Raw genomic sequence first — 44951 nt, forward strand, 5'->3', positions numbered from 1 at the left:
GTACAAGCGGCGCAACGAAGTAGAGAGACTGTTCCGTCGCTTGAAAGGCTACCGCCGGATTTTCTCGCGCTTCGACAAGCTGGATGTCATGTTCCTTGGATTCCTCAGCTTCGTCCTAGTCGTTGATGGGCTTCGGATGTGTTAACAGGCCCTAACTGCGCTACTGCGAATTCGTCTTATTAGGCAGCCCTAAGAAGTTCCGGCAGGAAACTGCGCAGCATTAGCCAGCGCGCGGTACTCGCGTGGCGTCATGCCGACCGCCAGCTTGAACTGCCTTGCGAAGGCGCTTTGATCGCTGAAACCGCAGGCATGCCCAATTTCGGTGAGGCTCTTGTTTCCGTGCAGCAGATGCATCGCCATCTGCAGGCGTAGTTTGGCCAGCACCTGTTGCGGGGTGAGCTGGAATACCTTGCGAAACGAGCGTTGCAGTTTGGACATCGAAAACCCGGTGATTTCCACCAGTGCCTGCATACGGACGTTCTGTGCGTAGTTGGCGTTGAGATACGCCAGCGCAAGCCGTAGCTTTTCGTACTGCGATTCATGCCCATCCTGAGGCCCCAGATCGCGCGAGATGCCGATGATGCCCTGTACCTTGCCGTCCACCAGCAGCGGACGTTTGCAGGTCAGGCACCAACCCGGTTCGCGGTTGGCGAACAGATGCAGCTCCAGCAAGTTGTCGATCACTGCGCCGGCCAGCACTTGCTCGTCCTGATTGGCGTAATTGGCGCCCAAGCCGCTGGGATAGACCTCGGCAACGCGCTTGCCGATCAACTCCTTGCGCGACTTCAGCCCCAGCCGCCGCAGCATGGTCTGGTTGACGTGGGTGTAGCGGCCCTCGCGATCCTTGACGAAGAACAGCACGTCCGGCACAGCATCGAACAGCGCTTCCAGATCGGCAGGATCGATGCTCTTCATGCAGGAGGATTCATGCAGGCCAATGGACTCGGGATCAGGAAAGACGCGACTGTGCTGCGCGCACCATCAGTGCACAGCGCAACGCACGCAGCGCCATGATACGCCGCGCGCCTGGGCTCTACGGAACCACGCTCAGCGCGGCGTGTCGGCCACGTTTGCCGCCGCCGGTGCGGCCTTGGTGTCCACGGCCGATGCCGTGGGATTGCCGATGCGATTCAACGGCACTTGCCGCGCTTGCCAGCTGCTCGCCACCGCCGCGCCGGCCTGCGACCCGACCTGCACGCGCAGCCGCGCACTCCCGCCGGGCGCAACGAATTCGACAACGCAATCGCCTGCGGCCATGCAGCTGTCGGCGGCCAGCGGGTCCACCGGCTGCCAGCCCTGCTCCATCACCGTCTGCGCGAACGCGCGGTAACCCATGCCGGACTTCAACGTGGCCGGCAACGGCACGCTCGGGTCGCTGGCAGTATCGCCACCGACGGCGACAGCACCATTCGCAGGCGCCGGCGCACGCACAGCCGCAGGCCGCGATGCGGCATGCAAGGCAGGACTACAAAGTAAAACGAGTGCCAACAACGAGGGGCGGAATAACGTGCGCATGCAAGCGGTCCTTGCGATCCTGGCAGGGAACTGAAGAAGTTAAAGAATCGCTATTTTGACATGGCTTGGATGCGCTGCGGCAGCCGTGGCCTGCCGACAGTTAACCGGCCTTCGGCCTCGAATGGGCTGCCGACCCGGGCCAAGCAGCCCCATTGACCCGACGGGGTTTCATCGACATGGCCGATCCGCAGTTTGGGCAAGGCCGGCTGCACCTGCGAATGGCGCAGACATTGCCGCTGCAGGATCGATCACGCCGACCGACCACAGGAGCCAGGCAGTGATTGCCCGGCACCCCGCACCAGGTGGGGTGCCGGGTGAAGCATCACTGGCCGATATGCTGCTTCAGCCAGCTGTTGACGGTGTCGTGCCACAGCACGCTGTTGTCCGGTTTGAGCACCAAGTGGTTCTCGTCCGGGAAATACAGGAACCTGGAGTCGATGCCCTTGCGCTGCAGCGCGGTGAACGCGGCCAGGCCCTGCTCGACCGGGATGCGGAAATCCTGCTGGCCGTGGATCACCAGCATCGGCACCTTCCACTTGTCCACGTGCAGCACCGGGTTGAACTTTTCGTAGCCGGCGGGGTTCTGCCATAGCGTGCCGCCGTTTTCCCATTCGCTGAACCACAATTCTTCGGTGGCGTAGCCCACCGTGCGGTTGTCGAACACACCACCGTGGTCGACCAGGCACTTCCATGGCTGATTCCAGTTGCCGGCCATCCAATAGACCATGTAGCCGCCGTAACTGGCACCCAGCGCGCAGGCCTTGTCACCGTTGAGGAAGCCGTACTGCTTCTGCGCAGCGGCCCAGCCCTTCTGCAGGTCTTCCAGTGGGCGGTCGCCCCAATGCTGGCTGATCGCGTCGGTGAATTCCTGGCCGTAACCGGTGGAGCCGTGGAAGTCGATCATCACCACCGCGTAGCCCTGCCCGGCGTAGGTCTGCGGATTCCAGCGGTTGCTCCAGCCATTGCCGAAGCTGCCCTGCGGCCCACCGTGGATCAGGAACGCCACCGGATAGGTCTTGCCTTCCTGATAGTTGTAGGGCTTGACCACGTAGCCATGCACGGTGTCGTTGTTCCAGCCCTTGAACTGGAACTGCTCGTAGTCGCCGAACTGCACATCGGGCAGCAGCTCGCCCGCGCTTTGGGTAATCGCACGCAGGCCCTGGCCTTGCACGTCGCTGACAAATACCTGATCGCCGCTCTTCAACGAATTGCGTGTAAACGCCAACGTGTTGCCGGCCAGCGTCGGCGCATGCACGCTGCCCTCGCCCACCAGCTTGGTCGCATCGCCGCTGGCAATATCGATCTTGAACAATGGGTGCTCGCCGAGGTCGTCGGCGCTGGTGTAGAGGCTGGCGCCGTCATCGCTCAACACGATCTCGCCGGCCGAGCGGTCCCATTTGGGCGCGATTTCGCGGCTCTTGCCGCTGGCGACATCCATCGCGATCAGGCCGAAGCGGTCGGCCTCGAAACCGGGGCGTTTCATTGCGCGGTAGTACAGCGTCTTGCCATCGCTGCTGAACACCGGGCCGGCATCCCAGGCCGGGTTGGACGCGGTCAGATTGACCGGTGCGGACTTGCCGGCCGCATCCAGCCGGTACAGGTCGAAGTTGGTCTGCCACGGCTCGTCGTTGCCGGTGGGCTTGCTGCCGGCCTTTGCATTCTTGCCTGCCTCAGGACCATGCGGCTGCGGCACGCGCACGCTGGCCACCACGCTGCTGCCATCGGGCGACCAGGTGTAATCGTCATTGCCGCCGAACGGCTTGGACGGCGCATCGCCGGCCAGCGTGGCGCTGATCGCCGAGGCACCGATCACGGCCTTGGCGCCTGCGGCAGGCAGGTCTGCGACGAACAGCGTGTTGCGGCGGCCGTCGTTCCAGGTGTCCCAATGCCGCACGAACAACTGGTCGTACACCACGCCGCTGGCCTTGGCGTTCTTGACGCTGGCGAGCTTGGTCTTGGTGCAACCCAGGTCCGAGCCGCAGTCCTGGAACACGCCGGCACTGAAGGCAATGCGCTTGCCATCGGGCGAGAGCTTGTAGCTGTCCACGTCCACCGCAAACGCGGTGAGTTGCTGCGGGGTGCCGCCGGTCAGCGGTTGCGCGTACAGCTGCTGGGTGCCGGATCTGCTGCTGAGGAAATACACCGTCTTGCCATCCGGCGACAGCGCCGGGCTGTTGACGTTCCAGCCTTCCGGAGTCAGCCGCTTGGGCGGCGCTGCATCGCGGGTCCGCAGGTTGCGCATCCACAGGCCGGTGGCCGGTTTGCCGTTGCTGCTCTTGGCCTGCCGCTTGGCAAATACCAGCACGCTGCCATCGGGGCTGAGCGTGGGTGCGGACACACGGTCCAACGCCACCATGTCGCGCACATCGAAACCGCGCGCGGCGGCAAGACTTGGCAAGGCGGCCAACAGACACAGGGGCAGCACGGCGTAACGAAGCTTCATCGGCAGTTCCCGCAACGGCAAAACGTCGATGGTAGGCGTTGCCGTGGCGAGCGCGCAAAGGCTTGCGGTTGGGTCTGCCTTTGTGGCCGTGTGTGCATACCGGGGCAGCTGGAAAAATGCGCAGCTGGCGATACGTGCAACGTGGACCGTGCTGCATTGAAGCAAACCTTGCAGCCGCATCGACATGGGCGCAGGTTGCAAACTGCGCAGCAGATGCAGGCGGTCGGTCGTCGATCGCCCTGTGCGTGCAGCGCGCAGCTGATGTGGTGCCGGTCAACCGGCACCACATAAAGTCTTATCGCACCGCTGCTACCCACGCGATTTTTATGTCGCAGTGATGCCCCGCTTCAACACATCAGAAGCGGTGCGACATCCCCACATACACCTGCGCGTCCGGGGTGCGGTCGTTGAGGCCGAAGTTGGCGCCCACATCCAGTTGCAACAGCGGATTGATCAGATACGCAGCAGCGATGTCGGCCGAATACTGTTCGATGGTTTCGGCGGGGTCGCGATTGATCGAGGACCACACTTCCACCGCCATCGACAACTTCGAGGTGAGCGGATGCGCCAGGTTGATCGCGTTGACGATGGCGACATGGTTGCCGCTGCCATCGCTGTCGGCCAGCCAATCCACCTCTGGCCCGAGGGTCAGCGAGAAGCTATTGGGCAACACGAAATTGATCGGCAATGCGACGCCGCCTTCCCACTCGTCGTTGCCCAAGCCGGTACGCGCAGTCGGTGCCTTGACGAACGGCAGCAGCGCCACGCTGGCGGTATCGCTCTCGTAGAAACGCGCCTTCATGCGCAAAAAGATATCGCCGCCGCCGCTCAGGCTGCTGCGTGCACCGGTCGCGCGATCGGTGGTCTTGACCTGCAGCTGCGGCGCCCAGTTGAGCTGCAGATCGATGCGGTCGCTGATGCCGTACTTGAGCGTGGGATTGGTGAAGTAGGAGGTTTCGATGCGCGTGCCGGGCTGGCTGTCGCGGGTGTAGCTGCCGATATCGGTTTCCAGCTGCCAGGCGCCGGTTGGCACGGTACAGGTGGAATTGGCCTTGGTCGGGCGGTCGGTACACAGCGCCGCCTCGCTGGCATCTTGTGCCTGTGCCTGTAGCGCCAGGCTGCACAGCACGCCGGTCAGTGCGATGGCCAACAACGGTGCGCGTGGTGCGCGGGTGGAGCGCTTGGAGATAGCAGTCAGCATTGCAGTGGTTCCATGGCAAGACGCTGGACAGATCGTGTGGAACGGTCAGCGTTAGGGAGGGGGAAATGCACGTGGAGGTAGAACGACTGCATGGCCGCCGACGGGCGACGTCCTGCCAATCGATCTTATAGGCGTCTTTGGGCCCCGTAGAGGCCAACCATGACAAAAGCGACCGCAACCGCAAGCCGATGTTGCACAGCGTGATGTGAGTAGCACTTTCACTGACATCCATCGCAGCGTTACGCGGTGCGAGAACCTGCGTCGCGGGGTGTCATCGGGATCGATCGAGGCATGCAGTAGCCGTGGTGCACCATCCGTGCGGGAGACGGCACGATACGGAGCAGCGGCATAAAGTCGCTATGCATGGCGCCTGCGTAGCGCGTAAAGCCAACGCAAAGACGACGGATGACCGAAGCGGCGCATCTCGCTGCGCGTGCGGCGCAGCGGCACCGGATCGCAACGCCACAACGAAAAACGGACACGCATCAGCGATGCGTGTCCGTCGGGATGAGGCGTGCAAGCGCATGCCTCAATGCTGCATCACGCTCAGGCGGTCTGTTCGCCGCGCTTGCCGACGCGATACAGCAGCCAGCCGACCAGGGCGAGGATCGCCAGGCCAAACCACTGGTTGAGCTGCAAGCTGGCAGGCAACGCCAGCACATCGGCGCGGCTGGACAGCACGATCGGCACCGCGATGGCGATCCCCATCAACGCCTCGCCGGTGATCAGGCCGGCGGCGAACAGCACGCCAGGGCGATGCACACGATCGCGGCCGTCTTCGTCGTCGGCGCGGATCTTGTGGAAGCGTTCCACCAGGTGCGCGATCAGGCCACCGATGAAGATCGGCACCATCAGTTCCAACGGCAGATAGATACCGATTGCCGCGGCCAGCACCGGCACGCGGAAGCGCTTGCCAGTTTTCTTCAGCCATTCGTCCAGCGCGATGATCGCCGCGCCCACGCCGGCACCGATGGCGATCATCGCCCACGGCAGCTCGCCGCCGAACAAGCCCTTGGCGACCGAGGCCATCAGCGTGGCCTGCGGTGCAGCGAGCGAGTTGGGATGCTGCGGGGTGGCCGGGCCGATGCCGTACGCCTGCGCCAACAGGTTCAGCACCGGCGCCATGATCAGCGCGCAGGAGAACGCACCGATGCCCAGCATCAGCTGCTGCTTCCATGGCGTGGCGCCGACTAGATAACCGGCTTTGAGATCCTGCAGATTGTCGCCGCCCACCGCCGCCGCGCAGCACACCACCGCACCGATCATGATCGCCGCCACCGCGCCCAGCGGCGCGCCGCCGATGCCGGCCGGCACCAGGCCGTCCTTGCCGAGCAGCAGCACCAGCACCGCCGAGGCGAACAGAATGGTGGAGATGGTGATGCCCGAAACAGGGTTGTTGGATGAGCCGATCAACCCGGCCAGATACCCGGACACCGACACGAACAGAAAGCCGGCCACGATCATGATGATGGTCATCGGGATCGACACGTGCCATTGCTGCACGATCGCCTGATACAGGCCCAGCAGCGGCAAGGTGCACAGCACCAACGCCACCAGCATCCACTTCATCGGCAGGTCGCGCTCGGTCTCGGCGACCACACCGCCACCGCTCTTGCGCGCGGCGGCGAAGCCGCTCTTGACCCCGGACAGCAGCGACTTGCGCAGCGAGAACAGCGTCCACACGCCACCGATCAACATCGCGCCGACGCCGAGATAACGGATCTTCGCGCCCCAGATGGCGAATGCCGCGTCCGCCGCCGGTGCGTTGATCAGGCTCTGCGCCAATGCCGGATCCGAGCCCATGAAGAACTGCTGATACAGCGGGATTGCGATATGCCAGGACAGGATCGCGCCAGACAACACCACGATGCCGACATTCAAGCCGACGATGTAGCCCACGCCCAGCAGCGCCGGCGACAGGTTGGTGCCCAGATACCCCACCAGCCGGCTGCTGCCGAGGTAGGTGGCCTGCGCCCAGGTGTCCGGGATCACCCGCAGGCCGCTGGCCGCAGCCAGCTTGACCAGCGCGCCGATGGCACCGGAGATGGCCAGGATCTTCAGGCCCGGGCCGGGGTTTGCACCGGCCTTGAGCACTTCGGCCGCGGCCTTGCCTTCGGGGAACGGCAGCGGGTCTTCGACGATCATCGAGCGCCGCAGCGGCACCGAGAACAGCACCCCGAGCAACCCGCCCATGCCGGCGATGCCAAGCACCCACCAGTATTTGAAGTCCGGCCAATAGCCCATGATCACCAGCGCGGGAATGGTGAAGATCACTCCCGCCGCGATCGACGACCCCGCCGAGGCACCGGTCTGGACGATGTTGTTTTCCAGGATGGTGCCGCCGCCGAGCAGGCGCAGCACTCCCATCGAGACGACCGCTGCCGGAATGGCGGTGGCGATGGTCAGGCCGGCAAACAGGCCCAGATAGGCATTGGCGGCCGAAAGCACCACCGCCAGCACGATGGACAACACGACGGCACGAAAGGTGAGCTGGCGCGGTTGCGCGTCATGGCTCATGGGCAGTTCCCCTGTGGCAAAAAATTCGGACCACGCTAGCGCCTGTGCGCAGTTCCGTCCAGCTGCGTCGCGGCGTGACAGTGTGCCTGTTATGGCGGGTGGAGTACGCGGGACGTTGCGCCGGGAGAGTCAGGAGCGCGCTGCACGATCGAATCGACCGCAACACGCGCCTGGCTTGCAAGACGCGTACTGCAGTGACTGGTGATTGCTTGCAAAAAGGACCACGTCTTGATCAGGCGAACGCGGCTGGCGATCGGCGGCGCATGGATCACTCGGATACCGGCGCGCTTGTGTTGCGTGCGCGCGCCGGTCTGATCGCAGTGCGTCTTACCGCATCACTGCAACTGCTCGCTCAACGCAGCGCTTCGGCAAACGCCAGGTAGGCCTCAATCACCTCCGGGAGCTCGGCGAACAACGCGTCCAGATCCACCGTGTCCATCAATGGCCCGCGCGCCGATTCCAGTGCCGCCGGGATGTCGCCGTCGTGCGCGCGCAGTGCGTCGGACACATGCACGGCCTGGGCAAGCAGCAGCGGCATCAACGCGCCTTCCGGTGCGGCGGCCGGGCGGACCTGATAGGCGATGGCTTGCTGGATCACCACAGGCAACTGCCAGCGACGCACCAGCTCGGCGCCCACTTCCGGGTAACCAAACCCCAACTGCAGGGTTTCTTCGGCCGCATGACCGGCAGAGGAGGTGTCGTGATTGATGCGGCTGGCGTATTCCGGCGCGCCGGACTGGATCAGCAACTCGCCGATGTTGTGCATCATGCCGCAGGTAAACGCGGTTTCCGGATCGAGCCCGTGCTGGCGCGCCAGCAAGCGGCAGATGCCGGCCACGCCGAAACTGTGCCGCCAGAAGGCGTTCAGATCGAAACTGGGGCCGGCATGAAACGCGCCGGTCATCGACGAGGCCAGCACCAACGTGCGCAGCGTGTTGAAGCCCAACCGCAGCGCCGCGTCTTCGACGCTGGTGGAATCGCGCAGGCCATGGAAGCGCGCCGAATTGGCCAGCCGCAACACCTTGGCGGCGATCACCGGATCGCGCTCGATGGTGTGCGCCAACACATCGATGTTGGTGTTCGGATCATCGAACTGACGAATCAGGTCCTGCGCCACCTTGGGCACCGTGGGCAAGGTATGCAACTGGTCAAACAAAACCTCCAACTTCATGATCGCCTCGTGGGAAAGGAATGGGTCAGCGCAACTGCGCCCGCCATGGTGTCGTACAGGCCGCTTGAAAGTCACTAGCCCGATGCATGCCCTGGCGTGACCACGCCATCGCCATCACTGGGCGCCAAGCCACAGCGCCATTGGATTTTGCGCGCCTGCGCAGGGCGCTGCGCGTCGCGCATGGAACACTGCAACGCCACAGCGAACACAGCGCCACGTGGCGATGCTGGCAGCTGGGCAATGTGGTCGAGGACGGCCACAACTGCGGATGATGGATGCCGATAGACCAGGTCTGGAATCGTGACCGTAATGCGATGCCGGTGTTGGTCGATTTTGCCGGCAAATACTCAATGAAAATCGCGCGAGGGCAGTTGCATTTCGCCGAGCAGCTCGCTGAGGTCGTACAGATCGCCGGCGATGAGATGCTCCACGCCGTCCACGCGTTCCCAGCGGCCGCGCACCGCCATCAGGCGCGATTCCAGCAGTGCGCGGCGGCGGCGTAGCGCCAGGTGCGACCAGACGATGACGTTGATCATGCCGTGTTCGTCTTCCAGGGTGACGAAGATAGTGCCCTTGGCAGTGGCCGGGCGCTGGCGCTGGGTGACCAGGCCGGCGACATGCACACCGCTGCCGTGGCTGCGGCCTTGTAGTTCACGCAGGCCCAGGATGCGTCGCTGCCGCATCTGCGGGCGCAGCAGCGCCATCGGGTGCTGGCGCAGGCTCAGGCCGACCGAGCGGTAATCGGCCAGGATGTCTTCGCCTGCGCGCGGCGCCTCAAATTCCACCGGGCGCTCTTCGGGGCTACCAGGCAGCAGCGGCCGCCGCGCTTCCACGCCGGCCATCGCCCAACGCGCGGCATTGCGATTTCCCACCATGCCTTGCAAGGCGCCGGCCTCGGCCAGGGCGAGGCGCGCTTTTTCGTCGAGTGCGGCGCGCAGGCACAGATCGCCGATATCGGCGAAGCCCCGTTGCGCGCGTGCGGCGACAATGCGCGTTGCCACCCCTTCCGATAATCCAGCGACCTGGCGCATGCCCAGACGGATCGCCGGTTGTTCGCCAGGGTCTTCGTCGCTACACCATGGCCGGCCACCGACCAGCGCGTTGTCCCAGACGCTATGCAGCACATCCACCGGCAACACCTCCACGCGCGCACGCTCAGGACTGCCGCGGCGCGCGTCCTGCACGATCTGGCTGGCCGAATAGAAGCCCATCGGCTGCGCATTGAGCAAGCCGCAGGCGAAGGCTGCAGGTTCGTGGCGTTTGAGCCAGCAGCTGGCGTAGACAAGTTTGGCGAACGAGGCGGCGTGGCTTTGCGGGAAGCCGTAGGAGCCGAAGCCTTTGATCTGCTCGAAGATCTGGTCGATGAAGGTGGAAGCGTAGCCTTTCTTTTCCATCAGCGCGCGAATGCGCACGCGATGCGATTCCATGTCGCCGCCACGACGCCAGGCCGCCATCGAGCGACGCAGCTTGTCGGCATCGTCGGGGTCGTAGCCGGCATGGATCACGAGTTCCATCACCTGTTCCTGGAACAGCGGAATGCCCAGGGTCGGCCCAAGAATCTTTTCCACGCCTTCGGATGGGTAACTGATCAGGCTCTTGTCTTTGCGACGCTGCAGATACGGATGCACCATGTCGCCCTGGATCGGACCTGGCCGCACGATCGCCACTTCGATCACCAGATCGTAGAACACTGCAGGTTTGAGCCGCGGCAGCATCGCCATCTGCGCGCGTGATTCGATCTGAAACACGCCCACCGTGTCGGCGCGCTGGATCATCTTGTAGGTGGCCTTATCCTCGTCCGGCAGGGTGGCCAATGCAAAATCGCGACCGCGCTGCCCGCGTACCAGATCCAGCGTCTTGCGAATGCATGTGAGCATACCCAAAGCCAGACAATCGACCTTGAGCAACCGCATCGTTTCCAGGTCGTCCTTGTCCCATTGGATGATGGTGCGATCGGCCATTGCCGCGTTTTCCACCGGCACCAGCATCGACAACGGTTCGTCGGAGATGACGAAGCCGCCGACATGCTGCGATAGATGGCGCGGGTGATCGCGCAGCTGTTCGGTCACTGCAAGAATCTTGTTGATCAGCGGGTTGGCCAAATCGAATCCCGCCTCTTCGATGCGCTGTTCCATCGGCGTTTCGCCATTGCCCCAGCCATAGCAATTGGCCAGCAGCGCAATCTGGTCCGGCGGCAGACCGAAGGCCTTGGCCACGTCGCGCACGGCGCTTTTGCCGCGATAGCAGATGACCGTGGCCGCCAGCGCGGCACGTTCACGACCGTACTTGTTATAGACGTATTGCAGCACTTCCTCGCGCCGTTCGTGTTCGAAATCGACGTCGATATCAGGTGGCTCGTTGCGTGCCTTGGACAAGAAGCGTGAAATCAGCAGCCGTGTCTTGAGTGGGTCCACGGAGGTGATGCTCAGCGCATAACACACTGCCGAATTGGCAGACGAGCCGCGCCCCTGACATAAGATGTGCTTGGAACGCGCATAACGCACCACGTCCTGCACGGTGAGAAAGAAGGCCTCGTACTTTTTGTATGCGATCAGCTCCAATTCTTTTTCGATGTCATCGCGTATCTTTTCTGGCACACCATCGGGCCACCGCTCACGCATCCCGTCCTCAGTGAGCTGCCGCAGATAACTCGCCGGCGTATGGCCTTCCGGCACCAGCTCTTTGGGATAGGTGTATTCAAGCTTGGAAATATCGAAGATGCAGCGCTGGGCCAGGTCCACCGTGGCCTGCAACAGCGCATCCGGATAGATATTGCCAAGGGCCCTGCGCGTGCGCAGATGGCGCTCGCCGTTGCGGAACAGGTGCGCGCCGCACTCGGCCAACGGCAAGCTGTGGCGGATGGCGGTCAAGGTGTCCTGCACGATGCGCTCGCGGCGCTGCGCCATATGCACATCGCCGCTGGCCAGTGCGGTCATGCCCAGCTGCTGCGCCAGTAACTGCAAGGCAAGCAACCGTGCGGCATCGTCCTGTTCGCGATGCAGTTCCACCGCCAGGAATACACGCTCGGCGAAGACCTGTTGCAACCAGGCACCCTGCTCGGCCTGCGGCTGCGCACCGGGCATCCACACCGCGAACACGCCGGGTGCGACATCGCGAAACTGCGCTTCCACCTCGGCACGCCCCAACCGATATGTGCCCTTGCTTGCTGCACGGCGCGCGGTGGTGATCAGCGCGCACAGTTGCGGATAACCATGCGCGTTTTCCACCAGCAGCACAAAGCGGGTGCCATCGACCAAAGTGAATTCGCTGCCGACGATCAAGCGTACGCCGGTGGCGCGCGAGGCTTCCAGCCCGCGCACGATGCCGGCCAGCGAACACTCGTCGGTGATCGCCAGGGCGCTGTAACCGCAGTGTTGCGCGCGCGCGAACAACTGCTCCGCGCTGGAGGCGCCGCGCAGGAACGAGAAATCCGACAGGCAATGCAGTTCGGCATACGCGGGCAGGCCATCGGCCACCGCCGCATGGGTGATGTCGTCATTGGCCGCACGCAAACGTGCAGCCACGTTCCAGGCGCGTGGCATGCGCCCGCCGGGCGTGTCGCGGTCAACACCGTCGACGGCGTCGTCCCAGCTCATGGGCGCATATCTTCAATATCGCGCTGCCACCACACCGTCTTTCCGATGAGCCGCAGATCGCCTCGTGTCAGGTGCTCTTTCACTGCGTGGCATCGGATGCTTGCGGCACCGCTGCGGTGACCAGCCCGACAAGCAGTGCTCCGTTGCCGCAGGGGCATGCGTCGGATCATGCGAACCACCCATGTAGCATCCAGCCTTCGACACGGCCCGGCGCGGCAAATACCCAGGCCCGGCGTCCGCGTGCGGTCTCCACCACGTAGTAATCGCGACGCGCTTCATCGTCGTCCCACCAGCCGCTTTCCAATCGCTCCGGGCCGGAGACGATGCGTAACTGCGCATCGTGCAAGGGCACCGGCTGTGGCAACAACCAGGTGGGGCGCGGCGGGCGCGGTGGTGCATCGGTTTCACGCACCGCATCGCCGATGGCGCGCCGCCAGGCGCGTTCCGGGCGCGGATCGTCGGCCGGCAGCACGCGATACACCGCCTCATCGCCGAGCCGCGCACGCAGGCGCTCGCGCAGCTGCGGCCACTCCACCGATTGCTGCGCGCGTTGGTCGAACAGATCGCGCATGGCCGGCACGAACGGTGGCAGCTGCCGCGCCAGCAGGCGCATCGCCACTACCGGCCGCGGGATCTCCACCCGCTCCAGCCGGTTGCGTGCAAGCTCGAACAACAGCGTGGGCGCACGCTCCGGCGTCAGCAGGCCGATCTCGACATCGGTGGCGCCTCGTTCGTGCTCCAGTCGCAGCAAAAACCGTTGCACGCCGCCGTCGCGGATGGACAGGTACGTGCACAGATCACCGATCAAACGCCGCAACGGAAACAGCAGCGCCGGATGCATTTCCACCTCGTAGCCCAGTTCCACACGCTGGTCGAAATGATCTGGCGGTGCGTAACACTCCAAGGGGTCGTCGACCTGGCCGTAGAGGCGGTCCAGGTGATCGAGCAGGGCTGCACCGAAACGCCGGCGCAGCCCATCGCGCGGCAACGCCCGCACTGCAGCCAGCGTGCGCACGCCCATGTGCTGCAGGCGCTCACCCACATCGTCAGGCAAGGCGGCACGGCGTACCGGCACCTTGTCGAGCGTGCTGTGCAAGGCCGGCAACTGCGTCACCACCATGCCATCGCGCAAGCCGGCCAGCACGCGCGCGGCGCGCGGTGTAGGTGCCAATGCAAGCCGGTGCTGGAAGCCCAACGCCTGCAGTTCATCCCGCAGGCGGCGCTCGAAACGCGGCCACGGACCGAACAACCGAAAACTGGCGCCGGCTTCCAGCACGATGGCGCGCGACCATTGCTGGCTCACCAGCGAACTATGCCGGTACGCCCAGGCCGCAAGAAACCGCTGCGTGCGCGCCTCAGCCTGCGCCTCGTAATCGATGGTGCGCACATTGGCCATCAGCGCATGCGCCGCCGATAGCCGCATGCCGGCTTTCAGACCGGCGGCAGACGCCGCTGCGTTGACAGAATGCAGGCTGCGCAACTGCGCCGGCCCTTCGACCAGCACCAACGGCGCGTGCGGCTCTTCCAGACGCCGAAGGACGGCGTCCAGCGCCAGCTGCGGCAGCAGTATGCAGGCCCACAACATGCGCGCGCCTCAATGCGCCAGCCGCAACGGCTGCGAGGGGACCTGCCCACCGCGGCATTTGCGCACCTGCCAGGCATCGCGCTCGGGCAGAAATTCCAGCCGCAAGGCGGCCGGCGATGCATTGACCGCATGCTTGCGGTCGCGCAATGCGAACGCGCAGCAATTGCCGCTGTCGGCGGCGACCTGCAGCCGCCGCAACGCGCGCGCATCGCCGGTCTGCGGCCAGCCCAATACCGCCGCGCAGGCACCGCTGCGCAGGCATTGTTCGAACGCCCACAAGGCGTCGCGCGGCTCGGCCTGCACCACTTCCAGATGTTCCAGCACCACCCCACCCGCCTGCCAGGCCGGTGCGTAGGGAATGAACGGCGGCGCCACCAACACTACGCGACTGCTGGCGCCGGTCATGCGCGCCAATGTGGGCAACAACAATGCGATCTCGCCTACGCCGTGCGCGGGCAGCAGCAACTCGGTCAGTGCCCGCCGCGGCCAGCCACCATCGGGCAGCAGCGCATCCAGCGCGGCATGCCCGGTGGATTCGCCGCCATGGGCGATGGCCGTGCCGTGACCTGCGCGCCACACCGTACGCGCGGCCAGCAGGGCGTCCAGCGGCAGTGCGACTGCCGCGTTGCCGTCCTGCCTGATGCGGGCGGGCTCCTGGCTCATCTCAACCCTGCCGGATCAGACCGCAGTACAGTCCTTCGATCGCGAAGTCGGCATCGGCCGCCACCACGATCGGCGCGTGCGCGCGGTTGCGCGGCAACAGGCGGATGCGTTCGGCACCGCGCTCCAGCCGCTTGATGGTGATTTCACCATCCACCCGCGCCACCACGATCTGCCCATCGCGCGCCTCGCTGCTGCGATGCACACCGACCAGATCGCCGTCCAGAATGCCGTCGTCGATCATCGAGTCGCCTTGCACCTGCAACAGATAATCCGGACGCAGCGAGAACAGCGCGCGGTCTAGCCACAGCTGCCGGTCCAGCCCGATATCCGCCCCAATCGGCACACCGGCCGCCACCCGGCCCAGCACCGGCAAGGCCAGCACCGCATCGCGCGCCGGATCAGGCCTCATCCGGCCTGGCACCCGGATACCGCGCTTTTGATTGGGCAGCAGCTCGATCAACCCAGCCTCGGCCAGTGCCTGCACGTGCTTCTGCGCGGCATTGCGCGAGGCGAAGCCGAATGCCTGCGCAATCTCGGCCAGGCTGGGCGACACCCCTGCGCGGGCCTGCTCCTGCAGGAAGGTCAGCACCGCTGCACGTTTGGGAGAGAGAGGTTCCATGGGAGAAACGGCCAGCGGGACTAGGTGTACATTTGTACACCCATCGGTCGCAGCAGGCGAGATTGGCCAACTCAGCTTGCTGAGCCGATTCAGCGGGCGAGCTTGTGACAGACCGGGCACCGAGTTATAACTTACGTAATAACAAGGGACGCTGCCATGAAACTCAAGATCACCTCCATCGGCAATTCCGCCGGCGTCATCCTGCCCAAGGAACTGCTGGCCCGCCTGCGCCTGGGCAAGGGCGACGAACTGTATGCGCTGGAAACGCCCGACGGCATCAAGCTGACCGCGTTCGACCCGACCCTGGCCGCGCAGATGGAGGTGGCCGAGCAGGTGATGCGCGAGGATCGGCAGGTGCTGCACAAGTTGGCCAAATGAACACCCACATGGTCGTCTGGATCCAGCGCGCGCTTGCCTTGGCAATACACGAACGTCAGTTGAGCGAGCACGGTGGCGCAACTGGCGTGCGTGATGAAGCTTTGCTGGATTCGGCGCTGGCACGCCCGCAACAGTTGTTCTCCTACGGCGATCCCGCGCCCGACCTAGTGGAACTGACTGCGAGCCTGGCCTATGGGCTGGCACGCAATCACCCGTTTGTGGATGGCAACAAGCGCACCGCCCATGTCTGCTATCGCGTCTTTCTTGGACTCAATGGTGCTGAGCTCATTGCGTCGCAAGAAGACAAGTACGTCGCCATGATGCAATTGGCCGATGGCGCCTGGAGCGAGAAGCAGTTTGCGCAGTGGCTACGGGCAAGGGTGCGTTTGCGTGACGACCGGCATATCCATGAGACACGACCCACCTATGGCTGAGCATCCCTCCGGCTGAGCACTCTGCTTTGCGCTTGAGCCGTGCAGCCGTGCAGCCGTGCAGCGCGTTTCTACTCCCGTGATCAGCGGTCTCATTGCACTGTGCACAGTGAAGAATGCAAGCAAGCACGGCGTCAATATCGCTGAAGCCTGGGCGTGCAGCCGCTCACGCAACACTGGCCATCCCTGGCCGTGCCGCTGCTACGCAACGCGTTACGCGCGTTACGCAGTCTGTTGCGTCAGCTACGCTCAGTCCTTCGCATACACCACACCCAACTTGTCGATCTCGTCACCGGCGCGGCCGGTGAAACCGGCGATATGCCAGCCGCTCGGCGCGGTCAGCGTATAGGTCTCGCTGCTCGGTGTGCCCACCTGCACGCTGCGGCCTTTGTTGGTGCGCAGGCTCAGCGAAAACAGGCGGGTGCGGTCGTTGTACTTGCCCACAGTGAAGGTGGCCGAGGACAGCGTTTCGTTGGCACCCAGCGACAGTGTGATCGCCTGCCCGCCGCTGCCGCCATGCGCGAGCAGCTTGCCGCTGTCCAGGATCACGCCGACGCCATCCAGGCGCGCACCGCCGCGCAGGGTCACGCCACTGAGCGGACGCACGCCAGGGCTGCCGGCCAGATCGTTGAACGGAACGCCATGCGGACCACCGAACTGGTCGCTGGTGCGCAATTGGTCGCCCACGGCCCAACCGAACTGCGCATGCAGTGGGTAATGGTCGGACAGGGGCTTGTCGGCGCTGTCGTAGAAGCCGCCGCCATCGAGCTGGTAACGGTTGGCCACCAGGGTCAGTTGCGGCGCATCGCGGTACAGGATCTTGTCGACCACCTCGCAGCTGTTGGTGGGCGGCGTGCCGCACAACAGCGGTGCGGCGCCGGCCGCCGGTGCTGTGCCCTTGATCAATTCCAGCCACGGATCGGTCAGCCCATTGGAGGCGATCAGCTCGCGGATGTTGTCGTCGCTGCGGGTGTAGCGCGTGTTGGAATCCATCATCACCAATACCGCGTTGCCGGCCGACCAGGTCTGGATGAACTGCGAGAGCTGGCCGATATTGGCACGGCGTGCGGACAGATCGCCCGCTTCGACACCGGCATTGGGATGCGCGTTGTAGACGTCCAGCAACACGCCATCGGCCAGGCGCACGCGCATGTAACTGAAACCCTTCGGGGTCAGGCAGTCGGTGCCGTTGCACTGATTCCACTTGATCCTGGTGAAGTCGCTGAAGGGATAGTTGCTGAGCGTATTGAGTCCGTCGCCGAAGGCAGCGCCGCCACTGGTGGCAGTGCGGTACGGATGCGCATCCCCCGCGTAAAGCGTGGCGTGGTAGTTGAAGTCTTCCTGCACATTGACCAGGCCGTAAGGTGCCAATTTCGGCGCCAGCAGTGCGGTGTTGGTGGCCGGCGTTCCGCTGGACAGCCCTTCGGGCAGGCCGGCGACGTTGTAGGTCAGCACATCTAGGACGCCGACGTTTGTTTGCGCCTGGGCGATGCCGGCACAGGCAAGACTGAGAGTGATTCCGAGACTGACGAGAGTACGTAGCTGGTGGAGCATAAATCGCCTCTTGCAGTGATAAGAAACAGCGGCTGGCACGGTGGCCAGAGAAACGGCGCTCATGCGCCGATGCAACCACACGCGCCGGTCGTGGCCGGCGCGTGCAGCGTCATTCGCTCAGGTAACGCGGGTCGATTGCGGCGTCGATCAAGCTGGCCAAGGTCGGCAGTGGGCAGTCGTACTCCGGTGTGGCGCTGCTGCAACCGGGAATGAACACCGGCGACGAGGGCGGCGGCGTCTGTGGCGTCAGCACGCGGCGTTCGCGCAGTTGCGCCAGGGTCTGCGCGGTGTAGCGCAAGCGGATCACGCGCTGCCCATCGGCACGGCGCCAACGTTCGAACACCAACGCGCCGCCGGGCACGGTCTGGTCGGGCTGGTAACCGGGCAACTGCCAATGCAGATCGAACATGCCGGCCAGCAAGGTCAGCGTGCCGTCGTGCCCGGATAGCACTACCAGCCGTGCATCGCCACCGATCGGCGTGGGGTGCGGTGCATTGCTGTTGCCGTTGCCGTTGCCGTGAGTATCAGTGCCAGCGTCGGCAGTGCTGCCTTGCTGCAAGGTCGCCAGTAATCGTGCGGCCAGCGGCGAACTGGCCATGCGCGCCACCGTCGGCGCACGCAGACGCAGCGCGAACTCGGCCTGATGCGGTGCGAATGCGCGCAGCAGACTGGCCTCGCTCACGCCTTGCCACCCCAACGCGGCAAAGTCCTGTCCATCGGCCCAGCCCATTAGCAGGCTTTCGCTGATACCCGATGCCGCTGGTGCCGGGCCTTCGACACCGGCGATTCCATCGTGGGCATCGCCCATGCGTGCGGGAACCGCATCAAGGCGTTGCTTGCCGGCGCCTGCCTGGGTCGGGCACGGCCGCTGCGCGCACTGCAGCAGCAGTTGCTGCAGGCTGTCGATCGCATCATGTTGCGCCGCATTCCAGGCCGCCACGTCCCCACCGACGCGGCCGGCGATGGCCGCGCGCATCAATGCAGCGGCAGCCGGCTGCCGCAATGCCGGGGCACCGTCGAACAGGGGATCGGACGCGTCAGCGGCAACGTGGTGCACCGTGTTCGTGCAACCCGGCGTGAGCGTGCTTGCCAGCGCGCGTGCCGAGGCAATGGTGCGCTGGGTGCGATTGGCCCAGTAGTAGACGTTGGCGCAGCCATCGCCATCGAACACACCAAGCGGCGCGTAATGCGCGCGGTAATAGGCTCCGAACAACGCTTCCAGACGCGCACCGTTGGCGGTCAGGTGCCCGGCCGGCACAGCGAAGCGTGGCCAGGGACGTGCAGAATAGCGGCCCAATTGCTCCGGGCTGGACATCGCCGCACGCACGCCATGGCGCTTGAGAATGACGACTTTTTCAAGCGTCTCCGGCGCCGCAGCAGCGGCATGCGCCACTTCCAACGCAGCCGGACCGGCAACGAACAACACAAAGAAACACATACAGATACGAGGCAGTAATGACATGAGTGGTCTCAAAACGTGGTGCACCCACTGCATTGCGCGAGATCTCGCGCAATGCAGCTGGCAACAGCGCCAACGCGGGCGATGCTGCCTTGCATGCGGCGCCCTGCAGTAGGCGCCGAATAGCGGCAGTGGCTGCCGCCGACAACCGTGGAACGGCGATCAACGCAACTGCGCAGCTGTCAGGTGGGCGTGGCCGATGCAGGAGCGGCATGCACCGCTCCTACGCTCGGACCACAAGCGCACCGTCCGCAGCCAGCTGACGACTGCTCTTCAGCCGGTCCCGGCCATCCTCAAAAACGCGCGCGCAACCCCACCGACCAGGTGCGGCCGTAGTCGGTATAGCCGCCGAACAAGTGATCGCCGACGAACTGGCGCTGCACTTCGCCGGTGAGGTTGATCGCATTGACGAACACCGACAGCGTGTCGTTGACCTTGTAGGCCACATTGGCATCCAGGCTGCCGAACTGGTCGCTGTTGAGCGTGGCCACATTGGCGGTGCCGACCGCGTTGAGAATGTCGTCGCTCCAGCTGTAGCTGACGCGCGCCATCAACGGCCCCTTTTCGTAGAACAGCACGGCGTTGTAGGTGTTCTTGGCTACACCTTCCAGGCTGTCGGTGAAGCTGCTGGTGCCGTCGTGATAGGTCGCCTTGCTGTCGGTCCAGGTGTAGTTGAGCTGCATACCCAGACCGTCCAGCGGCGACGGCAAGCCGGTAAAGACCTGCTGATACGCCACTTCCGCACCCTGCACCATCGCCTTGCTGCCGTTGGTCTTGGACGACAGCAGATAGGTCTGGCCTTCATAGACCAGATTGGACATCTGGGTCTGGATAAAGCTGGAAATATCCTTGTAGAACAGGCCACCGGTCAGTGCCGAGGTGCCATCGATGTACCACTCGAAGGTCAGGTCGTACTGCCATGCCTCGAATGGCTGCAACGCAGGATTGCCGCCACTGGCGGTGAAGCGTTCGCCACTGGAATTGAAGGTGAGCTTGGACGACAGGTCGGTGAGATCCGGGCGCGTGATCACCTTGGCTGCGGAGCTGCGCAACACCATGTCCTCGCGCACGTCCCAGGCTGCATTGAACGAGGGCAGCACATTGGTGTAACTGCGCTCGAGGTGCACCGGTTGCGCACTGCCGTTGACATCGGCATGGCCATCGGTGGCCTGTTCGGTGCGCACCACGCGCGCACCGAGATTGCCGCGCAGCTCGCGGCCGGCCAGTTCGGTGCCGAAGTTGGTCATCGCGTAGGCCGAGGCGATCTTTTCCTGCACCTCATAGGAATTCTGCAGGTCGGCGCTATTGGGGGTATTGCTGAGATCGGCGCTGGTCGGCCAGTTGCCCCAGAACGTGGATTCGATCGGCGCCAGCCATTGCCGCGGCATGTTGCCGTTGGCATCGGCCAGCATGTCGCTCACCGGCAATGCGGTGAAATTGCTGCCTGGAAAACGCACGCCGGCGATGCTGTTGAGCAGCAGGTCGGCACGGTCGTAAGTGCGCGAGCGCCGGCGATACTTGGCGCCCACCTTGAAGTCGCGGAAGAAGTTGCCCTCGAGCGCACGCTTGGCATCGAACTGCAGCGCGTCTTCCTTGTCGCGTGCGTCGATCTCGCGCCATTCCAGCCGGCGCCCTGCGACGGTGGCCGGGTTGGTTGGATCAAAGCCGTTGGTGAAGCTCCAATCGGGCACGTTGTCGCCGTCGGCTTGCGGCATGTCCACGCGCATCGACAGGTTGGTACCGCTGCGCAGCCGGGTGCGCCGGATCGGGTCCGAATCGTAGCTGTGCGCCTGCGAGTGGAACGCCACCGCGCCCAGCGTCCATTGGTCGCCGCTCCAGGTGCTGGACAGGCGCGCACTGCGGTTGTCGTCGGTAATGCCGGAGGTCTCGCGCGAGATCTGCACCTGGCCGTTGCGATAATCGAAACCGGTGATGCCGCCGTTTTCCACGCGCAGATTGCTCAGCTTGGCCAGGCTGTCGAAACCCACGCCCATGCTGTATTCGTCGTAATGCACGGTCTGCTTGGCATAGAGCAGATCCAGGTTGGTTTCCCATTGCGCGCTCGGCTTCCACTGCAGCGAGGCCGCCACGCCGGTGCGCTCGCGCTCTTCCAGTTCCAGCGTCGGGCGCAGGCCGGTCGGCACGTAAGTGGCACCGGGCACGCCCGGCACACCGTTGCGGTAGTAGTCCCAGCTAACCTCGTTGACGCGGTCCTGGCGCAAGCTGCGTTGTGCATACGCACCGGAAACCAGCATGCCGAAGGTGCCTTCGGCATTGACCCAATTGAACAGGCCGGAGGCGCGCGGATCATTGGCCTGGGTGCGCTGCGCCTGGCTCGATTCCAGCGATACGTTGGTCAGCGTCTTGCCCAGTTCCAACGGGCGGAACGTGCGCACGTTGATGATGCCGCCGATCGCACCTTCGTCCAGATCGGCGGTGGGACTCTTGATCACATCCAGCCCGGAGACCAGTTCGGCCGGCAATGTGTCGTAACGGAACTGGCGACCTGTCTGACCGGAAGTGCGCACGTTTTCGTTGACCGCCATGGTCTGGCCGTTGAGCGTGGTGACCTGGAAGTTCGGGCCCAGGCCGCGCACACGCACGTACACCCCTTCGCCGCGGTCGCGCACGATCGACACACCGGGCACGCGCTGCAGCGCTTCGGCCACGTTCTGCGCCGGCAGCTTGCCGATGTCTTCAGCGGCGATCACATCCACCACGCTGTCGGCGTAACGCTTCTGCCGCAATGCGGCGCTGAGGCTGCCGGCGTAACTGCCGAGCACCTGGATGCTGTCCAGCTCCTGCACCGGTGCGTCTGCGCGCGGCACTGGCGCCGTTGCGGTCGTTGCGATTGCGGCTATTGCAGGCACCGCCTGCGGCATGCCGGGTGCTGGCTCGGCGGTTTCAATCGTCACCGTGGTCGCATTGAGATAGCGGTAACGCAGGCCGGTGCCATCGAGCAATTGCTGCAAGGCCTGTTCCGGTGCAATGCCGGCAGTGGTGGCGCGGGTCTGCGGGTTGCCGGCCACGCCTGCGGCATAGACAAACTGCAGCCCGGTCTGACGCGAGAGCGCATTGAGCGCGCGTGCCAGTGGCTGGGCAGGAATCGCATCGACCGCGATGGTGGCAGGTGCCGCCTGGGCGCCGGCAGTACCGGCATGAAGGGCGAGAGCGATCGAAAGAAACAACGTACGGCGCATCGTGGAATCCAGTAGGGGAGGAAGCAATGCGCAGCACCTCACACGAGGCGGGAATGCTGCGTTGTACCCGGACTACGAGGATCGACAGCGACGATCGGGCACCGTTTTTTGATGAATTTTCTGTGACACCTGCGGGAGGTGCGAGCGCTGAGCGCGCGCAGGCGATGCACGCATCGAGACGTCACTTGGCACCACGGCTATCGCGCAAGCGCGCCCTGTGCAGGCCGGCTGTGCACATGCAGAATTCCCGGCGCGCTGACCACGCGCAGGTTCGGCTGGCCATCAAGGAAGGCGCGCAGCGAGGCGATATCGTCGCCACGCAGATTGCCGGTGAGCCGCAACGCACCGGCGGCAGCGTCGTCGATCAACAAGCGCGTGCGATTGAGCCGATTGAAGTCTTCGGCCACCGTGGCAAGCGGCGCGTCGCGGAACACGATGCGCCGCTGCCGCCAGGCATGCATCGTGGCCACCTCTTCGCTGGCGAGTTCGACCCGGCCAGTCGCATCGTCGATACGCGCGCTCTGCCCTGCCCCCAGATTGGCGAGCATCGGTTGCCCAGCACGCTGTTCGTGCCACACGTGTACACGGCCCTCGGCCACCTCGATGCGTGCCTGACGCTGATACAAGGCAATGTCGAAGGTGGTGCCGATATCCTCCACACGCAGATGGCCTGCGTGCACTTGCAAGGGGCGCCGGTCCGGTGCGACCACAAAGCTGGCCTGGCCGCGCAACAGCTGCAGGTGACGACTCCACGGCGTCATGGTCGCGCGCACGCTGCTTTGCGCATTCAGATGCACCACGCTGCGATCGGCCAATTGCACGCTGCGCTGCTCACCGTGCACGGTGGCGTAGGTTTGCGTGCGCGGCCAGGCCCAGCCAGTCAGCACTGCCACCCCGCAGAGTGCTGCGGCAAGCCCCATGCTCCAGCGGTGCACGCGCGCACTGCGTTGGGCTGCGGCGCGGCGCGACTGGGCCGCATGTTGCGACGTCAATCGTAGCGGCAACGGCAGCGCGATCACGTTCGGCGCCACTGCATCAGTGCTCTTGCACCGGTCGGCGTCGAGCAGAGCATCCACGTCCAACTCCATGCCGCGCAACGCATCGCCCAGTTCGCCAGACACGCGCAGCACGGCCATGTATTCGCGCACATGCAGCGGCGATGCCGTCAGCCATTGCAGAAAGCTGGCCTGTTGCCCCGCATCCAGCGCCTGCATGCGTTGCAGCGCATGCCAATGCGCGGCCTCAGCAACAGCGCTGCGGCTTGGCAATGCAGATTTGCTCACCAGCTTTCTCCGCTGTCGGCCACTGCACGTCTGCACGCCGACAACCCACGTACCACATGTTTCTTGACCATATGCGCAGACACCCCCATGCGTTCGGCGATCTGCTTGTAGCTCAGCCCATCGCGATACTGCATCACCAGGACCGCACAGGTGCGCTCCGGCAATGTTGCCAGCAAAGCCTGCAAGCGTTGCTGGCGCTGCTGCCGGTGCGCGGCGTCTTCCACATCGTCGCCTGCGGCCAACACCTGCGAAAACTGCTCCATCTCTTCGATGCGCAGCGGCGCCTGTTTACGTCGCACGGCCTGCTCGCGCGCCAAGTTCAGCGCCACCGTATACAGATAGGCCTCGGGATTGGCGATCGCCTCACCCTGATCCTGATGCGCACGCAACAGGCGTAGATAGGTCTCCTGCACCAGATCCTCGGCCTCTTCTTTGGCACCACGGCGCACGAAAAAGCCACGCAGCACCGATCCATGCTGGGTGAACACCTGCGTCCACGCGCGGGCGGCGTTGGCTTTCATGAGTGGGCGCTCCCCTTGCGCTGGGCCGGCTAGCCTGGCCAATGCAGGTGACACCACGATGACGCGCAGCAGGCGCCATTGCGCCTGCGCATGCATCGCCGATGGTCATGCGCATGGTCTGATGCGCTGGATGCACATCATGGCCGAGCGCTGCTACGGGCGACATCAACGGTGTGACCACGCTGGCGGCCACCATCACCGTCGCGCTCGCTCAACGCAGCTCTTGCTCGCGATGTCGCTTGCTCGGTTGACGCGCCGATGTGCAACGCAGCTCCAACCACGCCTGTCATCCACACAAGCGGCGTCATGCGCGGCACGCATGCGAGTGCTCCGACGTCACACACACGTGAAAGATGCATCACGTCCCTACACCACACCTTGACCGCACAGGCATCAAGGTGATGGTCCTCCTCTCAGCCATCGCCACGGGGTTCGCATGAATGCCACGCCCGCCACTGCCACTCATCTGGCGCCGGCCACCGCCACTCCCGCTGCGCCGACCTATCCGGTCAACCTGCGCATCAACGGTCAGCCCTACCAATTACAGCTCGAAGCCTGGGTGAGCCTGCTCGACCTGTTACGCGACCGGCTCGATCTCACCGGCACCAAAAAAGGCTGCGACCACGGCCAGTGCGGCGCGTGCACCGTGCTGGTGGATGGTCGCCGCATCAATAGCTGCCTCACGCTTGCGGTCATGCAGGACGGCGCCGACATCACCACGGTCGAAGGCCTGGCCGATGGCGAACAACTGCATCCGTTGCAGCGCGCATTCATCGAAAACGATGCCTTCCAGTGCGGCTATTGCACGCCTGGGCAATTGTGTTCGGCTATCGGCCTGATCAACGAAGGCAAGGCGCATGACCGCGATCAGGTGCGCGAATTGATGAGCGGCAATCTCTGCCGTTGCGGTGCCTATCCGCAGATCACCGATGCGGTGATGGAGGTCTTGGGCAAACCCAGCGACAGCAGCGAGAGCGCCACCACACCGTGGACGCCAGGGACGGTGCCGGCATGATTCCGCTTACCTACACGCGCCCGGACAACGTCGATGCGGCGCTCACTGCACTTGCAGTGCGCGGCAGCGACCCACAGCCGGTGCCTGCCGAAGCCCCCGTGCGTCTGATCGCCGGCGGCACCAATCTCACCGACCTGATGAAGCTGCAAGTGATGCGGCCCAGCCGCCTGGTCGATATCAACCGGCTGCCGCTGGACAGCATCAGCACGCAGCCAGATGGCGGACTGCGCTTGGGCGCGCTTGCGCGCAATGCCGACACCGCTTATCACCCGGAGGTGGAAACACGCTACCCCTTGCTGAGCGCCGCGATTCTGGCCGGTGCCTCGCCGCAGATCCGCAATATGGCCAGCAATGGCGGCAACCTGTTGCAGCGCACGCGCTGCGTGTACTTCTACGACCATGCCACGCCCTGCAACAAGCGCGAGCCAGGCACGGGATGCTCGGCCATCGGCGGGCTGACCAAATATCACGCCATCCTGGGCGCCAGTGCGCACTGCATCGCCACGCATCCCTCGGATATGTGCACGGCATTGGCGGCGCTGGATGCAGTCGTGCATGTGCAAGGCCCCAATGGCGAACGCGATATTCCCTTTGCGCAGTTCCATCGTTTGCCGGGCGATCACCCGGAGCTGGACAGCACCCTGGCGCCGGACGAGCTGATCGTGCACATCGATCTGCCCGATGCGCAGCGCTTCGCCGCGCACAGTGCCTATCTGAAAATTCGCGAGCGCCTGTCGTATGCCTTCGCGCTGGTCTCGGTGGCCGCAGCGCTGGAGTTGGCAGAAGACGGCAGCATCCGCGAGGTGCGCGTTGCACTGGGCGGCGTGGCGCACAAGCCCTGGCGCAATCCCGAGGCCGAAGCACAGCTGGTGGGCAAGCCGGCCACGGCAGAGAGTTTCGGCAGCCTGGCCGATGCGTTGCTGCAAGGCGCGCAATCCCAAGGCGAAAACGCCTTCAAATTGCCGCTGGCCCGCCGGGCGATCGTGCGTGCATTGGACGTCGCCCGCAGGGCACCATCGACAACCGCGGGCGAACCAGCGCGCTGGAGGAATCGCCATGAACGCACGCAGCACCGATCTATCCAACAGCGACCTGACCCCACCGGTTGCCGACAGCGGCACCGGCTATCGCCCCACCGGCACCGGCGTCACCCGCATCGACGGGCGTGCCAAGGTCACCGGCCAGGCGCGCTATGCCGCCGAATGGCCGGTGCCGGATCTGGCTTATGGCGTGGTGGTCAACAGCAGCATTGCCAAGGGCGAGATCGTCGCCTTCCATCTCGCCGCCGCGCGTGCAGTGCCCGGCGTGCTGGAAATCGTCACCCATGAAAACCGCCCGCATATGCGCGGCATGGACCTGTTCTACAAGGACATGACCGCACCTGCCGGTTCGCCGTTCCGCCCCTTGTACGACAACAAGATCCTGTACAGCGGCCAGCCGATCGCTCTGGTGGTTGCCGAAACCTTCGAAGCGGCGCGCCACGCGGCGCATCTGGTGGAAGTGAAGCTGCTGCAGGACCCGCACGAAACCAACCTGATGACCAATCTGGACCGTGCGCACAAACCCAAGGCCATGAAGGCCGGTTTCTCGCCGCCGCCCAAGGACAAGGGCGAACCAGACACCGCGTTCGTCAATGCCGCTGTCCAGGTCAAAGCCGACTATTACAGCGGCGTGGAGCACCACAATCCGATGGAGTTGTTCGCCTCCACCGTGATCCGCGAGGACGATGGCCACTTCACCATTTACGACAAGACCCAGGGCTCGCAGAACAGCCGTTGGTATGTCTCGCATGTGTTCGGTTTGAGCAAGCGCAAGGTCACCGTGCGCAATCCCTACGTGGGCGGTGCGTTCGGCTCCGGGCTGCGCCCGCAGTATCAATTGCCGCTTGCGGTGATGGCCTCGATCCTGCTGGACCGCTCGGTGCGCGTGGTGCTGACGCGGCAACAGATGTTCACCTTCGGCCATCGCCCGGAGACATTGCAGCGGCTCAAGCTCGGTGCAGACCGTGACGGCACCTTGCGTGCGATCTGGCACGAAGCCATTGCCGAAACCTCACGCATCGAAGATTACGTCGAAGTGGTGGTCAACTGGAGCGGGCAGTTGTACGCCTGCGACAACGTGCATCTGGGCTACAACCTGGTGAGTCTGGACCAGTTCAGCCCGATGGACATGCGTGCACCCGGCGCCGCGCACGGCGTGCATGCGCTGGAAGTGGCGATGGACGAGCTGTCCTATGAGCTGGGCATGGATCCGCTGGCGCTGCGCCTGAAGAATTACGCCGAGGTCAATCCGGCCGACGACAAGCCTTTTTCCAGCAAGGCGCTGCGCGCGTGTTACCAGCAAGGTGCCGAGCGCTTCGGTTGGGCGCAGCGTCCGTTGCAGCCGCGCGCGCGCAAGGAAGGCAACGAATGGGTCGGTTGGGGCATGGCTACCGGCCAATGGGATGCAATGCAGATGTTTGCGCGCGCCCATGCGGTGTTGCATGCCGATGGGCGGCTGGTGGTCAGCAGTGCGGCCAGCGATATCGGCACCGGCACCTACACGGTGATGGCGATGATCGCCGCCGAAGCGCTGGGCTTGCCGCTGGAGCAGGTCACCTTTCAACTCGGCGATTCCACACTGCCGGTCGCACCGATCGAAGGCGGCTCGTCGCATGTGACCACCGTGGGTTCGGCGGTGGATGGTGCATGCGGGAAACTGCGTGCGCGGCTGCTGCGGCTGGCGCAGGCGTTACCGAATTCGCGCTTTACCAAGGCCAAGCTGGACGAGGTGGTCTTCGCCGATGGCACGCTGGCATTGCGCGCCGATGCCGGTACCACCATCGCCTTGACCGAGCTGTTGCGTGCCGCTCAGCTGGAACAGATCGAAGACAAGTTCCTGCTGCTGCCCAATGTGCTCAAGCAACGCAACTACACCCGCGCCACCCATGGTGCGGTATTCGTGGAGGTGCGCGTTGACGAAGAGCTGGGCACGGTGCGGGTGACCCGCGTGGTCAGCGCGGTTGCAGCCGGGCGCATTCTCAACCCCATCACCGCGCGCAGCCAGATTGTGGGCGGCGTGGTCTGGGGCATTGGCCAGGCATTGCATGAGCACACCCAGTCCGATCACCGTTTCGGCCGTTTCATGAATCACGATTTTGCGATGTATCACGTCTCTGCCAATGCCGACATCCACGACATCGATGTGATCTTCGCCGACGAGGACGACCGCATCGTCAGCAGCCTGGGCGCAAAAGGCGTGGGCGAAATCGGCCTGGTCGGTGTTTCGGCGGCGATCTGCAATGCGATCTTCCATGCTACCGGCAAGCGCATCCGCAGCACCCCGATGACGCCGGACAAGGTGATGGCGGACTGAGGCCACTGCACTGCAGGCGCGTGCCGTATCGGGTGGAGCCATCTGCCTGACGGCGGACGCGCCTGCACCGTGTTGTCGCTGCAGCGTCCGTGGCGACCGCTGCCGCGACACTCAGATCAGCCGCGTGTCGGTGGTGCCGAACCAGGGCAGACGGCGCGTCTAGCTGATTGGAGTACGTGTCTTACGGAGGATCAAGCGTCAGCGGCACGAAAGTGCCGCTGGCGGCCGACGCAGCGCGTCCAACAAACCATCACACGCACTCAGGTGCGTGTGGCCGCCATGAAGTGCGCACGGTCCTGCTGGGTGCGCCGGCGGATCTCCGCCAGTGCATCGTTCTCGGTCGCTTCCAGCATGGATTCGAACAGGCGCTGGAAGTGGTTGCGCATGGCCGTGCGTGCCGCCACCGGGTCGCGTTGCTGCAGGGCCTGCAGGATGGCGGTGTGTTCGTCCACGCGGGTGGCGCCGTCGTCGTGGCAGACCCGCGCATATACCTCGCGCACGCGCGGCAATTCGTTGCGCATGCGCCAGATCAGCTGCACGCAGTGCGCCACCACCGGGTTGCCGCTAATCCGCGCGATCGCCAGATGGAAGGCGCGGTCGTAGTCGGCAGCGGCCGCATCGCTGAGCCCCGGTGCGGACAGCGCCTGGATCATGCCGTTCAATTCATCCAGCTCCGCATCGGTGATGTGGCTGGCGGCCAATGCGGCCGCCTCCGCCTCGATCACCGCGCGCGCGGCAGTCAGCTCGAACGCGCTGACATCCGGCAATGCGCCCTCGTCCGAGGCCAGGCGTGGTTTGACGTACACGCCCGAGCCGATCTTGATCACGATGCGGCCCTGCGCCTCCAGCGCGATCTCGGCCTCGCGCACGGTCACGCGGCTGACGCCGAAGCGCTCGGCCAACTCGCGCTCGCCCGGCAAGCGCGAGCCGACCGGGAACTCGCCCGTATCGATCAGTGCGCGGATCTTGGCGGCAACGGAGTGGTACAGGCGGTTTTCGGACATCGGCGACTCAAACCCTCAGGGTGATCGGCCCGGCACACGGGTGCCGGACAGGTGGCGCGGCGGAAGCCGTGCCGGTGGGCGACGCTAGAACCGGTAGCGCACCCCCAAATAATAGCGTCGCCCGTAAGTGTTGTACTCACGGAAGCTGCCGGGCACCGGCATGTCGGAGATCCGCGGCTCGTTGGTCAGGTTGGACGCCTCCAGCGACACCGACAGCTGCGCATTGAAGCGGTAGCTGGCACGCAGGTCCAGGGTGCCGCTGTCGCGCACGTAGCGGTTCTGCGCCGGGGCGCCGACGAACTTCTGGAAATACTCGGAGCGGTACTTGTAGATGGCCTGCAGGTCAACCGCGCCAATGGCGTAATACAGCTGGCCGGAGAACACGTGCCGCGACAGGCCGAAGATATTGGCCGGCGCGGCGATGCCGCTGCTCACCAGGCCGGTTGCCGGGTCGACCTGGTCGCCCAGGCGCAGATCCTGGGTCTTGTAGTTGGAATCGGCGTAGTTGTAGCTCAGCTTGACGCCCAGGCCGTCGAACGGCGCCGGCAGGTAGGAGAAGCGGTGGGTGCCGGTCAGCTCCAGCCCGGTGAGATCGCTCTTTTGCCGGGTGGTGACGTCCTGCACCACCGGCACCACCACCGCGGTGCCGTCGATGACGAAGCGCTCGTCCACCACCGTGGGCACCGCGCCACCGGTGAACTGCTTGTAATACACCGCGGCGCTGAGAAGGGAGTCGGCATTGGGATACCACTCCAGCGACACGTCCGCATTGGACGACAGCAGCGGCTGCGTGCGCGGGTTGCCGGTGGCGGTGATGCTGCCGATCGCCTCGCCGACGGTAGTGAATTCGGTCCCCGGCTCCAGGATGAAGGTGCGCCCGGCAGACAGCGCCACCAGATCCGGGCGCGCCATGGCCCGGTACAGCCCGAAGCGCAGCTGGGTCTGCTCGGTGAGGCCGATGTTGGCGTTGAAGCTGGGCAGGAACACGCGGTTGGACGCGCGCACCGTCTGCGCGGCGAAGCGCCCGGTTTCCACCAGCTGGATGGTGCCGTCGGGGTTGTCGACCACGTCCAGCTCGCCGCGCAATCCCACCGAGCTCACGTCGGTGCGCACCCAGCGCACGCCCAGGTTGCCGTCCAGCGGCAGCCCGAACAGCGCGCTGGCGAATTCGCCCATTACATACAGCGCGCGGGTCTTTTCTTCCACGTCGGCGTCGGCGGTGCCGCGCGGGTCGGCATTGCGACCGGTGTCGTCCACGCCAGTGATGGCGCTAAACAGACAGCGGCTGTCGAAGGTGGCCCACTGCTGGATGGTGTTGCCGCTGGCGCTGGAGAGGAAATCCTCCTGCGGGAACGGTTGCCGGCAGGCCAGGTTGGCGGCGCGGATCGTGGCCGCATCGGTGACATTGTGCTCGACGCGGTCGTCCAGGTCGCGGTAGGTCGCTTCGGACAGGCGCACGCCGCCCTTGATGGAGGTGAGCAGCCCGCTTTCCGGGGTGAAGGCGCCATCGAAACGCCAGGCCCGGATGGTGTGCTCGCGGCGCAACTCGTCGCGGCGCGCGCGTGCGGCGGCGCTGAAATTGTCCGGGTTGTTCAGGTCGAACGCGGGATCGACCACGATCCCCGGCACATCGCCGGCATAGGTATAGGTGTAGTCCACGCGTTGCCCGTTGATCCCGGGCACGCGGTTGCCGTTGATGTCGGTGGCATTGGAGCGCAGCCGCATCAGGCGGTCGATCTCGCTGCGCTCGGTGCGCGAATACGACAGGTCGGTGGACAGCATCCAGGCCGCGTTCGGGCGCCATTCCACGCGTAGCCCGCCACCGCGGTACTGCTCGTCGCGCACTTTGTAATCGGTGGAGGATTCCACCGTGCTGCTGCCGGTGTGGCCGAGCAAGGCGCCGTTGTCGCCCACCTGGCGGTTGTTGAGGTTGCGCAAGGTCTCGGAGAAATTGAGCTCGGCGCGGTCTTCGGTCACGGTGCGCTGCGAGTCCTGGTAATCCAGTGCCACCTCCAGGCCGTCGAACGGCCGCCATTGCAGCGCGGCGAAGGCCGCGTCGCGTTGATCGTGTTCGCTGATCTGGCGGTACACGCGGCTGCCGGGCGCCAGGTAGTACGGCGTGCCCGCCTGCACCTGTGCCGGGGTCACGGCGGTGCAGTTGCGGCTGGCGCCCACCACTTCATTGGCGTTGCAGGCCGTCCAGGTGGAACTGCTGCTCATCACTTCTTCCGGGTTGGTGCCCTCCAACCGCTGCAGGCCGAGCGAAACCCCCAGCTTGCCGGCTCCGCGCAGGTCGAACTGGTCCAGGTAGCTGACGGTGCCCCGCCAACCCACGCCATCGGCGTTGCGCAACTTGCTGTCGCCATCGGCATAGGTCGCGCGCCCGTCCAGCTGCACGCGGCGCTTGCCGAATTCCAGCGGCCGCACGGTCTGCATGTTGACCGTGCCGGCGATGCCGCCTTCGACGAAGTCGGCGCGCTGGGTCTTGTAGATCGCCACGGTGTTGATGAGTTCGGAGGGGAACTGGTTGAAGTTCACCGAGCGGTCGCCGCTGCCGTTGCTGGCCTCGCGCCCGTTGAAGGTGGCCGAGCCCAGGAACGGCCCCAGGCCACGGATGGAAATCTCCGAGGCGCCGCCTTTTTCGCGGTGCGTGGCCGCACCGGTGATGGTCTCGATCGCCTCGCCGATCGACAGCGCCGGCAGATCGCCGATGTCCTCGGCCGACAGCACGTCGGCCACCACCGTCTGCTCGCGCTTGCTGTCGATGGACGACTGGATCGAGCTGCGGATGCCAGTGACCTTGACCTGGTCCAGCGTGGTGGGTGCTTGCTGCGGCGGCGCCTGGGCAGCATCGGTCTGCTGGGCGGCCGCTTGTGCACTCGCCAGTGCAAGGGCGCCCAGCAGCGCCTGAGCCAAGACATTACGGCTAATTGGTCTAGATGATTGGACTATTTTTAAATACCGCACAATTCCTCCTCCCAAAGGATGCCCGAAATCGAGCAATGCGGAGATTCAACGCGGATAAACGCCAAGTCAATCATTTCCACGATTTACCTAACGAGCCACCTGATTAGGCCAATTTCGCGAAATATTTTGTGCGCACGCAGCATGACATCTGGCGTTCCACGCGCTTCAATAGCGAGCAACTGGACTATGATTTTGGTTGACGATCCAGTCTGCACTGTTACCCTCGACCATCACCGACGCGCCAGCGTCCAGGAGCATCCCGATGCGACCCCCCGTCTCCCTTGCCTGCCTGTTGCTGCTGTGTGCGCCTGCCTGGATCGGCTCGGCCAAGGCCACCGCGTACCTGGTGCACGACCAGAGCGAGTACGCCGTGGCGGCGGCCGCGCTGCGTGCCGGCGATCGCATCGTGCTGGCCGATGGGCAGTGGCGGGATTTCGCCATCGTGCTGCGCGGGCAAGGCACTGCCGAGCAGCCGATCACCCTCACCGCGCAAACGCCCGGCAAGGTGATCATCAGCGGCACCTCCGACCTGCGCATGGCCGGCACCTACCTGGTGGTGTCCAACCTGGTATTCCGCGACGGCCACAGCCCGGGCGATGCGGTGCTGTCGTACCGCATCTCCAGCAAGGAACGCGCGCGCCACAGCCGCATCACCGGGGTGGTGGTGGACGGCTTCAGCAAGCCCACCCGCAGCGATTCGGACAACTGGGTGGCCCTGTACGACAGCGACAACCGCTTCGACCACAACCAGCTGGTCGGCAAGACCAATGCCGGCCCCACCCTGGTGGTGGTGCGCGACGCCACCCAGGGCCTGGACAATCGCCATCGCATCGACCACAACTGGTTCGGGCCACGCCCCAACCTGGGCGCCAATGGCGGCGAGACGCTACGCATCGGCACCAGCAGCGATGCCGACAGCGCCTCCAACTCGGTGGTGGACAACAACTGGTTCGAAGGCTGCGACGGCGAGGTGGAGGTGGTCTCCAACAAGTCCGGCGGCAACACCTACCGTGGCAATGTATTCAAGCAATCGCGCGGCGCGCTGGTGCTGCGGCATGGCGATGGCAACCTGGTCGAGCGCAATGTGTTCTTCGGCGATGGCAAGGCCGACACCGGCGGCATCCGCGTGATCAACCGCAAGCAGACCGTGCGCCACAACTATCTGGAAAACCTGGCCGGCGATGGCTATTCGTCGGCACTGAGCATCATGTACGGGGTGCCCAACTCGCCCGCCAACCGCTACGTGCAGGTGGACCAGGCGCGCATCGAGCGCAACACCTTCGTGACCGTCAACCAGCTGTTCTTGGGCGCCGGCATGGATGCCGAGCGCACCGCCGCACCGATCAACAGCCGCTTTGCCGGCAACCTGATCGTCGCCGCCAGCGACCCGGTGCGCGTGCTGGGCGATCTCTCCGGCATTGCGTTTGCCAGCAACCTGCAAAGCCCGCTGGCCTCCACCCGCCTGCCCGGCGGCGTCAACAGCCGCCAGGTGACGATGACCCGCGCCAGCACCGGCTTGCTGGTCGCCGACAACGCCAACGGCGTCGGCGCCGACCCGGCGCTGAGCTACATCGCGCGCGCGCAGGTGGGCGTGAGCTGGTACCCCAAGCAGGCGCCGCAAGCGGTGACCGACAGCGGCCGTCGCACGCGCGTGCGACCGGGCCCGGCCAGCCTGAGCGACGCCGTGGCGCAGGCCGGCCCCGGCGATCGCCTGCAACTGGACGCTGGGCGCTACCAGGTCGATGACATTCTCGACGTGGACCGCCCACTGACGCTGGAAGGCCCGCCACGCGGCCGCGCACGGATCCGCTTTTCGCAACCGGCGCTGTTCCAGATCGCGCCCGGCGGCTCGCTCAACCTGGCCCGGCTCGAGATCGATGGCCGCGCCGCACCCGCGCAGCCGGGCAATGCGGTGATCCGCACAATGCCCGGCACCGCCGTGGCGCAGTACCAGCTCACGCTGCGCGACACGCATCTGCATCATCTGGACGCGCACCCCGGCTTCGATGTGATCGCACTCGGCAAGGGCAGCCTGGCCGACCACATCCTGCTGGACCGGCTGCTGGTCGAAGACGTCTCCGGCCGGGTGCTGTCCGCGCGCGCCGAAACCGACGACCGTGGCACCTACAACGTCGAACAGGTGACGGTGCGGCAGTCGCAGTTCCACCGCGTCGCCGGGCCGGTGCTGGACCTGTACCGCGGCGGCCGCGATGAAAGCACCTTCGGCCCGGTGCTGCAGCTGAGCGACTCGCACTTCACGCAGGTCGGCCTCGACGCAGGTGCGTCGCTGCGCCTGCACGGCGTGCAGCGCATTGCGCTGCGCAATAACCGCTTCGTCGACAGCGCCGCGATCCTGGCGCAGCACACCACCGGCACGCCCCACCTCATCGCCAGCGGCAACCAGTTCGTCGGCACCCCGGCCTTGCACGCCGACGCAGCGGAGCCCCTGCTATGACCCGTTCCACCCGCCTGTTGCTGCTGGTCCTGGTCGGCGCCGGCAGCGCCCTGCCCTGCAGCGCCGCCCCGTTACCCGCGGCCGAACAAGCAGCGCAGCCGCAACAGCGCGCGACCGATGCCGCGCCGGTGCTGGTGAGCGCCCAGCAATGGCGCGACATGGCCAGCGCTGGCGCCAAACTGCCGCTGTTCGCCCGCGAACAGGCACGCGCAGAAGCCAGCGTGCGCGCAGCGATGAAGGCAGGCGTGGACGTGCCGGTGCCCAGGGATCCCGGCGGCGGCGCCAGCCACGAGCAGCACAAACGTAACTACCAGACCATCCAGGCGGCCGGCGCGCTGTACCGGCTCACCGGCGATCGCGCCTATGCCGACTATGCGCGCGACGTGCTGCTGGCCTACGCACGCCTGTATCCCACGCTGGGCGCACACCCCGCCGGGCGCGGCCAGGTGCCGGGGCGCCTGTTCTGGCAGTCCTTGAACGACTCGGTGTGGCTGGTCTACGCAAGCCAGGGCTACGACGCCATCCGCGACACGCTCAGCGCGCAGGACCGCGCCACCATCGACCGCGATGTGTTCGCGCGCATGGCGCACTTCCTGTGCGACGAAAGCGCCGACAACTTCGACAAGATCCACAACCACGCCACCTGGGCGGTGGCCGCAGTCGGCATGACCGGCTATGTGCTGCGCGATCAGGCGTTGGTGGACAAGGCACTGCGCGGCAGCAGGCGCGATGGCAAGGCCGGCTTCCTGGCGCAGGTGGACCAGCTGTTCTCGCCGGACGGCTACTACGCCGAAGGCCCGTACTACCAACGCTATGCCCTGGCGCCGTTCGTGCTGTTTGCCAATGCGATCGAGCGCAACCAGCCGCAGCAGCGCATCTTCCAGCGCCGCGACGGCGTGCTGCTCAAGGCCGTAAATAGCCTGGTGCAGAGCAGCTACGGCGGCTATTTCTTCCCGATCAACGACGCCATCCTCGACAAGGGCCTGGACACCGAAGAACTGGTGGCCGGCATCGGCATCGCCTATGCGCAGACCCACGATGCGCAGCTGCTGTCCATCGCGCAACGCCAGCGCCGCGTGCTGCTTACCCCCGAAGGCCTGGCCGTGGCCAGCGCGCTCGCGCAGGACCGCGCCCAACCGTTCGCCTTCGGCAGCGTGTTGCTGCGCGATGGCGCACAGGGCGACCAGGGCGCGCTGGCGATCCTGCGCAGCGGCGGCGAAGACGGCCAGACGCTGGTGATGAAGAACACTTCGCAAGGCATGGGCCACGGCCACTTCGACAAGTTGAACTGGCTGTTCTACGACAACGGCCAGCGCGTGGTCACCGACTACGGCGCGGCGCGTTTCTTGAATGTGGAAGCCAAGGCCGGCGGCATCTATCTGCCGGAAAACGGCAGCTGGGCCAAGCAGACCGTTGCACACAACACGCTGGTGGTGAACGAGACCAGCCACTTCAACGGCGACTGGAAGGTGGGCGAGCAACACGCGCCGACGCAGCTGCTGTTCGCCAGCACTGCCGACACCCAGATCGTGTCGGCGCGCATGCAGCAGGCCTACGACGGGGTCAGCTTCACCCGCACCCAGGCGCTGCTGTCGCACCCGCAGCTGCGCCTGCCGGTGGTGGTCGACCTGCTGCGCGTCAACGCCAGTGCTCCGGCACGTTACGACCTGCCGCTGCACTTCAACGGGCAGATCATGCAGGTCGGCTTCAAGGCAGAGCGCGCACTGACGCAACGTCCGGTGCTGGGCAAGGCCAACGGCTATCAGCACCTGTGGGTGGACGCCTCCAGCGATGCGGGCACCGACACGCGCAGCCTGAGCTGGCTGCTCGCCGGCCGCTTCCACAGCTACCGCTTCGGCAGCAGCGCGCCGGCGCGTGCACTGCTGGTGGAGAGCGGAGCCAACGACCCCAACTTCAACCTGCGCCGCGAACCGGCGCTGATCCAGCGCGTCGATGGGCAGGCCAATGTCAGCTTCTTCGGCGTGCTCGAACCACATGGCGAATACAACGGCACCGCCGAATACGTGCATGGCGCCAACAGCCGCATCCGCGCCATCGAGCGCGTGCGCGGCGACGATGCCGAGGTGATCGTGCTCACCCTGGTCGGCGGCCAGCGCATCGCGCTGGCGGTGGCCGACGACGCCGATGCACAACGCAGCCACCTGGTGCAGGCCGCCGGTCAGCGCTACAGCTGGCGCGGCGGCTACGCGCGCTTCGATCGCACTGCAGGTGCGCAATGAGCACCGCCCGCATGCGCCCCGCAGGCAAGCGCTCGGCGGTGCGCTGGCTGATCGTGGCGCTGATCGCGGTGGCCACGGTGATCAACTACATCGACCGCAATGCGCTGGCGGTGATGTGGCCGGCGATCTCGCGCGACATCGGCGCCACCAAGGAAGACTACGCGCTGCTGGTCACCATCTTCATGCTGTTCTATGCCGCCGGGCAGTTCGTGTTCGGGCGGCTGTTCGACATCATCGGCACCCGGCTCGGCTTTGCCCTGTCCATCGCGGTGTGGTCGATCTCCATCGCGCTGCATGCGGTCACCCACTCCATCATGGCGTTCTCGGTGGTGCGCGCGCTGCTGGGCATCAGCGAAGCCGGCGCCTGGCCGGGCGCGGTCAAGGCCAATGCGGAGTGGTTTCCCGCGCGCGAGCGTGCGTTGGCACAGGGCATCTTCAATGCCGGCGCCTCCATCGGCGCGATCGTCTCGGCGCCACTGATCGCGCTGCTGTTCCTGTCGTTCGGCTGGAAGGGCACGTTCGTGCTGATCGGCGTGCTCGGCATGCTGTGGTTGCTGCCGTGGCTGGTGATCTACCGCGCCGGGCCGGACCGGCATCCCTGGGTCAACGCGGCCGAGCGTGCGTTGATCCTGGATGCGCCCGACGCCGGCAGCGCGCCGCCGCCGGCCTACCTGCCCACGCTGCGCCAGCTGATGTCGCACCGGCAAAGCTGGGGGATCGTGCTGGCGCGGTTCTTCCTGGACCCGATCTGGTGGCTGTTCGTGTCGTGGCTGCCGATCTACCTGGCCGAGACCTTCCACTTCGACATCAAGCAGATCGGCGCATTCGCCTGGGTGCCGTTCGTCGGCGCGATGCTGGGCAGCCTGTGCGGCGGCTGGCTGTCCGGGCGCCTGATCGCGGCCGGCTGGAGCGTGGACCGCGCACGCAAATGGACCATCACCCTGGGCGGGGCCATCATGGCGCCGGCGCTGCTCGGCGCCGTGCAGGCAGCCGACCCGCGCATGGCGGTGCTGACGATTGCCGCCGTGCTGTTCGGCTTCCAGATCGCCATCGGCAATATCCAGACCCTGCCGGGCGATCTGTTCGCCGGCAAATCGGTCGGCTCGCTGGCCGGGATCGGCGGCATGGCCGCAGTGGCCGGCACCCTGATCACCACCTGGCTGGTCCCGGTCATGACCGCGACCTCGTACGCACCGATGTTCATTCTGGTTGCCGCGCTGGTGCCGGCCTCGCTGGCTGCGCTGTGGCTGGTCACCGGCCGCATCCACCGACTCGACGCGCCGGGCACCTGACCGTGCCCGCTGCCTTCTCCGCTTTCCCCACACCAACAGGACACACCCGCATGCACTTCCACGACAAGGTCGCCATCGTCACCGGCGGTGGCCGCGATATCGGCCGCGCCATCTCGCTCAAGCTGGCTGCGGCCGGCGCCAAGGTCTGCATCAACTACGCCAACGACGACGCCAGCGCGCGCGACACCCTGACGCAGCTGCAGGCCGCCGGCGGCCAGGGCATCCTGCACCGCGCCGACGTCACCGACGCCACCGCCGTGGCCGGCCTGCTGACCGCCACCCGCACCGCATTCGGCCAGCACATCGACGTGCTGATCAACGTGGCCGGCGGCATGCTGGCGCGCAAGCCACTGGCCGACATCGACGAGGCCTTCTTCCATCAGGTGATGGACCTCAACCTCAAATCGGTCTACCTGACCACCCAGGCGGTGGCGCCGCATATGCGCGAAGGCGGCGCCATCGTCAATTTCGCCTCGCTTGCCGGGCGCGATGGCGGCGGACCGGGCGCAGCCATCTACGCCACCGCCAAGGCGGCGGTGATGACCTTCTCGCGTGCGATGGCCAAGGAACTGGGCCCGCGCGGCATCCGCGTCAACGCATTGTGCTGCGGCATGATCGCCACCCGCTTCCATGACGACTTCACCAAGCCGGAAGTGCGGGCCTTCGTCGCCAATGCCACCCCGCTGCGACGCGAAGGCCGCCCGGACGAAGCCGCCGATGCGGCGCTGTACCTGGCATCGGATGCGGCCAGCTTCATCAATGGCGCCAACCTGGACGTCAACGGCGGCGTGTTCTTTTCCTGATCGACAAAGGAGTCTTGCGCATGGCCTGGCGATGGATGATGACTGCGACACTGGGCGTCTTGCTGGCGGGCCCGGCCGCTGCGCACCCGGCACCACGCTGGGTGCCGGCCTGGATCGCCTCGGCGACGCCGGACCGGCTCGACGGCGGTGCCGACACGCCGCTGCAATTTGCCGATGAAACGGTGCGCCAGGACATGCGCCTGGGCAGTGCGGCAATGGCCTTGCGCGTTCGCATCAGCAACGAGCTGGGCACCGCACCGCTGACGATCGGTGCGGGCACCGCGCGCCTGCTCGGCGGCGCCGGGGACGCGCAACCGCTGCGCTTCGATGGACGCGCCAGCGTCACCGTGCCGCCCGGTGGCGTGCTGCTCAGCGACCCGGTGCCGTTACGCGCACCGGCACTAGGCGAGGTGGCGGTCAGCCTGTATTTCCCCACGCCGGCACGCCCGGCGGTACGCCGTACGGCATTGCGGGTGGTCAAGGGCCAGGCCGAGGTGCCGGACAGCAAGGCGTTGGCGTATCGCCAGAACGTCATTTCCGCCCTTTACGTCCAACCGCCGCATCCCCGCCAGACGGTGGTGGTGGCGCTGGGCGATTCGATCACCGAAGGCGCCACCGCCACGCGCGGCGCCAATGGCGATTGGCCGGCCCTGCTGGCCAGGCGGCTGGAGCAGCGTTGCCCCGGCAGCGTGGTGGTGCTCAACGCCGGCATCAGCGGCAACAAGCTGCTCGACGACGGCCGCAGCCCCAGCGCGCTGGCGCGGCTGGATCGCGACGTGCTGGCGCTGCCCGGCGTGGACCAGGTGATCTTGTTCGAAGGCATCAACGACATCCGCCACAGCGGTCCGCCGGATGCGATTGCCGGCCGCAATGCCGCCGACATGGTGCTGGGGTATCGCCAGATCGTGACCCGGCTGCAGCAACACGGCATCGCCGTGATCGGCGCCACGCTGACGCCGTTCGGCAACTCCGATCGCTACGAGCCGGTGGCCGCGGCCACACGCCAGACGCTCAACGGCTTCATCCGCGATGGGCAGGCATTCGATGCGGTGATCGACTTCGACGCCGCGTTGCGCGACCCGGCCAGGCCGGAGTGGCTACCCGCCGCGCTGACCCGCGATTTCCTGCATCCCAACGATGCCGGGTATCAACGCATGGCCGCGTCGGTGGACCTGTCGTTGTTCTGCAAGGCCCGCTGAGCCTCCACGCCACGCATTGGCACGCATGCGCCAAGTTGGCCGCCACGGTGGTGCGGGGAGCTACCGCGCTAAAGCGTGGCGCCCAGCCTGGCGAGCCGTCAACGGCGTGCGGATTTTTTCTTGTTGGTCGGTGCAGCGGTGGCGGCTAGCGACGCATCGCGTGTCGCCCCCACGGTGGCCAATGCCATGGTGATCAACCCGGCGACCAACCGCCGCAGCACCGCCTCGTTGTCGGCCGAGGCCTTCAAGCTGGTCGTGGCCAGGCGCAGGATGTAGGCGATATCGGCAGCAGACATGGCGCTGTCGTCGCGCACATGCGGGCTCAGCAACTGCACCAGCGTGGTTTCCATCTGCTGATAGAGAGCGTCCAGCGCATCGGGCGCATACACCCCGCAGTTGGCCACCAGATCCATGCCGTTTTCCGAACCGATCACTGCCGCCACCGGCTCCAGCACCCAGATGTCGAACAGATGCCGCAACTGGGTCTGCAGATCCTGCGTGGCACGCACGCGCTGTGCGGTTTCGCCCATGCAGAACGCACGTTGGCGCGCCACTTGCGCCGCGAAGATCGCCTCCTTGTTGGCGAATGCGGCATACAGCGATGGCCGTGACATCTGCGTGGCCTGCGCGATATCGCTCATGCTCACCTTGCGATAGCCATGACGCAGAAACAGCTGCAGCGCCATGTCCATGACGCGGTCTTCCTTGGTTGCAACCGGGGAAGCGGCAGGCGCAGACACTGCCTTCGACGACTTTACACTTGACATTATTTGTAAATAGGTAAACCTTACACGTTCCACGGATTGTAAAGCACACCAGCCACCATGACCTCACCCCACGCCCAGTCCGCTAGCCAAGCCCGCCCTACCCGCGCCTATGCCGCCCTCGAAAAAGAAGGCGCCATGGTGCCCTGGCAGTTCGAACGCCGCGCGGTGCGCCCCAACGATGTCGCAATCAAGGTGTTGTTCTGCGGCGTCTGCCACTCCGACCTGCATTCGGTGAACCACTGGGCCAGCGAGTACCCGCTGGTGCCCGGCCACGAGATCGTCGGCGAGGTGATCGAACTGGGCGCGGACGTCGAAGGTTTTGCGCTCGGGCAACAGGTGATGATCGGCACCATCGTCGACTCCTGCCGGCAGTGCCCGCCTTGCGAAGCGCACGATGAAGTGTATTGCCGCGAGTTCCCCACGCTGACCTTCGACGGGCTGGACCGCGTGGATGGCAGCCGTACCCGCGGCGGCTATTCGGAGTTCTATGTGTCCGATGCGCGCTTCGTCTATCCGCTACCCGATGGACTGGACCCGGCCGCTGCCGCGCCGTTGTTGTGCGCCGGCATCACCTGCTTTGCGCCGCTGCATCGGTACGGCATCGGCCCCGGCCACACCGTGGGCGTGGTCGGCATCGGCGGGCTTGGTCATTTAGGCATCAAGTTCGCACGTGCGATGGGCGCGCACGTGGTGGCCTTCACCACCTCGCCGAAGAAAGCCGCCGAAGCGCAGCGTCTGGGCGCGCACGACGTGGTGCTGTCCACCGACGCCGAGCAGATGCAGGCACAAGCCTTCCGCTTCGATTTCATCCTGGACACCGTCTCGCGCAGCTATCCGATGAACGACATGCTCAAGGCCCTGAACCTGGACGGCACCTTGTGCACGCTCGGCCTGCCCGACCAGCTAGATTTCCGCCCGGTGATGCTTGCCATGGGCCGCCGCAAGATCACCAGCTCCGGCACCGGCGGCACCGCCGACACCCAGGCGATGCTGGCGTTCTGCCAGCAGCACGCCATCGTGGCCGACATCGAGTTGATCCGCATGCAGGACATCAACGATGCCTTCGCGCGCGTGCACGACAACGACGTGCATTACCGGTTTGTGATCGATCTGCAGGCCTCAGCGTTGTAAGCGCGCGGAAAGCGAAAGCAGTCTGGTTACCTGCGTCGCCCATCCTGTAGCGTGCACACACACTGCCACCCAAGAATCCTCACATGTCTCCACGCACGACGCGGCGCCAGCTGCTGGGTGGCGCAGCCGCGCTAGGCCTGCTCGCGCGCATGAGCGTGGAAGAAAAAGCCGGCCAGCTCAGCCTGTTCAGCTCGGCGCAGCAGGATGGCAAGGCGATCGTCGCCAACCCGCTTGCACGCTCTGCCGATGGGGACGATCAGCTGGCTGCGGCCCGGGCCGGGCGGCTGACCGGGGTCTTCAATGGCTCCAACGTGCGCTGGCACCAGCAACTGCAGAAGGCAGCGCTGCAAAGCCGGCTGCGCATTCCGTTGCTGTTCGCCGCCGATGTGATCCATGGCTATACCACCGTCTTCCCCGTGCCGTTGGCCGAAGCGGCCAGCTTCGAGCCAGACCTGGCACGGCGCACGGCGCGCGCAGCGGCCATGGAGGCCAGTGCGGTGGGTCTGGACTGGACCTTCGCGCCGATGGTGGACATCGCCCGCGATGCACGCTGGGGCCGTGGCGTCGAGGGCGCTGGCGAAGACGTGCTGCTGGCGCGGCTGTTCGCACAGGCGCGGGTGCGCGGCTTCCAGGGCGATGCGGGATTGGCGAATCCTGATGCGATGGCAGCCTGTCCCAAGCATTTCGCCGCCTACGGCGCGGCCGAAGGCGGTCTGGATTACAACCGTGTGGATGTCTCCGAGCGGACGCTGCGCGAGGTCTATTTCCAGCCGTTTCAGGCCGCTTTCGCTGCCGGCGCGGTCACGACCATGGCGGCATTCAACGAACTGTCGGGCATTCCGGCAACGGCCAACACGTGGTTGCTGGATGGCGTGCTGCGGCAGGAGTGGAACTACCCGGGCTTGGTCGTGTCCGACTTCAGCGCCGACCAGGAACTGGTTGCGCACGGCGTTGCAGCCGACGACCGCGAGGCAGCCAGGCTGGCCTTCATGGCCGGGGTGGACATCAGCATGGAAAGCGGCCTGTATCTGCGCTACCTGCCTGCCCTGGTTGCCGCAGGCGAGGTGCCGATGGCACGGCTGGATGCCTCGGTGCGCCGCGTGCTGACGTTCAAGGCGGCGTTGGGGCTGTTCGACGATCCGTTCCGGCGCATCCGGCCCAGGCTCGCGCAGTCGCGTCAGCGCCGCGCCGAGACCCTGGCGTTGGCGCGGGAAGCCGCATGCAAATCGGTGGTGTTGCTGAAGAACGACGGCGAGCTGTTGCCATTGCGACGCAGCGGCCAGCGCATTGCGCTGATCGGGCCAATGGCGCGCGATTGGCTCAATCACGCCGGGCCGTGGAGCCTGTTCGATGAAGAGGACAACCGCAACACGCTGGCCGCTGCAATGTCGGGCGCGCTGGACGATCCCGCTGCACTGCGCGTGGAGGACGGTTGCGGCTTCGATCAAGCGTTGCCGGGCGGGGTGCAGGCGGCAGTGGCAGCCGCTGGCAATGCCGATGTGGCGCTGCTGGCAATCGGTGAGCCCTTGAGCTATTCGGGCGAGGCACAGTCGCGCACCGAGATCAGCATTCCCGCAGTACAGCAGCAATTGCTGGCGGCCGTGATCGCCACCGGTACGCCAGTCGTGGTGCTGCTGAGCACCGGCCGTGCACTCGCGCTGGAAGGGCCGGTGCTCGCATGCGCGTCGATCCTGGTCAGCTGGTTCCTGGGTTCGGAGGCGAGCGCTGCAGTGGCCGACGTCCTGTTTGGTACGCGTGCGCCATCGGGCCGCTTGCCGGTGAGTTTTCCGCACGCGACAGGCCAGGCGCCCTACTTCTACGCACACACCTCCAGCGGCCGCCCCAATCCGCAACCGGATGTGCTGGAGCCGTATAAAACGCACTACCGAACGGTGCCCAACACCGCACTGTTCTCCTTCGGCCACGGGTTGACCTATGGCCGCATCGAATACGGCGAGCTGCGCTTGAGCGATACGCGGATGACGGCCACAGGCAGCCTGCGCATCAGCGCGCGCATCTACAACCGCGGCACGCGCGATGCGGAAGAAGTGGCGCAGCTCTACATCCGCGACCGCAGCGCCAGCATCAGCCGCCCGGTGCGCGAGCTGAAGGATTTTCGCAAGGTTGCGGTACCGGCAGGCGGCAGCGTGGCGGTGGAGTTCGTGCTGCGCCGTGAGGATCTGTTGTTTATCGGCCAGGCCTTGCAGCCAACCGTGGAGCCCGGCGTGTTCGATGTGTGGGTGGCGCCTTCTGCGGAAGCGGCAGGCATGTCTGCGCGTTTTGAATTGATGGGCTGAGCGCTAGCCGCAATCGGAATGGCTCAGCTCAGGGATGGATGTACGGCGTGTCCCGCTCGTGGTGAGGGCATCGCGCTTTCTAGCAGTTCGCTTTGGAATATCACACTGCGCTGAGGCTCACGCTCTCGGTGGTCTTGAGAGGTCATCGAACGGTGCGGATGCGTCGGTTTGGAGCGGATGATCTGCGGCTTGGCTGCGGGGCCCTTGCCCGCCCACCATCGCGGGACACGCCGCAAGTACGTCCGTGTAGGCTCTTACGCGGCATCCATGCCGCGTAAGGTCCCGCGACGG

29 protein-coding genes and 2 pseudogenes are annotated in these 44951 nt (G+C 65.5%); 13 read left to right on the forward strand and 18 right to left on the reverse strand.

Annotated features, from left to right (window positions below; all coding sequences use genetic code 11):
• Window positions 1-145: pseudogene (locus ABS769_RS15670) on the forward strand (IS5-like element ISCARN85 family transposase); the annotation flags it as partial.
• A 44-nt stretch (window positions 146-189) separates the two neighbouring features.
• Here ABS769_RS15670 and ABS769_RS15675 read toward each other — a convergent pair.
• The 10 genes from ABS769_RS15675 to lexA all read right to left on the reverse strand — a co-directional run bounded on the left by ABS769_RS15675 (window position 190) and on the right by lexA (window position 15310).
• Entirely contained in the window at window positions 190-915 is a 726-nt protein-coding gene (locus tag ABS769_RS15675) for an AraC family transcriptional regulator (protein ID WP_317062212.1), read from the reverse strand.
• A gap of 132 nt (window positions 916-1047) precedes the next feature.
• Window positions 1048-1515, reverse strand: coding sequence for a hypothetical protein (locus ABS769_RS15680; RefSeq protein ID WP_317062213.1), 468 nt, complete (start codon window positions 1513-1515; stop codon window positions 1048-1050).
• Between the two features lie 322 nt (window positions 1516-1837).
• Window positions 1838-3958, reverse strand: a complete 2121-nt coding sequence (locus ABS769_RS15685; RefSeq protein WP_317062214.1) for a S9 family peptidase — start codon at window positions 3956-3958, stop codon at window positions 1838-1840.
• Between the two features lie 355 nt (window positions 3959-4313).
• The gene (locus tag ABS769_RS15690) at window positions 4314-5159 is read right to left on the reverse strand and encodes a transporter (RefSeq protein ID WP_430544169.1); all 846 of its coding nucleotides are present in this window, start codon (window positions 5157-5159) and stop codon (window positions 4314-4316) included.
• Between the two features lie 546 nt (window positions 5160-5705).
• Window positions 5706-7676: an OPT family oligopeptide transporter gene (locus tag ABS769_RS15695; protein WP_317062215.1), complete on the reverse strand. Its 1971-nt coding sequence runs from the start codon at window positions 7674-7676 to the stop codon at window positions 5706-5708.
• A 352-nt stretch (window positions 7677-8028) separates the two neighbouring features.
• Window positions 8029-8847 carry an HDOD domain-containing protein gene (locus ABS769_RS15700; RefSeq protein ID WP_317062216.1) on the reverse strand — a complete coding sequence of 273 codons (819 nt, stop codon included), beginning with the start codon at window positions 8845-8847 and terminating at the stop codon, window positions 8029-8031.
• A 347-nt stretch (window positions 8848-9194) separates the two neighbouring features.
• On the reverse strand, window positions 9195-12443 hold the full coding sequence (locus ABS769_RS15705) for an error-prone DNA polymerase (protein WP_317062217.1): 3249 nt from the start codon (window positions 12441-12443) through the stop codon (window positions 9195-9197).
• A gap of 166 nt (window positions 12444-12609) precedes the next feature.
• Window positions 12610-14028: a Y-family DNA polymerase gene (locus ABS769_RS15710; RefSeq protein ID WP_317062218.1), complete on the reverse strand. Its 1419-nt coding sequence runs from the start codon at window positions 14026-14028 to the stop codon at window positions 12610-12612.
• Window positions 14029-14037: 9 nt separating this feature from the next.
• A complete protein-coding gene (imuA, locus tag ABS769_RS15715) occupies window positions 14038-14691 on the reverse strand; it encodes a translesion DNA synthesis-associated protein ImuA (RefSeq protein ID WP_180316156.1) in 654 nt (217 codons plus the stop codon).
• 1 nt (window position 14692) lies between these two features.
• On the reverse strand, window positions 14693-15310 hold the full coding sequence (gene lexA / locus ABS769_RS15720) for a transcriptional repressor LexA (protein ID WP_317062219.1): 618 nt from the start codon (window positions 15308-15310) through the stop codon (window positions 14693-14695).
• A gap of 156 nt (window positions 15311-15466) precedes the next feature.
• On the opposite strand from lexA, the gene ABS769_RS15725 reads away from it, so the two are divergent.
• A complete protein-coding gene (locus tag ABS769_RS15725; RefSeq protein ID WP_006450805.1) occupies window positions 15467-15688 on the forward strand; it encodes an AbrB/MazE/SpoVT family DNA-binding domain-containing protein in 222 nt (73 codons plus the stop codon).
• 8 nt (window positions 15689-15696) lie between these two features.
• A complete protein-coding gene (locus ABS769_RS15730) occupies window positions 15697-16122 on the forward strand; it encodes a type II toxin-antitoxin system death-on-curing family toxin (RefSeq protein WP_317062233.1) in 426 nt (141 codons plus the stop codon).
• Between the two features lie 246 nt (window positions 16123-16368).
• On the opposite strand, the gene ABS769_RS15735 is transcribed toward ABS769_RS15730, so the two are convergent.
• The 5 genes from ABS769_RS15735 to ABS769_RS15755 form a co-directional block, all read right to left on the reverse strand.
• A complete protein-coding gene (locus ABS769_RS15735) occupies window positions 16369-17673 on the reverse strand; it encodes a jacalin-like lectin (protein ID WP_317062220.1) in 1305 nt (434 codons plus the stop codon).
• Window positions 17674-17782: 109 nt separating this feature from the next.
• Window positions 17783-19111 carry a histidine-type phosphatase gene (locus tag ABS769_RS15740; RefSeq protein WP_317062234.1) on the reverse strand — a complete coding sequence of 443 codons (1329 nt, stop codon included), beginning with the start codon at window positions 19109-19111 and terminating at the stop codon, window positions 17783-17785.
• A gap of 314 nt (window positions 19112-19425) precedes the next feature.
• Window positions 19426-22332, reverse strand: a complete 2907-nt coding sequence (locus tag ABS769_RS15745) for a TonB-dependent receptor (RefSeq protein WP_317062221.1) — start codon at window positions 22330-22332, stop codon at window positions 19426-19428.
• Window positions 22333-22529: 197 nt separating this feature from the next.
• On the reverse strand, window positions 22530-23615 hold the full coding sequence (locus ABS769_RS15750; protein WP_345785024.1) for a FecR family protein: 1086 nt from the start codon (window positions 23613-23615) through the stop codon (window positions 22530-22532).
• Window positions 23612-24136 carry an RNA polymerase sigma factor gene (locus ABS769_RS15755; RefSeq protein ID WP_023903059.1) on the reverse strand — a complete coding sequence of 175 codons (525 nt, stop codon included), beginning with the start codon at window positions 24134-24136 and terminating at the stop codon, window positions 23612-23614. Before ABS769_RS15755 ends, ABS769_RS15750 begins: the two co-directional genes overlap by 4 nt.
• 436 nt (window positions 24137-24572) lie before the next feature.
• Between ABS769_RS15755 and ABS769_RS15760 the strand changes: the two genes are divergently transcribed.
• The 3 genes and pseudogenes from ABS769_RS15760 (at window position 24573) to ABS769_RS15770 (ending at window position 28505) form a co-directional block, all read left to right on the forward strand.
• Entirely contained in the window at window positions 24573-25151 is a 579-nt protein-coding gene (locus ABS769_RS15760) for a (2Fe-2S)-binding protein (RefSeq protein WP_317062222.1), read from the forward strand.
• Window positions 25124-26211, forward strand: a pseudogene (locus tag ABS769_RS15765) (FAD binding domain-containing protein). Before ABS769_RS15760 ends, ABS769_RS15765 begins: the two are co-directional and overlap by 28 nt.
• Entirely contained in the window at window positions 26208-28505 is a 2298-nt protein-coding gene (locus ABS769_RS15770) for a xanthine dehydrogenase family protein molybdopterin-binding subunit (protein WP_317062223.1), read from the forward strand. The pseudogene ABS769_RS15765 and the gene ABS769_RS15770 overlap by 4 nt, the downstream one beginning before the upstream one ends.
• A gap of 260 nt (window positions 28506-28765) precedes the next feature.
• On the opposite strand, the gene ABS769_RS15775 is transcribed toward ABS769_RS15770, so the two are convergent.
• Window positions 28766-29509 carry a FadR/GntR family transcriptional regulator gene (locus ABS769_RS15775; RefSeq protein WP_039514993.1) on the reverse strand — a complete coding sequence of 248 codons (744 nt, stop codon included), beginning with the start codon at window positions 29507-29509 and terminating at the stop codon, window positions 28766-28768.
• Between the two features lie 84 nt (window positions 29510-29593).
• A complete protein-coding gene (locus ABS769_RS15780) occupies window positions 29594-32425 on the reverse strand; it encodes a TonB-dependent receptor (protein ID WP_317062224.1) in 2832 nt (943 codons plus the stop codon).
• 313 nt (window positions 32426-32738) lie between these two features.
• Here ABS769_RS15780 and ABS769_RS15785 point away from each other — a divergent pair, with 313 nt between their 5' ends.
• The 5 genes from ABS769_RS15785 to ABS769_RS15805 are packed head-to-tail and all read left to right on the forward strand — an operon-like array spanning window position 32739 to window position 40465.
• Window positions 32739-34931 carry a polysaccharide lyase 6 family protein gene (locus ABS769_RS15785; protein WP_350498199.1) on the forward strand — a complete coding sequence of 731 codons (2193 nt, stop codon included), beginning with the start codon at window positions 32739-32741 and terminating at the stop codon, window positions 34929-34931.
• Window positions 34928-37171 carry an oligoalginate lyase gene (locus tag ABS769_RS15790; RefSeq protein ID WP_317062226.1) on the forward strand — a complete coding sequence of 748 codons (2244 nt, stop codon included), beginning with the start codon at window positions 34928-34930 and terminating at the stop codon, window positions 37169-37171. Before ABS769_RS15785 ends, ABS769_RS15790 begins: the two co-directional genes overlap by 4 nt.
• Window positions 37168-38463 carry an MFS transporter gene (locus ABS769_RS15795; protein ID WP_317062227.1) on the forward strand — a complete coding sequence of 432 codons (1296 nt, stop codon included), beginning with the start codon at window positions 37168-37170 and terminating at the stop codon, window positions 38461-38463. The genes ABS769_RS15790 and ABS769_RS15795 overlap by 4 nt, the downstream gene beginning before the upstream one ends.
• Window positions 38464-38513: 50 nt before the next feature.
• Window positions 38514-39266 carry an SDR family NAD(P)-dependent oxidoreductase gene (locus ABS769_RS15800; protein WP_317062228.1) on the forward strand — a complete coding sequence of 251 codons (753 nt, stop codon included), beginning with the start codon at window positions 38514-38516 and terminating at the stop codon, window positions 39264-39266.
• A 20-nt stretch (window positions 39267-39286) separates the two neighbouring features.
• Window positions 39287-40465, forward strand: coding sequence for an SGNH/GDSL hydrolase family protein (locus ABS769_RS15805; protein WP_317062229.1), 1179 nt, complete (start codon window positions 39287-39289; stop codon window positions 40463-40465).
• A 98-nt stretch (window positions 40466-40563) separates the two neighbouring features.
• Here ABS769_RS15805 and ABS769_RS15810 read toward each other — a convergent pair whose 3' ends face one another.
• Entirely contained in the window at window positions 40564-41157 is a 594-nt protein-coding gene (locus tag ABS769_RS15810) for a TetR/AcrR family transcriptional regulator (RefSeq protein WP_317062230.1), read from the reverse strand.
• Window positions 41158-41289: 132 nt separating this feature from the next.
• Between ABS769_RS15810 and ABS769_RS15815 the strand changes: the two genes are divergently transcribed.
• Window positions 41290-42363: an NAD(P)-dependent alcohol dehydrogenase gene (locus ABS769_RS15815; RefSeq protein WP_115036529.1), complete on the forward strand. Its 1074-nt coding sequence runs from the start codon at window positions 41290-41292 to the stop codon at window positions 42361-42363.
• 83 nt (window positions 42364-42446) lie between these two features.
• Entirely contained in the window at window positions 42447-44660 is a 2214-nt protein-coding gene (locus ABS769_RS15820; RefSeq protein ID WP_317062231.1) for a glycoside hydrolase family 3 N-terminal domain-containing protein, read from the forward strand.
• Window positions 44661-44951 lie beyond the last annotated feature (291 nt).

Origin of the sequence: Xanthomonas hortorum (assembly GCF_040279205.1) — a bacterium.
GTDB classification, from domain to species: Bacteria; Pseudomonadota; Gammaproteobacteria; order Xanthomonadales; family Xanthomonadaceae; genus Xanthomonas; species Xanthomonas hortorum_F.

Excerpts from the sequence above, each read along its gene's own strand:
- ABS769_RS15695 (WP_317062215.1), bottom strand. The coding sequence starts at position 7,676 with ATGAGCCATGACGCGCAACCGCGCCAGCTCACCTTTCGTGCCGTCGTG.
- ABS769_RS15790 (WP_317062226.1), top strand. The coding sequence starts at position 34,928 with ATGACCCGTTCCACCCGCCTGTTGCTGCTGGTCCTGGTCGGCGCCGGC.
- imuA (WP_180316156.1), bottom strand. The coding sequence starts at position 14,691 with ATGAGCCAGGAGCCCGCCCGCATCAGGCAGGACGGCAACGCGGCAGTC.
- ABS769_RS15760 (WP_317062222.1), top strand. The coding sequence starts at position 24,573 with ATGAATGCCACGCCCGCCACTGCCACTCATCTGGCGCCGGCCACCGCC.
- ABS769_RS15690 (WP_430544169.1), bottom strand. The coding sequence starts at position 5,159 with ATGCTGACTGCTATCTCCAAGCGCTCCACCCGCGCACCACGCGCACCG.
- ABS769_RS15680 (WP_317062213.1), bottom strand. The coding sequence starts at position 1,515 with ATGCGCACGTTATTCCGCCCCTCGTTGTTGGCACTCGTTTTACTTTGT.
- ABS769_RS15795 (WP_317062227.1), top strand. The coding sequence starts at position 37,168 with ATGAGCACCGCCCGCATGCGCCCCGCAGGCAAGCGCTCGGCGGTGCGC.
- lexA (WP_317062219.1), bottom strand. The coding sequence starts at position 15,310 with ATGGAACCTCTCTCTCCCAAACGTGCAGCGGTGCTGACCTTCCTGCAG.
- ABS769_RS15755 (WP_023903059.1), bottom strand. The coding sequence starts at position 24,136 with ATGAAAGCCAACGCCGCCCGCGCGTGGACGCAGGTGTTCACCCAGCAT.
- ABS769_RS15740 (WP_317062234.1), bottom strand. The coding sequence starts at position 19,111 with ATGTGTTTCTTTGTGTTGTTCGTTGCCGGTCCGGCTGCGTTGGAAGTG.
- ABS769_RS15815 (WP_115036529.1), top strand. The coding sequence starts at position 41,290 with ATGACCTCACCCCACGCCCAGTCCGCTAGCCAAGCCCGCCCTACCCGC.
- ABS769_RS15820 (WP_317062231.1), top strand. The coding sequence starts at position 42,447 with ATGTCTCCACGCACGACGCGGCGCCAGCTGCTGGGTGGCGCAGCCGCG.
- ABS769_RS15700 (WP_317062216.1), bottom strand. The coding sequence starts at position 8,847 with ATGAAGTTGGAGGTTTTGTTTGACCAGTTGCATACCTTGCCCACGGTG.
- ABS769_RS15810 (WP_317062230.1), bottom strand. The coding sequence starts at position 41,157 with ATGGACATGGCGCTGCAGCTGTTTCTGCGTCATGGCTATCGCAAGGTG.
- ABS769_RS15705 (WP_317062217.1), bottom strand. The coding sequence starts at position 12,443 with ATGAGCTGGGACGACGCCGTCGACGGTGTTGACCGCGACACGCCCGGC.
- ABS769_RS15805 (WP_317062229.1), top strand. The coding sequence starts at position 39,287 with ATGGCCTGGCGATGGATGATGACTGCGACACTGGGCGTCTTGCTGGCG.
- ABS769_RS15730 (WP_317062233.1), top strand. The coding sequence starts at position 15,697 with ATGGTCGTCTGGATCCAGCGCGCGCTTGCCTTGGCAATACACGAACGT.
- ABS769_RS15775 (WP_039514993.1), bottom strand. The coding sequence starts at position 29,509 with ATGTCCGAAAACCGCCTGTACCACTCCGTTGCCGCCAAGATCCGCGCA.
- ABS769_RS15710 (WP_317062218.1), bottom strand. The coding sequence starts at position 14,028 with ATGTTGTGGGCCTGCATACTGCTGCCGCAGCTGGCGCTGGACGCCGTC.
- ABS769_RS15800 (WP_317062228.1), top strand. The coding sequence starts at position 38,514 with ATGCACTTCCACGACAAGGTCGCCATCGTCACCGGCGGTGGCCGCGAT.
- ABS769_RS15735 (WP_317062220.1), bottom strand. The coding sequence starts at position 17,673 with ATGCTCCACCAGCTACGTACTCTCGTCAGTCTCGGAATCACTCTCAGT.
- ABS769_RS15785 (WP_350498199.1), top strand. The coding sequence starts at position 32,739 with ATGCGACCCCCCGTCTCCCTTGCCTGCCTGTTGCTGCTGTGTGCGCCT.
- ABS769_RS15675 (WP_317062212.1), bottom strand. The coding sequence starts at position 915 with ATGAAGAGCATCGATCCTGCCGATCTGGAAGCGCTGTTCGATGCTGTG.
- ABS769_RS15685 (WP_317062214.1), bottom strand. The coding sequence starts at position 3,958 with ATGAAGCTTCGTTACGCCGTGCTGCCCCTGTGTCTGTTGGCCGCCTTG.
- ABS769_RS15745 (WP_317062221.1), bottom strand. The coding sequence starts at position 22,332 with ATGCGCCGTACGTTGTTTCTTTCGATCGCTCTCGCCCTTCATGCCGGT.
- ABS769_RS15725 (WP_006450805.1), top strand. The coding sequence starts at position 15,467 with ATGAAACTCAAGATCACCTCCATCGGCAATTCCGCCGGCGTCATCCTG.
- ABS769_RS15770 (WP_317062223.1), top strand. The coding sequence starts at position 26,208 with ATGAACGCACGCAGCACCGATCTATCCAACAGCGACCTGACCCCACCG.